Source organism: Lentzea sp. NPDC003310, assembly GCF_040610935.1.
Lineage (GTDB): Bacteria > Actinomycetota > Actinomycetes > Mycobacteriales > Pseudonocardiaceae > Lentzea.
In genome coordinates this window covers 168,817-225,044 of record NZ_JBEXNC010000017.1, presented here as the reverse complement: position 1 = coordinate 225,044, position 56,228 = coordinate 168,817, and the positions used below count along the sequence as shown (strand labels likewise).

Genomic DNA, 56,228 nt, shown 5'->3' with positions numbered 1-56,228 from the left:
CCACGTGGTCACCGGCCCTCAGGTCGAGCGGCAGGTCGTACCGCGTGTGCTGGTAGATCACGTCGTCCGCGTCGCAGGTCGGACCGGCCAGCACGACCGGGCCCACCGGCCCGCCGTCGCGCGAGGTCCGCAGCGCGTACGCGATCGCCTCGCCCTCGGTCTCGGCCAGGCCCTGGTAGCGGCCGATGTCGATGTACACCCAGCGGCGTTCGTCCGAATAGGACTTCCGCGACACCAGCACGACGGACGAGCGGATCATCCCGGCCTCGGCGGAGACCGCCCGGCCCGGTTCGATCATCACCCTGGGGCGTGCGGCACCGAAGTGCCGTGCGATCGAGGCCTCGATGGCGGCGCCGAAGTCGTCCAGCGAGGGCGTCGACTCCTGGTACACGGCCGGCAGCCCGCCGCCCAGGTTCACCGTCGTGGTCTCGATGCCCTCGGCGCGCAGCTTCGCGGCGATCAGCGCCGCGTCGGCGATGCCGGAGTCCCAGCCCTGCGTGGAGAGTTGTTGCGAGCCCGCGTGGAACGCGACGCCGAGAGGAACGAGCCCCAGTTCGTGCGCCAGCCGCAAGAGATCCGTCGCCATCTCCGGATCGCAACCGAACTTGTTGCCGAACGGGTACGTGGAACCCTTGCTGTGGACAAGAATCCGCATGAGCACGGACGAACCGGGCGCGTGCTCGGCGACGAACCGGACGTCCTGTTCGCTGTCGGACACGAACATCCGCACCCCGCGTGAGTACGCGTAGGCGATGTCCGCGGCCTTCTTGATGGGGTTGCTGTAGGAGATCGACGACGGCGCGGCGCCGCGCGCCAGGCACAGGTCGATCTCCGCGGGGGACGCCACGTCGAAGTGCGCACCCTGCTCGACGAGCGTGCCGACCACGTCGGACTCGGGGTTCGACTTGACGGCGTAGTAGATGTCGACGGACGGCAGTGCCGCGCGAATCGCCTGGTAGCGCCCGCGAATCGTCTCGAGGTCGATCACCAGACATGGTGTCGACGGGTTCTCCTGGTCCAGGAAACGCCGAATACGAGCCTCTGCCTCGTTGCGCCGATCAACGGCGAAGCTCTCCGTCATTTCCCCAGGGGTCCCCCTTCATCCGCCTCGCGGTCTGCACGCGGGCACGGCCGTCCACTCTACGGCCTGGACACCGCAAGTGCGCAAGCCAGTCCAGGCGAGTGTGATTTACCCAGCAGAACGCAGCTCGATCATCGTGATGTCCGGGGGCGCGCCCACGCGCACCGGCGGACCCCAGAAACCCGCGCCACGACTGGTGTAGAGCCAGGTGTCGTCCACCTTCGACAACCCGGCGGTGCTGGGTTGCTGCAGCGGCACAAGGAAGTTGAACGGCACCATCTGTCCACCGTGTGTATGACCGGACAACTGGAGGTCGACGCCGTGTGAAGAGGCGTCGGTGACCTGCACCGGCTGGTGTGACAGCAGGACCACCGGGTTGGCGGAGTTCCGCCCCGCGAGGGCCTTGCCGAAGTCCGGGCCGTCGTCGTACGACCGGCCGGTGACGTCGTTCACGCCCACGACCTCGATGCCGCCGGCGACGGTCAACCCCTCGTTGCGCAACGGGTTCACGCCGAGCCGGTCGAGCTCCGCGATCCACTGCTCGTGACCGGAGAAGTACTCGTGGTTGCCGGTGACGAAGAAGCTGCCGTGTTTCGAAACCAGGTCGCGCAACGGCGCCGCGGCCTCGCCCAGCTCGGCGACGGTGCCGTCCACCAGGTCGCCGACGATCGCGACGAGGTCGGCCTGCTGCTCGTTGATGATCCGCACGATCCGCTCGGTGTGCGAACGCCCGAGCAGCGGTCCGAGGTGGATGTCGCTCACGACCGCGATCCGGAACCCCGACAGGGACTTCTGCAGCTTGTCCAGCGTCACCGGCACGTTCAGCAGCTGCGGGTCGCCGAGCGCCTGCGTCATGCCGTACCCGACGACACCGCCGGCGGCGAGGCCGGAACCGATCGCGACCGAGCGCGAGATGAACAGCCGGCGCGACGGGTCGGGCACGACCTCGACCGGTTCGGCGGGTGCCGCGCCCGCGGCGACGGGCATCGGGGCGGCGGAGGCGCGCCGCAGCAGGATCCGGCGCGGGACCTCCGCGACGCCGAGCGCGATCGCCAGGTAGAAGAGCACGGCGAGCCAGATGAAGCCGGGCCAGGCGAAGAACTTCCCGTACTCCGGCGGCACCCGGCGCGTCACGACCAGGGCGCTCATCAGCACCAGGAACGCGGCGACGACCGCCACGCCGCCGATGCGCCGTCCCAGCGTGCGGGGGCGCGTCGTGTCCACGACCAGCCGCCGCCACAGGTACAAATGGCCCAACGCGACGGGGACGCCGAGGAGCAAAAGGAAAATCACGACATCAGTATGCGTTTCGCGAACGGCATGCAACCCGCCAGGCCCCAGGTGGCGTGACTAACCCGGCACCGCAGATAGGGGGAAACCTGATGAGTGATCGGGACGCCGCGTTCCAGGAGTACTTCGCGGCCCGTTCCGACGCCATGCGCGGCACGGCATACCTGCTGTGCGGCGACTGGCATCGCGCGGAAGACCTCGTGCAGCAGGCCTTCACGAAGCTCTACCTGGCGTGGAGGCGGGTCGAGCGGCACGAGGCGCTGGACGCCTACACCCGGCAGATCGTGGTGCGGACGTTCCTGTCCGAGCGACGGCGCGGGTGGTTCCGGTTCGAGTCGGCCACGGACGACCTGTCGGACTCGGCCGCTCCGCCAGGCGCGTACCCCGAGGAACGGATGGTGCTGCTGGAGGCGCTGGCGAAGGTGCCTCCGAAGCAGCGTGCGTGCCTCGTCCTGCGGTACTGGGAGGACATGTCCGTCGAGCAGACGGCCGCTGTCCTCAAGTGTTCGGAGGGAACCGTAAAGAGCCAGGCCGCGCGGGGGCTGCAGACGCTGCGCGGCCTGCTCTCACAGCAGGAGAGGGTTCGATGAACGAAGAGGACCTGAAGAGGGCTTTCCAGGACGTGGTGGTGGCGAGCAGCCCGCCGCCCGCGATGGATCCGGGGGTCGCGCTCGACCGGGCGCACAAGGCCCGGTCCAAGCGCAGGGCGTCCGTCACCGGTGCCGTGGTCGCCGTGCTGGTCGTCGGCGTCGGTCTCGGGTCGGCGTTCGCGCTGAACCCGCGGGGGACGAAGGACGCCCTCATAGGCGCGGGGCCGAGCAGCAGCAGTTCGAAGCCGGGGCTGCCCGACACGCAGTGGGGTGACGAGTGGCCGGTGGGGCAGTCCGACCGGACGGCCACCAACGGCCCGCAGGCCGACCGCGGCACGCAGTTGCTCGAACTGGCCAAGGCGTCCCTCCCGGCCGGGTACGAGGCGCCGGACCTGAAGTACCTGGACACGGCGATGCACGGCGGCATGCTGCGCGCCCAGGCGCAGGTGTCGTCGAACAAGGGTGAGTCGCCCGAGGTCTGGCTGTACACGGCGTACGTGCCCGTGCGCAAGGGCGAGAAGGTGGGTCAGCTGACGGTGAACGTGTCGACGCCGGACCCGAGGTTGCCGACCGACCCGTGCGCGCTGGCCAAGAGGATGCAGGGTCAGGACAAGGCGGAGTGCAAGGTCGTCGAGGTCGCGGGGAAGGGGGTCGGGGTCGCCTCTCCCGCGAGCCCCGACCTGGGCACCGGCATGTCGGCGTCCTACCGCGCCCCCAACGGCTGGACCGTGACGGTGACGCAGGAGGACGAGTACCGCTACAGCGGCTACCCGGCCCTCGACCAGCAGCCGTTCCTGATGCCGCAGCTGGCGGCGCTGGCGGCGGATCCGAAGTTCCTGCTCGGTAGCTAGGAACGCAGAGGGCGGTCACGTTGTGTGGCCGCCCTCTCTCGTTGCTCATTTCGGGTGTTTTTGCAGGTAGAGTGCCGTCCTGCAATGCGGACGCTGCTCATCGACAACTACGACTCGTTCACGTTCAACCTCTTCCAGCACCTCGCCGAGGTGAACGGTGCCGAGCCCGTGGTCGTCCACAACGACGACCCGCGCTTCCGGCTGTCCTCACTGCGGTCGTTCGACCACGTGGTGATCTCGCCCGGCCCCGGCCGGCCCGGCAACCCCGCCGACTTCGGCATCTGCCGCGCGGTGATCGACCACGCCGAGATCCCGTTGCTGGGCGTGTGCCTGGGGCACCAGGGGTTGTGCCTGTCGTACGGCGCCGTCGTGGGCCCCGCACCCGTGCCGCGCCACGGGATCGTCTCCCCGGTCACGCACACGGGCGTCGACGTGTTCGCCGGCCTGCCCTCGCCGTTCGACGTCGTGCGCTACCACTCGCTGGCCGTCACCGAGCTGCCTCCTGAGCTGGAGGCGGTCGCGTGGAGCGACGACGGCGTGCTGATGGGGGTGCGCGCGCTCGACCGGCCCGCGTGGGGCGTGCAGTTCCACCCCGAGTCGATCTGCACGGAGTTCGGCCGCGAGATGCTCGCCAACTTCGCCGCGTTGACCCCGACGAGGACCGCCGCCGTGCCGGAACCCGTGCTGGTTCGCCCAACGCCTCAGAAGCGCACTGTGCACGTCCGCAAGCTCGCCGCGGCCGTCGACGCGGAACGGGCGTTCGCGGCGCTCCACGGGGCTTCTGGGACCGCGTTCTGGCTGGACAGCGGCACCGGCGGCAGGTTCTCGTTCCTGGGTGACGCCTCGGGGCCGCTCGCCCGCGTCGCGCAGTACTCCGTGCAGGACCAGGTGCTCACGCTCGACGGCGTGCCGAGGCCCTGCCCCTCGTTCTTCTCCTGGCTCGACGACGACGTCGCGGCGCACGCCGTCGAGCAGCCCGACGTGCCGTTCGACTTCGCGCTGGGCTGGGTCGGCTACCTCGGCTACGAGCTGAAGGCGGAGTGCGGCGGCGACTTCGCCCACCGCGCGGAACAGCCGGACGCGTCGTTCGTGTTCGCGGACCGCGCCGTGGTCGTCGACCACGCCGAGGAATGCGTCTACTTGCTGTCGCTGACCGACGACGACTGGTTCGGCGAGGTGTCCGCAGTGCTGTCCCGGCTCGCGCCGTTGCCGGAACCGTCCCGGCCGGTCGTGTCCGAGGTGACGTTGCGCCATCCGCGCGCGCACTACCTCAAGTTGATCGGCGCGTGCCAGGAGGCGATCACGGCGGGGGAGACCTACGAGGCGTGCTTGACCAACATGATGTCGTGGCGCGCCTCGCTCGACCCGTGGGATACGTATCGGTTGCTTCGTACCGCAAATCCCGTTCCGTTCGGGGCGTTGCTGCGTTTCGGTGACCTGTCCGTGCTCAGTACGTCACCCGAACGATTTATCAAGGTGGATCGAGATGGCGTCGTCGAGTCATCGCCGATCAAGGGGACGAGGCCCCGAGGTGTTGATGCGGCCGACGACGAGATGTTGCGCACAACGTTGGCGCGATCGGTCAAGGACCGCGCGGAGAACCTGATGATCGTGGACCTCGTCCGCAACGATCTCGGCACGTGCGCGGAAGTGGGTTCGGTCGAGGTGACGCGGTTGTTCGACGTCGAGACCTACGCGACCGTGCACCAATTGGTGAGCACCGTGCGGGCACGACTTCGGCCGGACAGTTCTGCTGTCCGATGTGTTCGAGCCGCGTTTCCCGGAGGATCGATGACCGGTGCGCCGAAGATCCGGACCATGCAGATCCTTGATGGGCTGGAAGCCGGTCCACGTGGGGTGTACTCGGGAGCGCTCGGTTACTTCTCGCTCAACGGAGCAGCCGACTTCAGCATCGTCATCCGAACGCTGGTCGGCAACGGCGACCAGGTGAGTTTCGGGGTGGGCGGAGCGGTGATCTCGCTGTCCGACCCGGACGAGGAATTCGAGGAGACAGCGGTCAAGGCCACTGCGGTGTCACGCCTGTTCGGAGCGCACTTTCCGGGCCGTTGATCCGGCGTTCCGGGGATAGTGTGAACGAACCGGGATGAGGAGGATCGAAGGGTTTAACACGTCGGCCGGAGCACCGGCCGACGTGTGGAAACCTCGCGTGTCGGCCCAGGTCAGGAGGCGTGTGCTTCCTGGAACTGCACGACCAGGTTCTGCGGAATGCGGCCGCGGTCCGAGATCTGGTGCCCCTGCGCGCGAGCCCAGTCGCGAATGCGCTGCGCCTCAGCCTTGTCGGTGGCCTTGACCGTGGACTTGCCGGTGCCCTTGCGCTGCTTGCGGCCACCCGCGCGGCGAGCCTTGCCGACGAAGTCCGCCAGCGACTCGCGAAGCCGCTCCGCATTTCCCTTCGACAGGTCGATGGCGTACTCGACACCGTCAAGTGCGAAGGTCACGGTCTCGTCGGCTTCTCCGCCGTCGAGGTCGTCGATGAGTTGGACGACGGTCTGCTGTGCCACTGTTCCTCCGTTGGGTACTCACATAGCACGCGGATCCTCGACGTAACCACGTGCTTCGACAACACCGTAGTACACACGAGGAAAAACGGCGAACCTTTCGCCGCTAAAATGTGACCCCAACCGCCCGGTCGGGGCATTTACCCGGTAAACCACACGGGTGTTATGGGTCCAAAATGTGGTGCTGGACGTCTCACTTCGGGCCGTTGCTGGGCTTGCCGGACGCTTCCCCATTCCCGCTGACGGAGCAGCGCCGCACATAACGCACCCCCATCCGGTGCGGGTATCCTCGACATACCCGCCAGGGGTAGGGAAGGTCAGGAGCCGATGCACGGGTACACCGCGGACAAGGACGCATACCTCAAGCGACTGCGCCGCATCGAGGGACAGATCCGCGGTCTCCAGCGCATGGTCGAGAACGACGAATACTGCATCGACGTCCTCACCCAGATCTCCGCCGCCACGAAGGCGCTGCAAGCGGTGTCGCTGGGGTTGCTCGACGAGCACCTCAAGCATTGTGTCGCGCAGGCCGCGGCCGAAGGCGGGGCCGTCGCGGAGGAGAAGCTGGCAGAGGCGTCGGCGGCCATCGGCAGGCTGGTCAAGTCCTAGGCCGGAAAACACGACGGGCGAGGTGCTGCCCGCGGTTTCCGCCGGCATACCTCGCCCGATGATCGTGCCCCCGGTGCGACTCGAACGCACACTGGACGGATTTTGAGTCCGCTGCCTCTGCCGATTGGGCTACGGGGGCGTAGCAGGATGAACTGTAGCGGATCTCCCCAACCGGTTTCTCCAGGGGACCCCGGGACGCGGGTCGCGGCGTGGTGCCCCCGCCCCCTGATCCGGGTGGCCGGCCCGCCGCCCGTCCGTCCCATTCCAATGTGGAATCGGTGAATTCTGTTGTGAGGGCGGGGTTTGCGTGTAAGGCTTCCGGCGCTTATTGACGTTCGCGTGTTGTCGGGGGGCGCGCGCGGATTGCTGGGGGCATTGCGGTGAGACGGCTATTCGGTGTGCGCGTCGGGGTCGGCGTGGTCGTGGTGGCGTTGTCGCAGGGTGTGGCGGTACCGGTGGCGGTGGCCGCTCCTGAGGCGCCCACCTACACGTCGTCGGTGTACAGGACCTCCGGGTGCGCGCCCGAGGGGTGCGGTGGGATCGGGGTCGAGGACACGTTCCTGTTCGCGAGCGCTTCGGCCGACGTCGTGAAGTTCCGGTGGGGGTTCACCGACTTCCCCGTCGCCGAGGTCGCGCCGGGGACGCCGGTGCGGTGGGCGCCTGCCGAGGCCGGACCCAAGTCGCTTTACGTCGACGCGGTCGACAGCTCGGGAGCCGCGACGCGCAGCAGGTTCGACTTCTCCGTGGCGGCGCCGAGGGCCCAGGAGGCGCAGTGGTTCGCCTGGGAGGACGACCCCGCGTCGGACTCGTCGGGCAACGGGCACGACCTGACGCTCACCGGGGTCGACGTGGCCAGGGCCGGGCGGACGGTCGGCGGGCCGGCGACGGTCGGGTTCGACGGCGACGTGGCCACCGGGGCGACGACGGCGAAGGTGCTCGACACGACGCAGGGCATCACGGTGTCCGCGTGGGTCCGGCTCACCGACGGCTCCGCGGACCGCACCGCCGTGAGTCAGCAGGGAGCCGTGGAGTCGGCGTTCCGGCTCGGGTACGACGCCGACACCCTGCGGTGGACGTTCGCGGTCGCCGAGAAGGACGCGCTGGGATCCGCGCAGCGGACCGTGCGCTCTGTGGCCAGGGCGGTGCCAGGTGTGTGGACGCACCTGACCGGGACCTACGACGACGTGAGCGGCGAGGTGCGGCTGTACGTCGACGGTGTGGCACAGGAGAACGTCCCGGTCGTGAAGAAGGGCTTCGCGGCCGGCGGTGAGCTGTGGATCGGCAAGGCCCTGCGCTCGGGCGTGGCCGCCGAGGCGTGGCGTGGCGAGCTGACCGAGCTGGTGGTGTGGAACCGCGCCGTCACCCCGCGAGAGGTGCGCGAGCTGACCGGCGCCGCCAGGGTCGGGTACTGGCTGTTCAACGACGGAGGCGGCAGGTTCGCCACCGACTCCTCGCCGTACGCGCACGACATCGCGACCTTCACCGGTGACGTGGCGTACGGGGCCGGGCATGGTGGCACCGGGCTCGCGTTCGGCGGTGGCACCGCGTCGGTCCGCACGAGCGAGGCCGTGCTGTACACCGACCAGTCGTTCACGGTCGACGTGTGGGCGAAGCTCGACGGCACCGGTGTGCCGGGTGTGGTCGTCGCGCAGCGCGGTCCGTCCGGAGTGGACCCGTTCACGTTGCGGTACGACGGTGCTCAGTGGAGCGCCGAGATGCCGGACGCCTCGGCGAACCCGACGAAGGTGTGGCGGGCCAAGGGAGACGCGGTCGCGGGCAGGTGGACGCACCTCGTCGCCACGTACGACGCGAGCGCGCGCACGTTGAGCCTCTCGGTCGGTCACGACGACACCGCCGACGTGCAGAAGAGCAGTGTCGCGCGGGTGACCGGCTGGAACTCCGACGGTGTGCTGGTCGTCGGTGAGTCGTTCCGCGGCGGGGTCGACGAGCTCCAGACGCTGCAGGGAGTGGTCAGGTAGGACCCGCGGAGCCGCTCAGGTCCGTTGATCAAGGCCGATTGGCGGATGTGAGCGGCGCTCGGGGAGCGCTACGGTCGTGCAGGTTGCGTGAACGTGTGCGGGAGTCCCCTGGTGTTGCGGAAGTCCTTGTCCTTTCTGCTTGTTCTTCTCACGTGCGCGTGTGCGGCCGAGGGGCCTTCTCGTCCCGTCGCCGCACCGGTCCAGGTGCGGCAGCCGACGTTGGTCAACGACTCGCGCGGTGACGTGCCGGCCGTCGTGCGCGAGGTGGTCGACGGCCGCACGGTCGAGCTCGACACCGGTGAGCGCGTCCAGCTCTCGCTGCTGGCGGAGCCCGCGGACTGCTGGGCCGCCGCCGCGCGCACGTTCGCCGAGAAGCTGTTGCTGGCCAAGGCCGTCCGCGTCAGCGCGCTCACGCCCGGTGAGGTCAACCTGCGGCTCGAGGACGGCACCGACTACGCGTTGCTCGCCGTGCAGGAGGGCGTGCTGCGCGCACAGCACGCCGCCGGCGTGCTCGCCGAGGCCGAACTCGGTGCCGCACGGGAGGATCGCGGTCTGTGGGGTGCGCCGTGCAACGGCATGGACGCCACGCCGACCACCACCACGACGACCACCCAGCAGCGCGCCGAGTCGTCGGCGGCCGCTCCCACGACCACGCCGCCCCCTCCGGTCGTGACGACCACGACGTCCTCGCCGCCGGCGCCGGCGTGCGCGGTGGCCTACCGGCTCGAGGGCGAGTGGGACGGCGGGTTCCAGGCGAAGATCACGATCCGCAACACCGGTGCGGCGGCGGTCAACGGCTGGTCGTTGAAGTGGTCGTTCGCCGACGGGCAGACGGTGCGGCAGATGTGGAACGCGTCCGCGTCGCAACGGGGCTCGGCCGTCACCGCCACCCCCGCCGAGCACACCAGGTCGATCCCGTCGCGCGGTCAGGTGGAGATCGGGTTCCTCGGGTCGTCGCGCGGCCGCAACGGCGCGCCCGCCTCGTTCACCCTCAACGGAACGGCCTGCACGACCGGCTGACAGTTGGCCTTGGCGGCCACCCGTGGCAAGATAAATTAGTAATTAACTGCTGATTGATCTTGTCGAGGGTGAACCGTGCAGGTGGCGAGGGTGGTGCCGCTGTCCGTCGAGGTCGACCACGGCCTCGGCGGACGCTGGACGTCGCTGCGCACGGCCGACCGCGAGTGGCTCTGGCACCGGGCCGATCCGGCACGGGCCGAGGTGTCCCCGGGCTCGCCGTTCGTCGACGCGGGCGGCCTGGAGGAGTGCGTGCCCACGGTGCGCGGGCTGCCGGACCACGGTGACGCGTGGAGCAGGCCGTGGCACCGCACCGGCGTCGACTGCCCCGACTTCGCGCTCACCCGGTCGCTGACGTGCGAGAACGGCGCGGTCGTCGTCGACTACGAGCTGTCCGCCGAACCCGGTTACCGGTTCGTGTGGGCGGCGCACGCGTTGCTCGACGTCGGCCAGGACGCCCGGCTGGACGCTCCCGCCGGCACTCCCGTGCTCGTCACCGACCCGGTTCCGGTGCCGTGCGAGTGGCCCGCCGGCCTCGACTCGCTCGGGCCCGACGACGGCACGGCCACGGGCGCGGTGCTCGAACGCGGGCAGATCAGGGTGGTCGACGGCGACCAGTTCCTCGACCTCCGCGTCGAGTGCGCGGACCAACCCGTGTCGATCGCCTTGTGGCGCAACCTGAAGGGCTGGCCGGACGGCGAGCCCTACCGCAGCATCGGCGTGGAACCCATGATCGGCCGCACGTTCGACCGGCAGGACCGCACCCGTCCGGTGGCGGTCGTCCCCGCCTCCGGTGCGGTGCGCTGGCGCCTCACGATCACCGCTCTCGCAGGAGGACCGCGATGACCGACGTGCTCACCCTGGGCGAGACCATGGGGGCGTTCCGCGCCGCCGGGCCGTTCCGCCTGGGAGGGACCGCGGAGCTCACCGTCGCGGGCGCGGAGTCGAACGTGGCCATCGGGCTCGCGCGCCTCGGCCACGCCGTGCGCTGGACCGGGGTGACGGGCGCCGACGAGATCGGCTCGCTCGTCCGCCGCACGCTGCTGGCCGAAGGGGTGGACATCGCGGCCGCCCGGATCACGCCGGACGCGAGCACGGGCCTGGTCCTCTTCGAACCGCGGACCGCCGACATCACCCGCGTCCTCTACCACCGCCGCAGTTCCGCCGGCTCGACGCTGTCCACAGAGGACGTGCGGCGGGCGTTCGACCTCGGCGTCCCGCGCGTCGTGCACGTCACCGGCATCACGCCGGCGTTGAGCGGCACGGCACTCGCCGCCGTCACGGAGGCGATCGGGCTCGGCCGCGAGGCGGGCAGCGCCGTCAGCCTCGACGTCAACTTCCGGTCGAAGCTGTGGTCCGCGACCGAGGCGGCGGAGGTGATCCGGCCGTTGCTCGCCGGGGTGGACGTGCTGATCGCCTCCGACGACGAGCTCCCGATCGCGGGCGACCACCGGGTGCCCGAGGTCGTGGTCAAGCACGGCGCGGACGGTGCCACCGTGCGCACACCGGACGGCTCCTGGTCCGCCGCCGCGCACCGCGTCACCGTCGCCGACACCACCGGCGCGGGCGACGCGTTCGTGGCGGGCTACCTGTCCGGTCTCCTCGACGGGCTCGACGCCGAGGAGAGACTGCGGCGCGGCACCGCCGTGGCCGCGTTCGCCGTCGCGACACCGGGCGACTGGCAGGGCCTGCCCGCCCGCACCGACCTGGACCTGCTGGACCTGCACTCGGGGAGCACCGTCCGATGACGTTGACGCAGTGGAACTACGAGCGGCTCGAGCTCGGCGAGGGCGCGCGCTGGATCGGCGGCAGGCTGGTCTGCGTCGACCTCCTGGCCGGTCGCGTGCTGGCCACCCGCGGCGACGTTCCCGCGCCGTTCCAGGAGATCGCGGCCCTGCCCGTGCCCGTCGGCGCGGTCGCCCCGGTGCGCGGCGGCGACCGGCTGATCGCCGCGTCCGGCACCGGCGCGGGACTGCTGGGCGGGCCGCTGCGGGAGTCGTTCTCGGGCGAGGGCACGAGGGTCAACGACGCGGTGGCCGACCCCGCCGGCCGGTTCTGGGTCACGACGATGACCTACGACACCGAACCCGGCACCGGAGCGCTGCACCGCCTCGGCGCGGGCGCACCCGTCCTCAAAGGACTGACGATCCCGAACGGCCCGGCGTTCTCCCCGGACGGCGGGCTGATGTACCTCGCCGACAGCGCACGCGGTGTGGTGCACCGCTTCGAGGTCGACGTCGACGGCGAACTGGGTGCCCGCCGCGTCTTCCTGCACACCCCGCACCACACGCCGGACGGCATGACCACCGACGTCGCGGGCAACGTCTGGATCGCGTTCTGGGGCGCGTCCGTCGTGCGGCGGTACCGCGCGGACGGCCGGCTGGACCGGGAGATCACGCTGCCCGCCCGCCAGCCCACCAGCGTCTGCCTCGGCGGACCGGACCTGAGCAGGCTCTTCGTCACCACCGCCGCCTACGGCCTGCGCCGCCCCTCGCTGCACGACGGCGCGCTGTTCGCGGCCGACGTCGACGTGCCCGGCCTGCCCGCCGCCGAGTTCGTCCCTGCTGTGAGCTGATCCGCCCACAGCAGAGAAAGCGGCGGTCCGGCGGCGCGGAAAGGCATCGTCGGTGCCATGACGAACAGCGAGAAGCTCTTCAGCCCAGGGCTGCGAGAACGGTTCTTCGGTCAGCGGGTGCTGATTCTCGACGGCGCCCTCGACGACGACAACGGCACGGTGCTCGCGACGCAGATGCTGTCGCTCGCGAGCGAGGACCCCCGGCAGGACATCGCGTTGTGGATCAACTCGCCGGGTGGTTCGGTGCCGTCGATGCTCGCCATCCGCGACGTGATGCGGCTCGTGCCGTGCGACGTGGCGACGCTCGCGCTCGGCCTCGCCTGCAGCGCCGGGCAGTTCCTGCTGTCGGCGGGGACGCCGGGCAAGCGGTTCGCGCTGCCGCACGCCAGGATCCTGATGCACCAGGGGAGTGCGGGCATCGGCGGGTCCGCGGTCGAGGTGGAGGTGCAGGCCGACGACCTGCGCTACACCCGCGACACCGTGCTCGGGCTGATCGCGCAGGACACCGGGCAGCCGTTCGACCGGATCTTCACGGACTCGTTGCACGACAGGTGGTTCACGACCGAGCAGGCCCGCGAGTACGGGTTCATCGACCACGTCGTGAGCGACCTCGGGCAGGTCGTGCCCGTCCGCATGCACAAGCTGGGACTGCACTCGGGAGCCGTGGCATGAGCACCTACACCATCCCCAACGTCGTCACGCGGGACGCGCGCGGCGAGCGGATCATGGACGTCTACTCGCACCTGCTGTCCGAGCGGATCGTCTACCTGGGCACGGGAATCGACTCCGGCGTCGCCAACGCGCTGATCGCGCAGCTCTTCCACCTCGAGGCCGACAACCCGGACCTCGAGATCAACCTCTACATCAACTGCGAGGGCGGCGACCCCGCGGCGATGCTCGCGCTCTACGACACCATGCGCTACATCAAGGCACCGGTCGCCACGACGTGCGTGGGCCAGGCCGTCGCGGCGGGAGCGGTGCTGCTGGCGGCGGGCGCGGAGGGACGCCGGTCCGTGCTGCCGCACTCCCGCGTCGTGCTGCACCAGCCGGCGGCGCAGGGGCGGGGCACGATCCCGGACCTCATCCTCGCGGCGGACGAGGTGGTGCGGGTGCGCACGCAGCTGGAGGCGATCCTCGCCCGCCACACCGGCCGGACCGTGGCCGAACTGCGCCACGACACCGACCGGGACCGCGTGTTCGACGCGCAGGGCGCCGTCGAGTACGGGCTGGTGGACCAGGTGCTGGACCAGCGGCCGTGAACCTCTAGGCGGCGAGCAGCGCTCCGGCCATCGCCACCGGACCGGACGGCCGTCCCGTCGGGCGCGACGTGTGGAAGTGGCGGGCCTGCTGGACCCGCAGGTGCCGGACCTGGCCGGCGATCCCGATCAGCAGGTCGGCCAGGTCGACGCCGAGCGCCCCGGCGACCGCCGCGATCATCTCGCTCGACGGCTCCTTGCGGCCGCGTTCGATCTCGGACAGGTACTGCACCGAGATGCCCGCCCGCTCGGCCACGTCGACGAGGCGGTCGCCGCGCTCCTCGCGCCTCTCCCGCAGCTTGCGCCCCAGGGCTTCACGCCAGAGGGGCTCCGGGTTCCGGGTGAAGTCCAGGATCTCCGCCATGCCGTCATCGTGACAGCACCCCGGCCGGTGCGATGGGCGGTTCTGCCACGAGCAGAACCGTCAGCTGAAGACAGGTTGGCAGTGACTGCCAAGCTGGCGTACGGTGTCGGCATGGGAGTCGACTTCGGGAAGCAGACGGTGCTGGTCACCGGCGCGAGTTCGGGCATCGGCGCGGAGTTCGCGCGCCAGTTGGCGGCACGCGGATCGAGCCTCGTGCTGGTCGCGCGCCGCAAGGACAGGCTGGAGGAGCTGGCCGAGCGGCTGCGGTCCGCGCACGGCGCGACGGTGCACGTCGTGGCCGCGGACCTGGCCCAGCCGGGCATCGGCGCGCGGCTGGCCGAGGAGGTCGCCGCGTTCGGCGTCACGAGCCTCGTCAACAACGCCGGGTTCGGGAACTTCGGGGCGTTCCACGAGGAGGACCCCGAACGGCTGCGGCAGGAGGTCGCGGTCGACGTCAACGCCGTGGTCGAGATCAGCAGGGCGTTCATCGAACCGTTGCGCGCCAACGGTCACGGCTTCCTCGTGAACGTGGCGAGCATGGCCGCGTACCAGGGCACGCCGTGGTCGTCGGTCTACGGCGCGACGAAGGCGTTCGTCGTGAGCTTCACCGAAGGGCTGTGGGTCGAGTCGCGCGGCACCGGCCTGCGCGTCATGGCGCTCTCGCCCGGCGCGACGCGCACCGAGTTCTTCGACGTCGCCGGCAGCGAGGACATGGCCGGGGGCACGCGCATGCAGACCGCCCAGGAGGTGGTCGCGACCGCGATGCGCGCGCTGGACCGCCGGGTCACGCCGGTCGGGGTGATCTCGGGCCGGCTGAACCGCGTGCTGGCGTTCGCGGGACGGCACTTCGCCTCCCGCGCGATGGGCGCGCGGATGATCGGCCGGATGGTCCGGCAGAGCTAGAGTGAGGTCATGGAGAAGCCGTCGACGTTGTGGGACCGGTCGCGGCAGGCCGTGGTCGCCGAGATCGTCGAGACGGCGCTGAACCTGTTCGCGGAGCAGGGGTACGAGGCGACGACGATGGCCCAGGTCGCCGCGAAGGCGGGGGTGTCGCAGCGGTCGCTGTTCCGCTACTTCGGGTCCAAGGAGGACCTGGTCTGCGGCGAGCAGGAGGCGCTGGGCGAACTGCTGGTCGCGACCGTCGAGGCGCAGGCTCCCGAAGTGTCCACGTGGGACGCGCTGCGGGCCGGGTTCACCACGATCCTCACCGCCTCGGACCACTCGCCGGAGCGGGTGCTCGAGATCTCCGGGCTGATCTTCACGAACGCGTCGCTGCGGTCCAGGTACTTCGAGAAGCGGCTGAAGTGGCAGCGCTCCCTCGTGCCCGCGATCGAGAAGAGGATGGGCATCGAGTCCGGCGAGATCCCGGACGCCCGCGCGATGGGCGTCATCGCCACGGTGTTCGCGTGCGTCGACACCGCCACGGAACTGTGGGTCCGGCACGGCGGCAAGGCCGATGCGTTCGAGTTGTACGAACAGGCGCTTGCCGCCGTGCGCGGTTAGACAGTCACTTCGGACTTCTTGCGGCGCAACCGGAGCACGACCGCCACCGCGAGCAGCACCACGAGGACGCTGTAGGCGATCGCCGCGAACGGGCTCGTCACCAGCGCGGACAGGTCGCCCTCGCTGATCTGCAACGTGCGCCGGACCTGCTCCTCCGCCATCGGCCCGAGGATCAGGCCGACGACCAGCGGCGCGACCGGATAGCCGTGGCGCCGCATGAAGAAGCCGATCACACCGATGACCAGCAGCACGATCAGGTCGTCCGTCACGAAGTTCACCGCGTAGGTGCCCAGCGCGGCGAACAGCAGGATGCCCGCGTAGAGGTACGGCCGCGGGATCTGCAGCACCTTCACCCAGATCTTCACCAGCGGCAGGTTCAGCACGAGCAGCATGACGTTGCCGATGTAGAGCGACGCGATCAGCGCCCACACCATCGGGCCGTTGTTGGTGAACAGCAACGGACCCGGCTGGATGCCGTAGCTCTGGAACGCCGCCACGATCACCGCGGCCGTGGCGGTGGTGGGCAGGCCGAGCGTCAGCAACGGCACGAGCACGCCCGCCGCCGCCGCGTTGTTGGCCGCCTCCGGACCCGCCACGCCCTCGATCGCGCCCTTGCCGAACTCCTCCGGCCGCTTCGAGAGCTTCTTCTCCGCCGCGTACGACAGGAACGTCGACACGTCCGCGCCACCGGCCGGCACGGTGCCGATCGGGAACCCGATGAACGTGCCGCGCAGCCAGGGCTTCCACGAGCGCTTCCAGAACTCGCCCGTCATCCACTTCCCGCCGATCGGCACGACCTCGATGGGTCCGTGCCGCAGCCGCGACGCCACGTACAGCGCCTCGCCGACCGCGAACACGCCGACCGCCACGACGACGACGTCGATGCCGTCGGCCATGGTCGTGATGCCGAGCGTGAAGCGCTGCTGCCCGGTCAGCGTGTCCGTGCCGATCAGGCCGATGAACAGGCCGAGCCCCAACGACGCGAGGCCGCGCACGGGCGAGGAGCCGAGCAGTGCCGCCACGGTCGTGAACGCCACCACCATCAACGCGACGTAGTCCGCCGGGCCGAGCTGCACCGCGACGTCCGCGATCGTCGGCGCCAGCAGGGTGAGCAGCACCGTGGCGATGGTGCCCGCCACGAACGAGCCGATGGCGGCGGTCGCGAGCGCGGCGGCACCGCGTCCGGCTTTCGCCATCTTGTTGCCCTCCAAGGCGGTCACGATGGACGCGGACTCGCCCGGGGTGTTCAACAGGATCGACGTCGTCGAGCCGCCGTACATGCCGCCGTAGTAGATGCCGGCGAAGATGATCAGCGCCGCGGTCGGGTCGAGCGAGTAGGTGAGCGGCAGCAGCAACGCCACCGTCATCGCCGGTCCGATGCCCGGCAGCACGCCGACGGCCGTGCCGAGCGTGACGCCCAGCAGTGCGTAGAGCAGGTACTCGGGCTGCGCGGCGGTCGCGAAACCCTCCAGGAGGGCGGTGATGCTATCCATCGAGGAACGGCACCCCTTCGAAGATCCCGGCGGGCAGCGACAGGCCCAGGCCGTACGCGAACACCACCTGCACGACGAGCGCGAGCACCACCGCGATCGGCAGCGCCCGCCACCACGTCGCGCCCAGCGTCCAGGCCGCGCCGAAGAACAGCAGCGCCGCCGCGACCGGCCAGCCGACCAGGTCGATCAGCACCAGGTGCGCGATCAGCACGGCAACCAGCTTCGCCACGGTGAGCCAGTCGGTGCGGACGTTCTCGTCGACGTCCTCACCCTCCTCGGCCTGGCCGAGCTTCCCGCGCGCCGTGGCGATGATCGCCACGATGCCCGAGACGACAAGCAGAACTCCCACGGCGTAAGGGAACGCGCGCGGTCCTACGACGTTGTCGTCGCGCGCGGCGATCGTGGTCGCGTCGACCAGGGTGAAGACCCCGACCGCCGCGACCAGACCGCCGAACGCGTACTCCTCGACTTTTGCCGTGATCACTTCACGAGCCCGATGTCCTGCAGTGCGGGCTTCACGCGGCCGATCTCCTTGGCCATGAACGTCGAGAACTCGCTGCCGGTGAGGAACGTGTCCGTCCAGCCCTTCTTGGACAGCTCGGCCTTCCACTGCTCGCTCGCGTGCATCTCGGTGACGAGCTTGGTCAGCCGCTGCTTGGCCTCGGCGGAGATCGACGCCGGCGCCACGACGCCGCGCCAGTTGATCAGCTCGACGCCGAGCTCGGAGAACGTCGGCACGTTGAGGTCGGGCACCGGGTTCGGGCCGGACGTGCCGAGCGCGCGCAGCTTGCCCGCCTTGATCTGCTCCTTGTACTCGCCGACGCCGGAGATGCCCGCGTCGACCTTCTTGCCCAGCAGGGCCGCGAGCGACTCGCCGCCACCGGAGTACGGCACGTAGTTCAGCTTGGACGGCTCGATGTTCTTCGCCTTGAGCAGCATGCCCGCGAGGATGTGGTCGGTGCCGCCGGCCGAGCCGCCGGTGATCGAGACGCCCTTGCCCTTCTCGTTCACGGCGTTGAGCAGGTCGTCGATCGTCTTGTGCGGCGAGTCGGCCGGCACGACGACGACCTCGTCCTCGGCCGTCAGCCGGGCGATCGGCGTGGTCTCCTCCAGCCGGGCGGGCGAGGAGTTGGTCTCGACCGCGCCGACCATGACCAGGCCGGTGATCATCAGGTACGACTCGGAGCGCTCGTTCAGCAGCTTCTGCAGGCCGACTGTGCCGCCCGCGCCGCCGACGTTGGTGACCTGCACCGAGTTCGCGAGCTTGGCGCCCTGCACCGCCGCCTGCATCGACCGCGCCGTCTGGTCCCAGCCGCCACCGGGGTCGGCCGGCGCCATGATCTCCAGCTTCGCGATGGAGTCACCGCCGCTCGCGCTCTTCGCCCCCTGACCGCATCCCGCGAGCACCAGTCCGGCGGCGGCCACCGCCACCGCTCGTCTCCATGCCGTACCCATCGAGCACTCCTCGCTTCGTCGCGAACGTTGAGCGGGGACGCTAGGTAGCGGCTGTGTGCACACGTAAGGGTTAGGTCGTAAGTTCCGTATTGGTCGTTTAGTTCGTGACCTGTTTCACAGCTGATGCGTCAGAATTCCATCCATGTTCCGTCGATCTGTTTCGTTTGGAGCCTTGCTTCTGGCGTTGCAGGTGGTCATCGTGCTGATGACCACCTGTGCGGCCGGGCTGCTCGCGGCCAAACTGCAGAGCGACCGGATCCGCGACTCCTACAAGGACCGGATGCTGTCGGTGGCGGAGAGCGTGGCGCGACTACCGACGGTGATCGACGCCTTCGGCACGGTTGACCCGTCCGCGACGATCCAGCCGCTGGCCGAGGTCATCCGCAAGGCGTCCAACGTGACGTACGTGGTGGTCACCGACCACAACGGCGTCCGCTACGCCCACCCCGACCCGAAGCGCATCGGCGAACGCGTGTCGACCGACCCGAGCACCGCGTTGTCCGGCGAGGTCTTCGTCGGCACGGAGACGGGCACGCTCGGCACGTCGTTGCGCGCCAAGGTGCCGATCCGGTCCGACGGCGGCCGCATCATCGGCATGGCGTCCGTCGGCATCCTGGAGAGCCAGCTCTCCGACGACCTGGCCGAGGACCTGCCGGAGCTGATCGGCTGGCTCGCCGCGGCCGCGCTGGTCGGCGTGCTCGGCGCCGCCCTGGTCACGCAGCACGTGCGCCGGCGGACGTTCCGGCTCGAACCGGCCGAGATCGCGCAGCTGCTCGAGACCCGCGACGCGATGCTGCACGGCATCCGCGAGGGCGTGGTCGCGGTCGACGAGAAGGAACGGCTCGCGCTGGTCAACGACGAGGCGATGCGGCTGCTGGGCCTCGACGAGAACCCGAGCGGACGCCCGGCCGCGGAGGTCCTCGACGACGGCCTGCTCGACCTGGCCCGCGGCGACGACGACGTCGCGGACCGGCTCGTGCTCGCCGGGGAACGGGTCCTCGTCGCGAACCGGATGACGGCCAAGACGCACGAACGCGCGGTCGGCGTGGTGCTGACGTTGCGCGACCGGACGGAGCTGCACGACGCGTTGCGCGAGCTCGACGGCCAGCGCACGGTCACGGAGGTCCTGCGCGCGCAGGCGCACGAGTTCTCCAACCACCTGCACGTCATCGGCGGCCTGCTCGACCTCGACCGGGGCGCGGACGCCGTCGCCTACATCGAACGGGTCGGCGGCGCCGGCTCGGTCACGGCCGACATCATCGACGGAGCGAACGCGGATCCCGCGCTCGCGGCGTTGTTGCTGGCAAAATCCTCCACCGCGCACGAACGGGGAGTGGAGCTCCGGCTGGATCCCGGCAGCTCCGTCGACATCCGTGCGGGCGACGACGCGTTGACCGTGCTGGGGAACCTGGTCGACAACGCGGTCGACGCCGTGGAGACCGGCGGAACCGTGCGGGTGCTCGTGCGGTCGTCGGTGAGCGGGGTGCGGGTGGTCGTGGACGACGACGGACCGGGAGTGGCGGAGTCGCAACGCGGCCGCATCTTCGACCTGGGTGTTTCGTCGAAGGACGTCCAGGGCGCGCACGGCAGGGGTATAGGTCTTGCATTGGTGTCGAGGGTGGTGACCCGGCGCAGCGGCCGGGTGGCGATCACCGACTCGGAACTCGGCGGCGCGTCGTTCGACGTGTGGCTGCCGGAAACGGGGAACCGATGAGCGTGCGGACGCTCGTGGTTGACGACGACTTCGCCGTGGCGGCGATCCACCGCGGGTTCCTGGAGGCGATGCCGGAGTTCGAGGTGGTCGGTGAGGCGCACCGCGGCGGGGAGGCGTTGCGGGCCGTGGAGTCGCTGCGACCCGACCTGGTGCTGCTCGACATCCACCTGCCCGACATGTCCGGGCTGGAGGTGCTGTCGCGGCTGCGCGCCCGCGGCGGACCACCGGTGGACGTGATCGCGGTGACGGCGGCCCGCGAGCGCGAGACCGTGCGGCAGGCCATGTCCCGCGGTGTCGACAACTACCTCGTCAAACCGTTCACGCGCACGGCGTTCCTCGACCGGATGCGCGAGTACCTGGCGCAGCGCATCGAGGTGCAGCGGCTCGGACAGGTGCTGGACCAGGACGAGGTCGACTCGCTGATGCACCACCGGCCGCGCACCCTCGCGATGCCCAAGGGCCTGTCCGCCGTGACGCTGCGGCTCGTGACGGACGCGTTGCGGGACAGCGAGAACGACCTGTCGGCCCAGGAGGTGGGGGACCGGGCGGGGCTGTCCCGCGTGAGCGCCCGCCGGTACCTCGAGCACCTGGTGACGATCGGCAAGGCGGAGGTGCAGCCGCGCTACGGCATGGCGAACCGCCCGGCGCACGGCTACCGGCTGACCTGAGCGTCCCAGTCGATGCGGTAGTCCTGGTCCTTCGTGAACGCCTTGGCGCCGAAGGTCTTCACGACGAGGGGCATGAGCAACCGCGTGATCGGCCCGATGCCGCGTTTGTTGCTGTTGGTGCGGGCCGCCCGTGCCGCGATCCGTTCGACACGGGGACGCCGCAGCCGTTCGCCATGCCGTCGAACTTCACCTTCACCTTCGGTGGCACCAGATACGCCATCGCCGCCGACCTGCCGCCCGGTGCCGGCACTCCGCCGATGTCGACCACGACGTCCACCATCACGACCTCCCCTGGCGGGTCGGCCTGGGCCTCGTACACAACCTGCGCCACCGACGCCCAGGTGACGCACGGCGGCGCGACCTACTGGTGCCGCCAGACAGAATGAGCTTGTGGCGTCCCTTGAAACGACCAAGCAAACCAGAGTCCGCATGAGCCGGCAGAAGTCGCGGAACACGCAGGTGGAGATCGCCTTGCGCCAGGCGCTGCACGCGGCGGGTCTGCGGTACCGAGTGCACCTGCGCCCGATGAAGGGCGTGCGGCGGGAAGCGGATGTGGTGTTCACGGCGGTGAAGGTCGCGGTGTTCGTGGACGGGTGCTTTTGGCACGGCTGTCCTGAGCACGCGACCTGGCCCAAGAACAACGCGGAGTTCTGGCGGAACAAGATCGAAGGCAACCGCAAGCGCGACCTCGACACCGACGCTCGTCTCGCCGAGGCAGGTTGGTTGGCCGTACGGATCTGGGAGCACGAGTCGGTGGAAGTCGCCGCGGGGCGCGTGCGCGAGGCCGTGGAGAGTCGTCGCAGGACGAAGTAGCGAGATCGACGGCCGAGACGATATCCCTCGGACAGGGGACAGGCGCGAAGCTTGTATGCCGAATTTTGATTCTCATGGCCAAGTCAAAATTCAGCTGATAGTGTGACGTGGCTCGCCTATCGCAGGCGGCCCGAGCACTGGAGGCGGCGGCTGAGATGAGTCCACAGCAGGAGGAGAAGTTCGGGTCCTGGTTGGGGCGACAACTCCGCAAAGCGGGCATGACCCAGGCACAGCTCGCGGACGAGCTCAAGATCACCAGGGCGGCTGTGTCAGCGTGGATCAACGACCGCGCCGAGCCTCGACCGGACACCCAACGCAAGATCGCGGCGATCCTCGGCACCGACTCGGCGTCGATCTACAACCGCACCGATGTCGCTCTGCCCCTGCCTCTTCAGTGGCACCACAGGTCCGCGTACAAGGACGGCGGTCGCGAGTACGGCAACGCCGCTGCGTTCGCGTTCGACGCCAACCTCACCGCGCTCGCACGCGAGGCGACGCAGAACTCGTTGGACGAGCGGTTCGGCAAGAGCAAGCCCGTCCGCGTTCGCTACACCCTGCACGAGCTGACCGGTGATCACCTCGACGCGTTCTTGTCCGCGATTCAGTGGGACGAGCTTCGCGAGCACTACGACGAGGCCGCCAACACGAGGCAGAAGGTGTCTCGCAGCCTCAAGGCCGCGCTCGAGGACCTGGACGAGAACAGGAGGCTGCTCCTGCTGAGGGTCGACGACTACAACGCGGCCGGTCTCACCGGTCACGAGTACGACGACGGCAGGTACACCGCCGTGGTTCGCCGACAGCTCGACAGCCACAAGGAGTCCGGCGCGAAAGCGGGCGGATCGTACGGTCTCGGCAAGGTCACCCTGTGGGCAGCCAGCCGCTTCAGTCTCGTGCTCATCAACTCGACCCTGTCCGATCCCTACGAGGGGCACACCGCGCGACGGGTCGTGGGGCGGGTGGACCTTCCCTGGAGGCAGGTCGGCGGCGAGGCCTACGCGGGACCGGCCTGGTTCGGTCAGGCCGACACCGAACCGAACCGCGAGCGGGTCTCTCGTTCGTGGTGGGCTGACGAGCAGACGGTTCGTGAACTCCACCTCGAACGTTCCTCGGGCGAGGCAGGCACCTCCTTCCTGATCGTCGGCGCGCACGACGCTTCGGGGGACGCCACGTCGCTGAAGGAGATGCACGAGAAGCTGGTGAGGTCTCTGGCGGACGGCTTTTGGGCCGCGATGATCGGCGGCCGCACTGGTGGTCCACTGCTGGAGGCCACCGTCGTCACGATGCAGAACGGCAGCATCGTCATCGACGAGGAGCGTGTTGATCCGCGCGTGCGGCACGCCGCTTTGAGCCGTGCGCTTCAGGCCTACCTCGACGGTGACACGGTCGACGAGCTGACGTCGAGCGTTCAGGTGGCGCGTGCCGACGTGACGCTCGTGATTCCGCCGTACAAGGTGGACAAGACGAAGAAGAGCGGTGGCGAGCACCGCGCCGTTCTCCTCGTCACGCCGGCCGAAGACGACGACGAGCGAGTGAACGACGTGGTGTACATGCGAGGGAATCGCATGACTGTGATGCGGAAGCGACCGCGGGAGCTGCCGCTGGGCGCTACTCGCTTCCAGGCGGTGCTGCTCGCCGGCTACGCCACGGTGTCGGAAGGGGCCGGGGATGTGGCACTCGCGGAGCAGTTCCTGCGTGCCTCGGAACCCCCGGAACACACCAACTGGGAGTACACCGAGGAACTGACCGCCCTGTACGCACGTGGTGCCGCGAGTCGGCTCCGAGAGTTCCGGGTCGAGATCGACAAGACGGTCCGGCAGCTGGTCGGGCGTCGCGTGGCGAATCGAGGTGATGGACCTGCGGTGTTGCAGGAGCTGTTGAGGCTGGACGGATTCGGATCCGTAGGAGTCCGCCGGCCGCAGGGCGTGCCCACGGTGCGCAGCGTCAAGGGCCAGTTGGACGACACGGGAGCGTGGAACGTCCGCGTGGACTTGAAGCTGCCCGACGCGACGGACCAATGGCGACTCACGCCGGTCGCGAAGTTCGACGTGCGATCCGGGGGACGTGCGGTGGTCTTCTGGAAGGAGATCGTCGCCACGACGAACTGTCGTGAGGAGAACGGCAACCTGATCGTCGAACCCGGTGTCCAGTCGGCCTCTTTCTCCGGCATCACCGATCCCTCCAGTCACCCTGTGCACGGCAGTCTGGCCGGCCTGATCATCGACATCCAGAAGGCGCGGGGGTAGGACATGAAGCCTCTTCTTCCCTATCCGACCTTCGGAGACACGGCGACCCTCGAGGTCGTTTCGGTCGCCGTCGACGGCAGGAACCTCCCCTACTCGCAGATCTCGAAGACCGACCACGTGGTCGCCTTGCACGAGGCGGAACGCGGCTCGTGGCAGGCGGCCACGTTGCAGCTGAAAGCGTTGTTGCCTGATCAGGCGAGCACCGACCCCGCGTGGACCGACATCGTGTGTCTGGCTGTCCTTTCGGAGAGCGCGACGAACGCCCGGACCAGCGCACGCCTGACCCGACAACGGGACGGGTCCTGGCAAGGCGAGATCGAACTGGTGCGCGGCAGGCACTCGAGCCGAGCGGTCCTGTCCCTGGCGGTGGTCGCCGAAGTCGGGGGCGTCGCGGGGCGTGCGATCGGCGAGTCGACCCGGCCCTGGTACGTCGACCTGAAGGAGTCCGCTCCGCGTCGTCAACGCCAGATCAAGGTCGTGCAGGTCGACTTCCGGGAGGGACCGGAGGAGTGGCTTCGGCCGTTCAAGGACTCCACCTGGGTGGTCGACACCGTCAACGACGACATCCCGACGGTGTACCTGAACACGGCCGCTGTCGAGGGACTCATCGCGATCTACAACGGCAGCGGCGGGTCCGCAGCCGAGAAGGTGCTGCGCGAGATGGCTGCCAGCCAGACGGCACAGGACGTGTGGACCGCCATGTTCCACACCTCGGTGAGCCATCTCGACGAGGACGAGGACGGCACACCGATCATGCCGACTGGGTGGAAGGAGTCCGTGCTGCGCATGATGCTGCCGGACGTGTTGCCGGGCAGACAACTCACCGATGCTCTGCACGAGATCAACGACCGCCGCACCAGTGGTGACGGCTGGCCTGATCTGCAGACGAACATCCAGTACGCGGCGGGCAAGCGCAGCCAGATCGCCCGGAAGTTGACCACGGCCGTACGTACGGCCGCGAGCGAGGAGAGGACGGGCTTCTGATGAGCCGGGCACCTGTCGTCGACTACCCGGCCGTGCTCGGGTTCCTCCCGGACGCGGCCGTGACCAAGCACCTCAGCCACTCGATGCAGGCAGGCCAGGAGTTCCCGTCTGCCGGACTGCGCAGGTCGGTGGTCGATCTGCTGGAGAACGAGCCGAGGTGGCGTGCCGAGCCCGTGCGGGCGCTGGTGGACGAGGCGATGCGAAGGTTCGAGGACCAGCGGAGCAAGGCGGACGGGTGGCTCGCACCGCGGCTGCACGCCACCTTGCGGATGACCCGAGCGGAAGCCTCGAACAATCGTTTCTGGAACTACCTGGCGATGCTCGTCGCACCCGACTACGTGGTGTGGCGGCACAAGAGCGAGAAGCGCGGGGTGGCGGAGGCGGCGAGGTTCAGCGGCATTCACTACGTGCAGACCTTCGCCCGGCTGTGGTGGGCGGCCGAACTGTTCCGCGACGGCAGCGACTACCGGCCTGTCGAGACGTCGTTCGCCTATCAGGACGTCGTGAACAGCGTCATGCGCCTCGACGTCATCGATCACCGTCCGACCGCCGCCGCGATCATTCGGATCGTGCAGCGAATTCGTGACGAGAGGATGGCGAATCCCTCCGACCTGATCAACGCGCTGTCCAAGGCGGTGAACGCGGCGGGAAGCACGCTCGTGTTCGACGTGATCGCGGCGGACGCGCTCGTTTCTCACGACGCTCTCGTCGATTGGATAGCCGAATCCGCGTACGCGCCGGAGGTTCCGTGGGATCGGTTGCCGGATGGTCCGGACGACGGTGCGGTGGACAAGGCGGCTGTCGAGCTTCTCGTCCCGATGTTCGAGAAGCTCCTCTCCGAGGCGCCTCGCCGCGTTCGGGCCAGGAAAGAAGTGGCGAACGAGTCGGACGACGGTGAGTAGTTCGGGACCGAGCAACGACGTCTCCAAGTTTTGAATGTTGCACAAGGGGCGGAACAAGTAGATGACAGTGAAATCGAATGGATCCACGGGACCTTCGAGGTGGGGTGGACGGCGTCTCAGGTCGTTGGAGCTGTGCGCGGGTGCCGGAGGGCAGGCGCTGGGGCTCGAGTGGGCGGGTTTCGACCCGGTGCTCCTGATCGACAACAAGACCGTCGCCGTCGAGACGCTGCGGATGAATCGTCCTGAGTGGGACGTGCGAGAGATGAACGTCGCCGACTTCGATCCAGCGGACGACGAGCGCGTCTACGACGTCGATCTTCTGTCCGCGGGACTTCCCCGTGTCGAGGCCACCGCCGCTCCGCGCCGTCCCGGAGGAAGTGAGGAGGAGTTGAGGCTCCTCCACGACACAGTCATGCTCATGCACGCCGTTCAGCCCCGGGCATTGCTGATCGAGAACGTGCCTGACCTGGCCACGAGCGATAGGTACAAGGGCGATCGAGCGGAGGTCGAAGCCGAACTCGAGCACCTCGGCTATCACCCTCGCTGGCTGGTCGTCAACGCCGCCGATCACGGAGTTCCTCAGGAACGCAGGCAGGGAATTCTCGTCGCATTCAAGGGCAAGTCCGCCGGCTCGTTCGAGATGCCCTCGCCGGTGGTTCCCCACCCGACCGTCGGTTCGGTCCTGCTGGAGTCCATGAGTTCCCTCGGGTGGGAACAGGCTGTCGAGTGGGCGGAGCAGGCGGACAGGCCGGCTCCGACCATTGTCGGCGGGTCGGAGAACAGAGGGGGCCCGGACCTCGGGCCGAGTGGGTCCAAGCGTGCGTGGGAGGCCATGGGCGTGAACGGAGTCTCCATCGCGGACATTCCGCCGGGAGCAGATTTCCGGTGGGATCCGGGTGCCGGACGCCCCGGCATGGTCAAGCTCACGGTTGCCCAGACCGCGCTCCTGCAGGGCTTTCCGAAGGAATGGCAGTTCGCCGGCCGGAAGACCAAGCAGAGTCGTCAGATCGGCAACGCCCTGCCGCCTCCTGTGGCGCACGCGGTCGGGCAGGCGATTCGAAAGGTGCTCGAAGAACTCTGACCGGCCTCCCGGGGTGGGCCGACGACACCGGATAAACTTCCGTCCCATGACCCAAGAACAGTCCTCCGTCGACAAGCCTGGACAGATCCACATGGTGGATCTCTTCGCCGGGCCGGGAGGGCTGGACGTGGCCGCGCATTGGCTGGGCATGGCGGTGGAGGGGGTCGAGTGGGACGCCAACGCGTGCGCGACTCGCGACAAGGCGGGACTGGCGACCAAGCAAGCCGACGTTCGCGACCACAAGCCCGCCGACTTCGAGAAGGCGACGGTTCTCGCGGGCGGGCCGCCGTGCCAGACCTACACGGTGGCAGGCGGCGGAGCGGGCCGCCGCGCGCTGGAGCAGGTCCTTCGGTTCGTGAAGCTAATGGCGGCCGGGGAGGACGTGAAGGAGAGTCTGGCGGGACTCGACGACGACCGGACAGGCCTCGTCCTGGAGCCGTTGCGATGGGCGTTGGAGGCATTTCACAACGGCAAGCCGTATGAAGCCATTGTCCTCGAACAGGTTCCCGCGGTCCTGCCGGTGTGGCACGCCGTGCGTGAGGCGCTGGAGGGTATCGGCTACAAGGCCGACTGCGGGATTCTCCACACGGAGATGTTCGGTGTCCCGCAAACACGTCGCCGGGCGATTCTGATCGCGCGACGCGATCGCAAGCCTGCCCTTCCCGCGCCCACGCACCAGCGCTACCGCAAGGGCGAGCCCGCTGACGTGAGCGATGAACAGTTGTTGCTGCCGTGGGAAACGATGGGAAGAGCGGTCAAGCGGGAGTCCCCGTACGTGGTGATTTCCAACTACGGCACAGGCGGAGACCCGAAACTCCGTGGCAGGCGCACGTCCGACGAACCAGCCGCCACGGTGACCGGGAAAGTGTCTCGCAACCGGCTGGTGAACCGAGAAGATCTCGAACTCCAGCGGTTCACCCTGCCCGAGGCGGGACGGTTGCAGACCTTCCCGCTCGACTACCCGTGGTCCGGGAAAGACGTCTCCCAGCAGATCGGCAACGCCATTCCGCCTCGGCTCGCCGCGCACGTTCTCGCTGCGGCGATGGGCTGGGAACTCGACGAGAAGGCGCTCGACGAAGCCGTCAACGGCGAGTGGAGTGTCACGAAGGACAGCAGCCCTCTCGCAGCGCGAAAGTAGCCTTGTACAGGCGTGTTGTATCGGCGCCCCACTGTCCACAATAGACTCCGTTAAACGGAACTGGTTCCGCTTGTGAAGGTTGCGGCGCAAGATCCACGACCTGTGGCACCATCGATCACATGAGATCTGGGGGCAGAATTCTCGCACTGACCGCTGCGCTCGCGTTGCTCACGGGCACGACCGTTGCGCAGGCCGAAGTTCCTTCGTGCGACTCGGGAGTCAGGTTCAGCGCCACCGGCACAGGTGCGGCGATGGGCCTGCGCCTGATGGCGATCGAGGTGACCAACTGCGGAACGGAACCGTTGCAGCTCAACGGTTATCCGCGGGTCAAGTTGCTGGACGCGGACCGTCAGCAGCTGGATGTCGCGATCCTCGAAGGTTCCGGCGGCATCGCGGCGATCGAGGGCTTCGACGACCCGCCGCAGCCGATCACCGTGGCACCGGGTGACAGCGCGAAGAGCGCGTTCCTCTGGCGGAACACGCACGCGTCGGTCGACCCGCCGCAGCTCGCTCGGCACGCGGACGTCGCGGCCGTGCCCGACGGGGCGTGGGAGCCGCTGGTCGCGTCGCCGCAGGAGGGCAGCATCTACATCGACCTCGGCAGCACCGGGCGGTTGGGCGTCCGGGCCTGGTACCGGTAGTTCCCGCCGGTGGCGCGGCGATCGTGTCCGGCGTGTTAATTCTCGCTGTGGCGCCGTTGTTCCGTGTTCTGATGGCGTCATGTCGACCGCCGCACTCCTGAGCTTCACGCTCGTCGCGTTGCTCACCGTCATCACACCGGGCCTTGAGACCCTGCTCGTGCTGCGGACGGCGTTGCTCGTCGGCCGCCGCACGGCCATGGGGGTCGTGGTGGGCAGCACGCTCGGGTGCCTGGTGTGGGCGGCCGCGGGCCTCGTCGGCCTGACGGCGTTGCTGCAGGCGTCCGAGCTGGCCTACGACATCGTGCGCTGGCTCGGCGCGGCCTACCTGGTCTACCTCGGCGTCACGGCGCTGTGGCGGTCGCGCCGGCCCGCCGAGGTCGACGAACCCGCGCCCGTGCCGTCCACCAAGGCGGCCGTGCGGGTCGGTCTGCTGACGAACCTGCTCAACCCCAAGCCCGGCGTCTTCTACGTCTCGCTGCTGCCGCAGTTCCTCCCGGTCGGGGAGCCCGCGTGGGGCGCGGTGCTCGTCGCCATCCACCTCGGCATTGGGCTGGTGTGGTTCCCGGTCCTGATCACGGCGGCCGGCCGGGCGCGTGCTTTCCTTCTGCGCCAAAGGCTTCTGCTCGACCGGCTCTCGGCGTCGGCGCTGGTCGCGTTCGGGGTGAAAACGGCGGCCGACGCGCGCTGACGTGTGATGTGATGAGCCCATGTCGACCGCCGCGCTCCTGAGCTTCTCCCTCATCGCGTTGCTCACCGTCCTGACGCCCGGCCTGGACACGGTGATGGTGCTGCGCACGGCGTTGCTGAGCGGCCGTCGCGCGGCGCTCGGCGTGGTCCTCGGGATCACGCTCGGGTGCATGGTGTGGGCGGTGGCGAGCCTCGCCGGGTTGACGGCGTTGTTGCAGGCGTCCGAACTGGCGTACGACATCGTGCGGTGGCTCGGTGCGGCCTATCTGGTCTACCTGGGCGTCAAGGCGTTGTGGTTGTCGCGCAAGGCCGTCTCGCTCGACGACTCGCGGCCGGTGCCGGGCGCCGGAGCGTCGTTGCGCGTGGGCCTGCTGACGAACCTGTTGAACCCCAAGGTCGGCGTCTTCTACCTGTCGCTGCTGCCGCAGTTCATGCCCGCCGGTGAGCCCGTGTGGGGCGCGGTGCTCGTCACCGTCCACCTCGGACTCGGCCTGATCTGGCTGCCGTTGCTGGTCGTGGTGGCCGGTCGAGCCCGTGCTTTCCTGCTGCGCCAGCGCGTTCTGCTGGACCGGCTGACGGCGTCCGTGTTCGTCGCGCTGGGCCTGAAACTCGCGTTCGACGCGCGCTAGCGTTCGCCGGAGGCGGTGCGGTGCCAGGCCGCGAGCGCACTCCGGTTCGGCAGGCCCAGCTTCACCCGGATGTTGACCACGTGCCGGTCCGCGGTGCGCGGCGAGATGTACAGCCGCGCGCCGATCTGCTTCGACGTGAGCCCCTCGGCGACCAGCCCGGCGATCGTGAACTCCTGCCGGGTCAGCCCTCCCGGCAGCAGCGGCTTCGCCGGGCGGCGCTCGGCCTCCGGCACCGGTTCGAGCGCGAACGCCATCGCCTGGTCCGGGCGCAGGTCCGCGCCGAGCGTCGTGATCACCTGGTAGTCGTCGCCCAGCGAGCGGCGGACGGTCCGGTCGGCGCGGTCCAGCACCCGGTGGAACGGGCTCATGCCGCCGAACGAGATCCGCGAGATCCGTTCCTGCGCCCGCACCGCGCCGAGCAGCCGTGCCGCGCGGTCGAACGCCCCGAGCTCCGCGCACGCGCAGGCGAGCAGCCACAGGCTGAACGGCGCGCCCCACGTGTCGCCGAGCCTCAGCTGGATCCGCAACGCCTCGACCGCGGGCGGGTGCACCTGTGCCGGGTCGCCGTGCAGCAGTTCGTAGAGGCCTCGGTGCCACAGTCCCCAGGCGTGCGACCAGCTCACGCCGTTGTCCTCCGCCTGGCGCGCGAGAGAGGTCGTGGCCTTGTCCGCGGCCTCCGCGTCGAGCAGGAAGCACGTGGCCATCGTGTGCATCAGTTCGGTGATGTAGGTGTCGCCCGGTGAGGCGTACTGACGGCACAACTCGACGACGTGCGCGTACAACGGCACGCAGTCCGGCGAGCCCTCCACGAAGAAGAGGTGCGTGGCCTCGGCGAGAACGAGGTGCACGTCGGTGACCGGCAACCGCGGCAACGCGCGTGCCTCGTGCATGAGCGGGAACGCCACCGCCGAGTCGCCCCGCACCTGGGCCATGTACGCGCTGTGTGCCAGCAACGACGTCCGCAGCGGGGCCTCGGTGATCACCTCGCGCGCGGCCGCGAGCAGGTCCCACGCCTGGCCGAGCATCCCGGCGAACGACGTGAAGCGCGCCCGCTGGACGTTCATCGTCACCGCGGCACCCTGCGCGGCCAGGTCGGGGGTCCGCAGAGCGTGGTGGACCGCCGCGCGGACGTTCGGCCACTCCTCCCAGAGCCGCGCCATCCACAGCGCCTCGTCGGCCGAGAACCACGAGCGGGCGGCCTCGTCCACGAACTCGCTGTAGTGCAGGGCAAAACGCCGCAACGGCTCGTCGTCGTCCGTCAGCAGTCGGGCACCGAACGCCGCCACGGTGGCCGGCAACCGGTAGCGCGTCTCGCCCGTGGCGGCACTTGGCGCTGTGGTGACGAGCGACCAGGACACCAACGCGGCCAACGGTTTCCGCACTTCCGCGTCCGCCACCGCTTCGGCGGCGGCCAGGTCGAAGTCCGCAGGGAACACCGACAGCCGCGCCCACAGCCGCCGTTCTTCGTCGGTGCACTGCCGCGCCACCCACTCGAGCACCTGGTCCAGAGCGGCGGGTGGGGTCGTCCCGGCCGGCACCACGTCGGCCGGCAGCGCGGCCAGCAGCTCGATCGCGAGCGGGACCCGTTCGACGGCCTGGCACAGCGCGGCCACCACGTCCCGGGCCGGCGCCGCGCCGGCCCGGTCCAGGTACAGCTCCACCGCGTCGTCCTCGTTCAGCGGCGGTACGCGCAGCACCTGCTCGCCGTACACGCCGAGCGGTTCCCGCGACGTCACCAGGAGCGTCAGCCCCTCGCAGTCCCGCACGAGGTGGTGCACCAGGTGCCGGACCGCCTCCAGCACTTGGTCGCAGTCGTCCAGGACGAGCAGCAAGTGCTTGTCGTACAACGACTCCACGAGTCTGCCGAGGCCGGCCTCGGGCGAGTTGTCCACGATTCGGAGCTCGGTCGCGACGGTGCGGGCGAGCGCCGCCGGGTCCTCCAGGTGCCCGAGCCGCACCCGCCACACGCCGTGCTGGAACGCCTCTGCCCGTGCCAGCGCACGCCCGGTCTCCACGGCGATCCGGCTCTTGCCCGCGCCGCCCGCACCCGTGAGCGTGACCAGCCGGGCGCGGCGCAGCAGTGCCCCTGTGTCGGCGAGCACCGCCCGGCGGCCGATGAACGTCGTGGTCTGGGCAGGCAGAGTGCCCCGCACGGTCATCGGCGCATCTTCGCCTAGCGGAGCGGAAGTGTGACGGAGAGGATCGGCTCACCACCCTTTCGGTCTAGCGAGTTCGACCATGCGTGGTCACGCGGTCGCGCGTCCTGATGATCATCTTGGTCGCGAGGCGGAGTCCCTGCCGCGCGTTGAGGTGCGGCAGGTACGCGCGGCTCACCGCGTTCGCGATGCGCGGCAGTGCCGCCGAGTCCGGGTAGACCATGAACATCGGCTGGTAGTTGGGCTGGAACTTCGCCTTGAACGCGAACAGCGAGCGGAAGCCGTACACCGGCTCCAGCACCTGCCCGGTGAAGTCCAGGACGCGCTGCAACGCCCGCGGCCGTTCACCCCGGTCCAGCCGGGCGAGCGGTGCCCCGGACAGGCTGAGGAACCGCGCCCCCTCGGCCTGCAGCAGCTGCGCCGCCGAGGCGATCAGGAACTCCATCGAGCCGCGGAACCCGGTCGAGCGCCGGCGCATGAAGTCGAGCGTCCACCCGACCACCTCGCCGTCGGCGTACACCGGCAGCCAGCTCGTGATGCCGTGCACGGTCCGGTCGCCGTCCACGGCCAGCAGGCAGCGGACGCCGTCGCCGGCCAGCTCCTCCAGGCCGCCCAGCGTGAAGCCCATCTCCGGCAGGCCCTTGTCCGCCACCCACTCCGCCGAGATCGAGCGGATCTGGTCCGTGATCGCGTACGGGGCGTCGGCGTAGGAGCACCACTCGGCGGTGATGCCCGCCTTGGCGGCCTTGTTGAACGCCGTGCGCACGTCCTGCCACTTCTTGCCGGTGAAGCTCAGCTCGTCGAGCTCGATCACCGTGTCCTCGGCGACCTGCACCGCGGACCAGCCGAGCCCCTCCACCGCGGCGCGCGTCTCCGCGCCCACGCTGTACAGGCACGGCGTCCAGCCGTTGTGCGCGCAGAACTCGGCGAACCCGCGCACGGCGTCCACCCGCGCCGGACCGATCGGATCGCCGACCGTCAGCGCGATGGTCGCCACCACGCGGTACGCGATGGCCGTCTCCCCGTCCGGCGTGAACCAGTACTGGTTGCCGCGCCACGTCGTCATGTACGACAACGACGACCCGCCGTGCCGCCGCATCAGCTCACGCGCGTGCGCCGCCGACTCCTCGCACTCCGACGGCCACGTGCGCCACGACGCCATCAGCAGCCCGGCCAGCACGATCAGCCAGAACACCACGCCCGTGTACTCGAACAGCAGCGTGCCGACGAACCCCTCGGCCGAGAACCGCAGCGGCACCAGGTCGAGGTAGCCGGGCGGCAGGAACCGCGTCGGCAGGTCCGCGAGCAGCGCGCCGAACCCCGGCTCCGGCGTGAACTGGTCGCGGACCAGGTACCCGCCGAAGACGTACAGCGCCGACAGCAGCGCGACGCTGATCGCCGTGAAGCGCCAGAACCGCACGACGGCGTGCCGGGGCAGACGCACGTCGAAGTGCCTGCGCGTCAACAACAACACGACGATGATCGCGAGCGGTGCCAGCATCGGCACGCCGAACGAGACCGCCAGCTCCAGCATGCTCGCGTCCGGGAACTGCGCCACGTACACGACGTACGAACCGATGAACGCCGCGAACGCCACGTTGAACACGAGCGCCGTCCGCCACGCGAACCGGCGTCCGCGCCGCAGCCCTTCCGCCAGCACGAGCAGCAGCAACGCCGGCAGCAACGACATCACGAGCGCGGGGAACCGCCCGTACGACAGCTGGACCACCATCGTCCGGCACAGCTCGACCGCGTCCGAGGAGCACATCGCGTCGACGTCCTCCTGCACCGGCTGGGCGACCGCGACGACGTCGGCGAACCACCACAGCGGCCCGTTCGGGTACGGCGACATCATCGACACCACCGGCCCGAGCGCCGACGCCGCGAGCAGCAACGCCACCAGCACCCGCGTCTCCTGCAGCGAGCGCGCCTGGTGCACCGGCCCGTTCCTCAGGAACAACGCCCCGACCAGCAACCCGGCCACGCCACCGGACAGTCGGAGCAGGTCTTCGAGCCAACCCGAGTACAGAGTAAGGACCAGCACCGACAAGATCATCAACAGGCGGACGCGCCGCCTCCACAACGGCGGCATCCGGAACGTCAGGGCGAGCACGAGACCCACCCCGCCGGTCGACGGCCCCGCCGCCACCTCGCCCACCAGCGACTCGAGCCAGCCCCAGTGCAGCTCGCCGCCGACCAGCACCAGCCCGATCCCCAGGAACGAGCCCAGCACGTGCGTGGTCAGGAAGATCGCCGAGGTCTTCAGCGCACCGAACTCGCGCTCCGCGAGCGGTCCCACCACGAGCAGCAGGACGGTGGTCGCGACGTACCCGAGCAGGTCCATCGACCACAGCGCCGAGGTCAGCACCGTCCACCAGGGGCTCTCGGGGCCGAACCCCGTGTTCGCCGGCAGACCGTCGCTCGCCTCGGTGATGGCACCGGTCAGCGCGCCGGCGGTCCAGAAGACGATGAGGAACGCGCACGTCAGAGGTGCGCCGCGGACCAGCCGGGCGATCATCTGACCAGTCCTGTCCGCTGCGCGAGCCACGGCAGCGACCCGAAGAGACCCTCCCGTGCCATGTTCCAGTCGTGGTTGTTCGGCAGTTCTTTCCACTGCACGTCCATTCCGGCCTTGCGGCACGCCTCGAACACCTCGGCGTCCGCCTTGCGGTACGTGACGTCGTCGCGGCCCGCGACGACGATGCCCGCGGTCCGCGGGAACTGCTGGCGCGCGAGGACGTCCATCGGGTTGACCCGGACGAACGCGGCCTCGTCGCCGCCGAAAGCCGCCTTGACCGTCTCCTGCCGCGTGCCCAGGGAGGGCTCGGGCTGAGGGGCGAGGGCGATGAAGTTGCCGTACACGTCGGGCGCGCGCACGGCGAGCTGCACCGAGCACGTGGCGCCCTGGGAGAAGCCCGCGACGGTCCAGGACTCCCGGCGCTCGTCCACGGTCAGCCGTTGCTTGATCCACGCGGGCACGTCCCGCGCGAGGTAGGTCTCGACCTGGCCGAGTCGCGAGTCGAGGCAGAGCGGGTTCGCGGTCGAGGTGCCGAGCTGGTCGACCACCACGACGATCGGCGCGAGCCCGTCGTGCTGCCGCGCGTACGCGTCGAGGTTGTCGAGGATCCGGCCGCCGTCGAACCAGTCGCGCGGGCTGCCCGGCTGACCCGCCATCAGGACGATGACGGGCAGCCGCGGCCGCGGCGTCGTGTTGTACGCGGGCGGCAGGTAGATCCACGCCGGTCGCGCCTGGAACGCGCCGGGGATCGCCGCCTCGGACACCGTGCCCTTGTCCGGCAGGGTCGCCGGCCGCTGCCACACGTCGGCGAGCGTCTTGCCCGGCGGCACCTCGACGAACCCGCTGGGCGGGGGAGCGGCGGCGTTCAGGTCGACGTGGTCGTTGCGGAAGACGTCCAGCACGGCCCGCGTCGTGGGGTACTGCCCGAAGTGGGCGTTCGTCGCGACCAGCGCGCTCGTCGTCACGCCCAGCGCGAGGAGCACGCCGAAGACCCGGCCGTACCAGCGACCGGAGCGCAGCCTGATCGCCGCGAGCGTCAGCGCCACGAGCACCGCGCCGAGCCAGACCATCAGCACGACCGGCATCGGCTCCGGCCACGGCTTCCACACGTGGTCGATGAAGAGCGTCAGCCCGGTCACCACGAGCGCGCACGCGAGCACGACGATCGGCAGCACACGGGCCCACCAGGTCCGGTTCTTCCGGATTGCCAGGTAGGCGACGGCGAGGACGGCGGCGGCCGTGGCGAGCTGGGGGATCGGTCCATTTATCAGGGACAGATCCAACGGGCTGAGCATGCCTTCGATGCTTCAGGAAGTCTTCAGGAAGCACATCGGAGATTCGTCTCGGTTCAGAGCCGTGAACATCAGCCTTAAGAATGACAACCCGTCAGCCGCCGGGTGCGTCGCGCCAGGCGTTCGTGAGCACCCGCAGGGCGTCCGGGTGCTCGGCGATCTCCGCGGCGCGGGACAAATCGGACTCCGCCATTCCCAGTTCGCGCAACGAGGTCGCGGCGCCGTGGCGGGTGGCGGTGTCGTGGATGCGACCGGCCAGATCGGACGGTGCCGTGTGCGGTAGCAGTGCCGTGTGCGTGGCGGCGTGCGGCAAAGCGAACGTACCGCCCAAAACGTGCGCGAGCTTGTGGTGCAGTCCCATCGGGACGGACGCGAGGCACGTGCCCGCGAGCCAGGCCGAGGACAGCAGTTCGGTGCGGGCATCCACAGTGGACGGGTTTCCGCTCAAAGCGTGCAAAACGCCCTCGATCGCCTTGGTCGCGATGGCGTCGATCAACGGGTTCTCGTTGCCTCGTGCCGCCACCGCGTGCGCGAGAGAGTTGAGAGCGCTTGTCACCGTGACGTCGAGCGGCAGGTCCAGCGTGAGGTCCACGTCGTAGATCACCGTGTTCGGCTGGATCGCGGCGTCGCGACGGGTCTTCTTCAGCCCCGACGCCGTCTCGCCGAGCACCTGGGTGACCTCGGAGCCCGCGTAGGTGGTCGGCACGATGATCTGTGGCGCCCCGGTGCGCACCGAGAGCGCCTTCGACAGTCCGGTGCTCGACCCGCCACCGACCGAGACGATGCAATCCGCGTCGTGTTCGCGCATCGACGCGAGCGCGCGCTCCGTGATCTCGACCGGCGTGTGCATCGCCGCACCCGTGAACCGGGTGACGAGCAACGAGCCGAGTTCGGCGGCCACCCTGTCACCGCCGTGCCGGGCGATCAGCAGCACCCGCTCCGCGCCCAACTTCTCGGCCTCGGCGCGCACCGAGGAGACGGTGCCGCGGCCGAAGACGACGCGGGTGCGGCCGGGTTCGAAGGCGAAGCTCACGAAGAACGAATATTCGTGAGCGGCGTGCCCGGCGCAACAGCAGAGGGTCAAGCCTTTCGGCTCTGACGGGGCGACTTCGTCACTCCTTAGCGTGAATCTTCATGAAGCGTGTTCGTGTTGTAGTGGCGCTGGCAGGGGCCCTGACCCTGGCGCCACTCCCTGCCACAGCGGCGACACCAGCGTTCAGCCTGTCCGGAGGCGTCACCGCGCCGATCCACTCGATGGCCGACGCGGTCCGCGAGACGGTCTACGTCGACTCCGGGCTCGACCTCGACGGCGACGGCACCCGCGACCGGGTGACGGCCGACATCATCAGGCCGTCCACGACCGGGCGCGTGCCCGTGATCATGGACGCCAGCCCCTACTACCAGAGCGCGGGACGCGGCAACGAGAGCGAGGTCAAGACCTACGACTCCGCCGGTGTGCCGGTGAAGTTCCCGCTCTTCTACGACAACTACTTCGTCCCGCGCGGCTACGCCGTCGTGCTCGTCGACTTCCTCGGCACCAACCGGTCGCGCGGCTGCGTCGACGTCGGCGGGCAGGCGGAGATCGCCTCCGGCACCGCCGTGATCGACTGGCTGAACGGCCGGCGCACCGGCTACTCGACCCTGACCGGCTCCTCCACGAAGTCCGCCTCGTGGTCGACCGGCGCCGTCGGCATGATCGGCAAGTCGTGGGACGGCTCGATCGCGAACGGTGTCGCGGCGACCGGCGTCGACGGGTTGAAGACCATCGTGCCGATCGCGGCCATCAGCTCCTGGTACGACTGGTTCCGCTCGGACGGCGTCGCGTACCCCGGCTACAGCTCGCCGACCGGGCTGGGCTCGCAGTTCGAGAACTCCAACGCGCGCTCTCGCTGCGGTGCGGTGCGTTCGCAGATGACGAACGGCTCTCCTGCCAATGGCGACTACACTGCCATGTGGCAGACACGGGACTTCGTGCGCAACGCGTCGAAGGTGAAGGCCTCGATCTTCGCGATCCACGGGCTGAACGACCTCAACGTGAAGACGCTGCAGTTCGGGCAGTTCTGGGACGCGGTGCCCGCCACCGTGCCGAAGAAGCTCTGGTTCTCGCAGACCGCGCACGTCGACCCGTTCGACTTCCGGCGCAGCGAGTGGGTCCCGACGCTGCACCGCTGGTTCGACCGCTGGCTGCTGAACGTGCAGAACGGCATCGAGAACGAACCGCAGGTGTCCTCGGAGCGCGCACCCGACCAGTGGTCGACCGACCAGACCTGGCCGCCCGCGGGCACCGTCAGCACCGTGCTGCGTCCTTCTTCTTCGGGACTGGGCACGACGCCGGGCACCGGTACGTCGGCGTTCACGGACAACGGCAGCGGCACCCCGTCGAACTGGCTCTCCGGCTCGAACACCGGCAGGACGATCTACTCCACGGCGCCGCTGACGTCGGACCTGCGCATCGCCGGCACGTCGTCGATCACGGTGGGGGTGTCGTCGTCGACCTCGACCGCGCACCTCACGGCGTACCTGGTCGACTACGGCCCGGCGCGCGTGCGGACCGGCGAGGGCATCCGGACGCTCACCACGGAGTCGTGCTGGGGCGAGAGCCGCACGGGTGATGACGCCTGTTACCGCAACACGGAGACCACGGCGGGCAACGTCGACGCGCAGATCATCGCGCGCGGCTGGGCGGACCTCGCGAACTACCAGTCGCTCACGACCCCGCGCACGATCACGCCGGGGACCAAGTACCGCATGACGTTCCGACTGTCCACAACGGACTGGTTGGTCCCGGCCGGCCACCGGCTCGGCCTGGTGATCGGCGGCACGGACACCACCGCGATCGTGCGGCCGAGCCAGCTGCCGAGGCTGACCGTCGACCTGGCGGACACGTCGGTGCGGATCCCGCTGAAGGGCTCGGTGCCGGCCGCCTCGCCGGCTCCGCTGGTCGCGAGCAGCGTTTCCGCTGGTACGAAGAGCGCACTGGGCTAGCGATCCGCACTGTCGGTGCTGCTCGCTAGCATCGGCGGCATGGTGTCAACCGACGGTGTCGATCTCGGGGACGCGCTGCAGGTCCTGCAGCGCGTCTTCGGGTACCCCGAGTTCCGCGGCGACCAGGCCGCCATCGTCGAGCACGTGATCGCGGGCGGCGACGCGCTCGTGCTCATGCCCACCGGCGGCGGCAAGTCGCTGTGCTACCAGGTGCCCGCCCTCGTGCGGCCCGGCACGGGCGTGGTGATCTCGCCGCTCATCGCCCTGATGCAGGACCAGGTCGACGCGCTGCGCGCCCTGGGCGTGCGCGCGGGCTTCCTGAACTCCTCGTTGTCCTGGGACGAGCGCAGGATGGTCGAGGCCGAGTTCGTCAACGGCGAGCTCGACCTGCTCTACCTGGCGCCGGAGCGGCTGACGTCCGAGGCCACCCTGAAGCTCCTCGAGCAGGGCGAGATCGCGCTGTTCGCGATCGACGAGGCGCACTGCGTCTCCCAGTGGGGCCACGACTTCCGGCCCGACTACCTCTCGCTCACGCACCTGCACGAGCGCTGGCCGAAGGTCCCGCGCATCGCCCTCACCGCCACCGCGACCGAGGCGACGCGCAAGGAGATCCTCACGCGCCTGGAGCTGAGCGAGGGCCGCCAGTTCGTCTCGAGCTTCGACCGGCCGAACATCCAGTACCGGATCGTCGCCAAGAAGGAACCGAAGAAGCAGCTGCTCGACCTGCTGCGCGGCGAGCACCAGGGCGACGCCGGCATCGTCTACTGCCTGTCCCGCGCCTCCGTCGAGAAGACGGCGGAGTTCCTGGTGGCCAACGGCATCCCCGCCCTGCCGTACCACGCGGGCCTCGACGCGTCGGTCCGCCAGCGCAACCAGGCGAGGTTCCTCCGGGAGGACGGCCTGGTCATGGTCGCCACCATCGCGTTCGGCATGGGCATCGACAAACCGGACGTCCGCTTCGTGGCCCACCTCGACCTCCCGAAGTCCGTCGAGGGCTACTACCAGGAGACGGGCCGAGCGGGCCGCGACGGCCTCCCGTCCACCGCCTGGCTCGCCTACGGCCTGCAGGACGTGGTCCAGCAGCGCAAGATGATCGAGTCGTCGGAAGGCGACCTGGCCTTCCGCCGCCGCTCGCAGGCCCACCTCGACGCCATGCTCGCCCTCTGCGAGACCGTGACGTGCCGCCGCACCAGGCTCCTCGAGTACTTCAACGAGTCCGGCGTGCCCTGCGGCAACTGCGACACCTGCCTCACCCCACCCGAGGCCTGGGACGGCACCGTGGCCGCGCAGAAGGTCCTCTCGACCGTCTACCGCCTGCGCAAGGAGCGCAACCAGAAGTTCGGCGCAGGCCAGAGCATCGACATCCTGCTGGGCCGCAAGACCGCCAAGGTCATCCAGTTCGACCACGACCAGCTCAGCACGTTCGGCATCGGCGAAGACCTGAACGAGAGCGAGTGGCGAGGCGTGGTCCGCCAACTGCTCGCCCAAGGCCTCCTGGCGGTGGAAGGCGAGTACTCCACCCTCGTCCTCACCGAGGCGAGCGCCGACGTCCTGGCCCGCAAACGCGAAGTGAAGCTGCGCAAGGACCCCACCCCCACCCGCTCGACCACGAGGACCGCCTCCACCTCGTCCACCAGCACCAAGGCGAAGGTCGACCTCACCCCAGAGGCCACCCCGCTCTTCGAGGCACTGCGCGAATGGCGAGCCACCCAGGCCCGCGAACAGGGCGTCCCGGCCTACGTGATCTTCCACGACGCCACCCTGAAGTCCATCGCGGCCTCCCGCCCCACCTCCCTCTCCGCCTTGGGCGGCGTCAGCGGCGTGGGCCAGGCCAAGCTCACGAAGTACGGCGACCAGATCCTGGAAGTGGTGGCAGCAGGCGGCCCAGCCCCCACCACCGCCCCTGTGGCGGCACCACCCCAGGCCAAGCCCAAACCCAAAACCACCAGCACCGGCGGCGCCGCCTGGGGCTCAGGCGACGCGGCAGACGAATGGCCAGAACCAGAAGAGCCAGACGAGCCAGACGAGCCCACAGACTGGTAACACCAGACAGCGCTGCCAGGCCCCTGGCAGCGCTCGCCTCGCACAAGCGCACGCCCAACCCCGAGGCGATCAGTGCCCGCCTGGTCGCTTCGCCAGCGCTTCCGCCACGCCTCCGCTCGGCTACGCCGCATCCTTGCCGCGCCGCACCCCCGACCGACGCTTCCGCCTCGCAGAAGCCGACCCTGTCGTCACGCTGGTGCGTTCCCCCGCCTCACCCAGTCGGCATCCCATCCCGACGGTGTCTGCCCACCGCACGTCCGGCCCGTGCCACATCGACCCGGTGCCGCCTCGCCTCGGCACCACTCGCCTGCCCCGCCCCGCGCCACCGCGCCCGCCTGACTCGCGCCGGGCCACCGCCTCGCCCGGCCCGCGCCACCGCACTCGCCTCGCCCAACCTGCGCCACCGCACTCGCCTGCCCCGGCCCGCGCCAACGCACCCGCCTGCCCCGCGCTGGGCCACCGCCTCGTCCTACGCTCGCCACTTCCACCGCCCGCCCAACCCGCGTTCCCGCCGTCTCCGCCCACGCGTTCCCTCCCGACCCACCCTCGCCCCGCCCCGTACCCCAGCCACCGGCCGCCCGGCCCCACACCCTCCCGGCGCGTGCGTGGACGCGAACCCGTCAGGTCACCATCTCGATCTGCACCCGCTTGATCAGGTTCCTGCCCGACTCCCCGACCAACCCAAAAGCCGCGCTGTTCAACACCACGCACGACGGTCCGACCCCGACGATCGGCACGGTCGTCTGCTTCCCGTTGTCCAGGTTGGTCACCCGCACCGAGGTCCCCACCGGCAGCTGCGACGAGAACGCCCCCGGTGCCCCGCCGACCGCCGACAACCCCACGGTCGCGCCATCGCACACGACTTGCCCGACCGTTCCGGAAGGCCGCACCCGTGACGCGGGTGTACGCGTGGTGGTGGAGGGCGCCGGCGCGTTTCCCACGATCTCCACCCGAATGCGCTTGAGAACGCTTTCCACGCCTCCCTCACCGGTTTCGGCGGACCACAGGGAATCGAGCGCCGCGGTGTTCAGCACCGCGCAGCCGTTCGCCGGACCCGTGACCGACACCGTGATCGCGCGATCGTTGGCGGGATTCGTCACGCGCAGCAAAGTGCCCTGCGGAAATTTGTCCGACAGCACCGTCGCCGGGCCTTTGGCGTTGACGGTTCTCACCTGCTGCCCGCTGCACACCTCCTTGCCCGCCACTCCCGGCTGGGACGACGAGGCACCGGAACCGGCTAGAGCAAAGGCTGTGCCCCCGATGGCCGCGGCGACCGAGAAGGCCCCGACTCCCGCGATCCAGCCCTTCGACCAGCGCATGCGCAACACCCGACCTTTCTGTCAGGCCGTACGGCCCGCAGATCGGGAAGGTTCAACGGCGCGTGGCGCGGACCAGGGCCGTCGGATCGCACGACGCCAGGTGGTCGCGCAGGGCGACGTGGGCGAAGCGGTACTCGCCGTCGACGCGGGTGAGCAGCAGGCGGTCCTGGGCGAGGTGCAGCAAAGCCTTGCGGCGGAACGACAACTCGCCCAGCGACAGGGGGCGCGTGATGCCCTCGGCGGCGACTTCGGCGAGTGCGTCGAACGGCCAGACGTAGTCGCGGGCGGCGGTCGGGGTGACCAGCAGACCCAGCGCTACTCCCAGTGCGGTGCCCCACGAGCCCAGCGCGCCCATCCCGCCCGCCAGACCGACCAGGCCCGCCAGGGGGACCGCGGGCTGGACCCACCACGGGCGACCTTGGCGCATGCGTTGCTGTTGTCCCGGACGCACCGTGCGCCACACGCGTCCCACAGCTGCCGCGAAGATTCCGCCCGCCACGCCTGCGGAGAAGCCGAGTCCCATTCCTGCCAGCACCTCGTAGGGACCGGTCCAGATCATCGCCACACCCGGCGCGATGGCGATCAGAAGTGCCCACGGCACGGGTGCGTCACCTGGAATGAAACCCAACGCCAAGAAGAACGACGCCACCACCACGAACACGTACGCCACGAAGTACGGCCACGGCGTGCCGATTCCGCCGAGCCACAAACCGGCGAGGCCCACGAGCAATCCCGCGAGCACACCGGCCAGGAATCCCAGTATCGCGGTCAGAATGCCGTGCGCGCGTCCGGGCGGGTGGAAGACGTGGGGGAGTTTGTTGACGAGCACCAGCAAGGCGGACGCAGCGGCCACAAACGCCACGGCGGACCACAAGCCCAGGCGCAGACCCGTCATGAACGCGACGGCGCACATGCCTCCCGCGTACGCCGCGGGCACGGCGCGCACGAACAGCAACCACAGCGGACGCGTCGGAAGCAGCGGAAGCCACGCACGGCGGTGTGGCATGTGCACGGGGGCGCCGAGGTCCGGGCGGTCCAGCCGGGCGAGGAACTTCAACGCGCGAATGGTCGGGCCTGCACCGCGTTGGCCGGAAAGCCTTTCCACGACGAAAGAACCCACGAAGTCCGAGCCGATCGTGTCGACCTGCTTGTCCAGGTGCGTCAACGCGAGCAGGTTCAGCGCCAGCGGCGAGTCGAGGCCTTCCCAGATCTCCGGGGTCAGCGCCGACTCCAGGCTGTCGAGCCGGGGACTGACCGACGCGATGTACTTGAGGACCTGCCCGCGCGACAGCGGTTCGACCGACACCGACGGCAGGTTCTCGATCGCACGCGTCGACGTCACCACGGAGGCGAACGGGGCGAGCTCGGACTCGCAGTGCGCGCGGTCGACGCGCGGCACCTCGTCCAGGCCGTCGATGAGCACGGCCACCCGCTCGCGGCGCAACCAGATCGTGCCGGCGGAACGGCTGATGCCGTAGCGGCGGTTCATCTCGCGCAGCAGCCACGCCGTGAACTCCGTCGGCTTGCGCGTGCCGTACGCGCGCCACGTCGCCAAGTCCACGACGACCGGAATCGGTGCCTCGGGGTCGTCGCGTGCGCGTTGGACCAAGGTCAGGCAGAGCTCTCGCAGCAGCGTCGAGCGGCCGCTGCCCACCGGGCCGATCAGCACCACCGTGTGGCCGAGGCGGTCGTAGACGGCCTCCAAGTCGGAGGAGGAGACTTCCTCACCCTCGACACGCACGGAGATCGTCGGCTGCTTCAAAACGCCGAGCTTGATCTGCGTCTGCGCCGCCAACGACGCCGCGATCAGCGCTTTCACCCGCGACTCGACCCGCGCGAGCGCGGCGGTGCGGCTGCTCGTCTCGTGGCCGCGGACGCGTTCCCAGATCGCGAGACCAACCGCGATGAGCACCATGACGCCCACGGCGGGCCACAGCCAGCGACCGAACTCGCCGATGAACTCCGGCACTGCCCCGCCGGTGCTCACGCTGATCGCCGCCGGGAGCAGCAGCACGACGGTGACCAGGCACAACGCGGCCAACGCGGTCAGCCGTGCCGCCCTCGTCACCCCGCTCGGATCCACCTTCACCTCCGCGATCCCGGCGAACGACGGTAACCGTGTCGCCGGGATCGCGGAAGTGAATCCGATCAGGCTTAACTCACACGCGAACCAACCGCCTGTGCCGCCTCAGGAGCCCACTCTGAGTAGGTCCTGTCACTGTTGCTGCTGGCCGCCGAAGTTCCGCAGACCTTCCTTCAGCTTCTCCTCGCCCTTGTCGATGTGCTCGGAGTGCTTGCCGCCGGTCTTGTCGTCGGCGAACTGACCTGCGCGCTCGACGCCGTCGTCCACCTTGTCGCCGTGCTGGCCGACGAGGTCCTTGGCCTTGTTCTTCAGTTCATCGAATCCCATGGCTGTATTACCTCCCTATGCAGTTCGGTTACCCCGTCTCGGATCCGGTACACGTCACTGGATCGAGTGAAGTAGTGCGGCCAGACGCAACTGGATCGAGTGAAGTAGTGCGGCCAGACGCACTCGTGCCACGGCCACGGGCACATGCAGGGGCCACTCGACTCCGAGCGAGATGATCGCGAGCCACGCGTAGGCCTGCCTCCAAGTGATCAGGCGGCTGAGTCCCTTGCGGGTCGGACCGATCGCACGCGACACCACCTCCACACCCGCCGACACGCGTTCTCCGGCACCATTCGAGAGCACACCCTCCACATCGGACGGTGTGGCAACTGCCCGAGATCGCCGCCTCGGCCTGGGAGACCAGGATGGTCGGCTGAAGTAGGACCGCAACCGGTCTGGGGACAGAAGTCCTTTCCCTGCATGGAAACCAGAACTCGAGCTATGAACAAACTCCTGCTGCTGATTCCCGTGCCGGCGCTCACCGCATGCGGCCCGAAGGGCTACACCTGCGGCGAGTTGACGCTCAGCGTCCCCGGTGGTGCGTCCCGGTCCGAGACCATGAAGCCGCAGTCGGGCCGAACTCCACGTGGAGAACGAAAGAGATCACCGACAACTGACCGGTCGTGTGATCCGTTAACCCTTGCCCGTCCGCCTCCGGCTCCACTAGGAAACGCGCATGAGGCGAATCGCAGCTGGACTGGCAGTGGCGGCGCTGGCCGTGGGTGTCATCACGACGGGCACCGCGTCCGCGGACGTGCAGACGGCGCGGCCCGACTGCGGCTACACCGCGACCCCGGAGGAACCCGCGGCGCGTCCGGTGTCCATCCCGCACGACCCGTGGTTCACCAAGGGCAAGGTCCTGGTCAAGGTGAAGACCAACCAGGGCGACATCCCGCTGGTGCTCGACCGCTCCAAGGCCGCCTGCACCGCGCACAGCTTCATCCACCTGGCGCACCGCGGGTTCTACAACCAGACCGAGTGCCACCGGCTCACCGCGTACCCGACGCTGAAGGTGCTGCAGTGCGGCGACCCGTCCAACACGGGTGAGGGCGGCCCCGGCTACAGGTACAAGGACGAACTGCCGACCGACCTGCAGCCCGCGCCGAACGACCCGACCGGACAGCGCCGCATCTACCCGCGCGGCACGCTCGCCATGGCGAACGCGGGACCGGACACCAACGGTTCGCAGTTCTTCCTGGTGCAGTCGGACTCGATCCTGCGGCCCAACTACACCGTGTTCGGCCAGATCCTGCCCGAGGGCCTCCAGACCCTGGACAAGATCGCAGCCGGCGGCATCGCGGGGGAGAACCCGCTCGACGGCCGCCCGAACGTCAAGTCCGAGCTGAAGTGGGTGCTCCCGCTCGGGATCTAGTGCGAGGCCCAGCCCTGCAACGCGCCGTAGAAGGCGTCCGACAGCCGCCGGACCACTTGGTCGTCAGGTAGTCCGGCGGTCTTCGTCAGGTCGAGGATCTCGCGCGGGTCGAACAACGCGTTGTGCAGAAACCGTGCCACGTTCAACAAAGCGTCGGGGAGCGCCAGTTCGATCAGCACGCCGCGCAACGCCGGGTCCCACGCACTGCACGTCAGCGCCGCGATCTCCTCCGCTTTGTGGAGCCGTTCCAGAATCCCGCGCTGGAGCGAGAACCGCACTATCACCGGCCCGTGCACGTTCTGCAGCTTCACCCAGCGCGTGGCCTGGTGCTCGAACAGTTCCTTGCCGGTCTTGCGAGACCGTTCACCGTGCTCGGCCAACGACGCTATGACGTCCTCGTGGTAAGCCACCACGAGCGCTTCCACGGACGGAAAGTGCCGATACGCCGTCGCCTGGGAAAGCGCCGCCTTGCGCGCGATGGAGTGCATCGTCGCCGTTGCTGGTTCAGCCCGCAGGACGTGCGTTGCGGCATCCAGCAATCGCTTGCGGTTGCGACGCGCGTCACTGCGGCTGTTTGTCTCCTCCGGCAGAACGTCCTCCCACCCGCGAACCCCGTTGCGGAGTGCAGGATAGGGCGAACGATCAACGGAATGCGGCGATTCCGGTCAACGCGTGGCCGATGGATAGCAGGTGGATGTCCGAAGTGCCCTCATAAGTAAGTACGGATTCCAGGTTGTTGGCGTGACGCAAGGGCGAGTACTCGAGCGAGATGCCGTTCGCGCCGAGGATGGTCCGGCTTTCCCGGGCGATCGCGATGGCCGACTCGACGTTGTTGTACTTGCCGACGCTGATCTGTTCGGGCTTGAGCGTGCCTGCCTCCTTGCGCCGTGCGAGGTGCAGTGCGAGCAGCATCGCGTTGCTGACCTGCACCGTCATGCTCGCGAGCTTGCGCTGGGTGAGCTGGAAACCGGCGATCGGCTGGTCGAACTGGATGCGCGTTCCGGAGTAGTCGAGCGCCGCCTGCAACGAATCCCGCGCGGCACCGACGGCTCCGAACACGATCCCGAACCGCGCCTCGTTCAGACAGGTGAGCGGAGCGCGCAGGGAAGTCGCGAGTGGCAGCCGGGCGCTTTCCGGCAACCGCACGCCCTCCAGCACCAACTCGGACGTGACGGATGCTCGCATTGACAGCTTCTGCGTGATGTCCCGCGTCGAGAATCCGGGCGTGCCCCGAGGAACGAGGAATCCTCGAATTCCCTCCTCGGTCCGCGCCCACACCGTCGCGACATCCGCGAGACCACCGTTCGTGATCCACATCTTGGTGCCGTCGAGCACCCAGTCCCCGCCGTCGCGCACGGCCCGCGTGCGCATGCCGGACGGGTTCGAGCCGAAGTCCGGTTCGGTCAGTCCGAAGCAGCCGATCGCGTCACCGGCGGCCAGGCGCGGCAGCCACTCCTGCTTCTGCTCCTCCGACCCGTACTTCCAGATCGAGAACATCGACAGCGACCCCTGCACGGACACGAAGCTGCGGATGCCGCTGTCCACGGCCTCCAGCTCCAGGCACGCCAGCCCGTACGCGAGGGCCGACGTCCCCGCGCACCCGTACCCCTCCAGGTGCATGCCCAGCACGCCGAGTTTGCCGAGCTCCTGCGCCAGTTCGCGCGGCAACGTGCCCGCCTCGAACCACGAGGCCACGTGCGGCCGGACGTGATCGGACAGGTACGCCGCCACGGTGGCCTGGATGTCACGTTCCTCGTCGCTCAGCAACGACGGGATGTTCAGCAGCTCCAACGGGTCCGGCACGTCACTGCTCCAGCTTCGGCGGGCGCAGCCGGTAGGTGACCGGCGTGCGCGACAGGCGGATGGGGTTCGCGACGAGCGTCATGTCGTCGATCGTCGCGGTCGGGGCGAGGTCGAGCGACTCGGCCAGTGCGAACGCGTGCGCGACATCGTTGACGGGCCCGCACGGCACGCCCAGCGGCGTGAGCGTCTCGAACCAGTGCCGCGCCGGTCGAGTCCGCAGCCGCCCCGCGAGCACCTCGAACAACTCGTCGACGTTCTCGACCCGGTCGGAGTTCGAGACGAACCGCTCGTCGGTGGCGAGCTCCGGTACATCCAGCACCGAGCACAACCGGCGGAACTGGCGGTCGTTGCCCACCGCGAGCACGATCGGCTGATCGGCCGTCGGGAACACCTCGTACGGCGCGATCGACGGGTGCCGGTTGCCCATCGGCTTCGGCACCGAGCCCGCCAGCGTGAAGCCCGCGCTCTGGTTCACCATGCTGGACAACAACACCGTCAACAGGTCCAGCTCGACGAGCTGCCCCAGCCCGGTCGCCTCCCGGTGCCGCAGCGCCGCCAGGATCCCGACGCACGCGTGCAACCCGGTCAGCACGTCGACCAGCGCCACACCCGTCTTCACCGGCTCGTACGGACCGGGCCCGGTCACGCTCATCAACCCGCCGACCGCCTGCACGACCAGGTCGTAGCCGGGCAGGTCCGCGCCCTTGCCCGAACCGAACCCGGAGATCGAGCAGTAGACCAGGTCGTCCCGCCCCAGCGACTCGTAGTCCAGACCGAACTTCTTCATCGTGCCGGGCTTGAAGTTCTCGACCACGACGTCGGCCCGCGCGATCAGCTCGCGCGCCTCCTCCCGACCGGCCTCGGTGGACAGGTCGATCTGCACCGACGTCTTGTTCCTGTTGACGGACAGGAAGTACGTCGCCTCGTCCTCGTAGTGCGGCGGACCCCACGTGCGGGTCTCGTCGCCCCGGCCGGGCAGCTCGACCTTGACCACCTCGGCGCCGAGGTCGCCCAGCACCATCGTCGCGTACGGCGCCGCGAGCACCCGGCTGAAGTCCGCGATCACCACGCCTTCGAGGGAGCTCATGCCTTCCACCTCCGCGTCGTCGTTGTCACCTGTGGTCTGCTTTCTCTTGTGCGGTGTGAGCGCATGCCTCTGCCGCGGGGCTCGTGACGTCCGCTCCGTCGCGCCGGCACGCCTCGCACTCCGCTGGTCTTGTGCACACGACTTGGGCTGAGGCTGGTGGCCGACGCGCATGTTCGTGTTGCCGGGCAAGCGATGTCGGCGTGGCGCGCTCGCGTCTCACCGGCACGCGTGACACCTGCTCTAGCGCACGCTTCTGTTGCGGGGCAGGCAGAACCCGCGTGACGTGCACCCGCGCTCTCGCACCCACTTCCGCACGCTTCTGCTGCGGCGCAGGCGAAGCCCACGCCACCACGCGCGCTCACGCGACCCGTCCGCGCAGCTTCATCGCGGCCAGTACGCGTTCCTGCGCCAGCTCCCGTGCCGCAACGTGCGTCGTGGTGCCACGGCTTCGCGCCTCGGCGATGATGGTCGCCGCGTTCGTCCTCAGCTTCGAGGACACGGCCTCCAGCACCGTCGCGGGATCCACCGGGAACGGCGAGTACCGCGCGTCCATGCCGTACGCCGCCGCGACCACGCCGCCGGCGTTCGCGATGAAGTCCGGCACGACCGTGATCCCGCGCGCCGCGAGCACCTCCTGCGCCGCAACGGAAGTCGGCAGGTTCGCGCCCTCGACCACCAGGGTGGTGTCGAGCTCGCCCGCCAGCTCCGCGTCGATCACGTCCTGCAGAGCTGCCGGCACCAGCACGTCGCACGGCACCCGGAGCTCGGTGCCGAGTGGGTGGACGGCGCCGTACTCCCGCACCGCGAGGTCGCCGAACTCGCCTCGCAGCTTCAGCAGTCGTACGACATCCAAGCCGCCGGGATCCACCACGGCGCCGTGCACCGACGACACGGCCACGACGACCGCGCCCAGTTCCGCGAAGCGCTTGGCCGCCGCGGCACCCACCGCGCCGAAACCCTGGATCGCCACGCGTGCGCCGCGCAGCTCCCGCACCTCGTCCGCCACCTCGGCCACGCCGTACCCGGTGACGCCCAGCTCGTCGTACGGAAGACCGCCGAGTTGAGCCGGTGCGCCCATCATAGCGCCGCGGTCCGACAGTTCGTCCTGGACGATCGCGGCGTCCCGTTCGGTGAGGCCCATGTCGAGGCCGAGCACGTACTCGCGCGGCACCTCGTTGGAGAGCTTGCGCGCGAACGCCCGCAGCGCCGCCTCCTTGCCGGGAGAAGAGGGATCGAACGCGATCCCCGCCTTGGCGCCCCCGAAGAACAGGTCGACGCCGGCCCACTTCCACGTCATAACGCGCGCGAGACGGGCGATCTCCGCGACCGTTATGTGCAGGCTCATCCGCGTGCCGCCCTTGCCCATGCCGCGCGCGGTGTTGTCGATGACGAGCACGCCCTTCATGCCGGTGCGCCGGTCGGACACGCAGACGACCTTCTCCGGCCCCCACTCGTCCATGAGCTCGAGAACGTCCATCACATTCCTCACACGCAGTTGAGTTCCGGCCGGGCCTGGTCGGCGGCGAACCTGGCAGCGTCCAAACTGGACACGTCGACGAAGGGCTCGCGGCCGAGCACGAGGTCGCGCACGACCTCGCCCACCGCGGGCCCCTGCAGGAAGCCGTGTCCCGAGAAGCCGGTGGCGTAGAAGAACCTGCCCACCGAACCGATCAGCGCGTTGTGGTCCGGGGTCACCTCGTACAACCCTGCCCACCCGTCGCGCACGCCCACGTCCAGCAACCTCGGCGCACGCCTGGCGATCGCCTCGGTGAGGCGCGGCAGCCACGCGTCGGACATGTCCAGCTTGAAGCCCGGTGTCTCGTCGGGGTCGGACATGCCGAACAGCAGTCCCCGCCCCTCGCGGTGGAAGTAGAAGGTGCTGTCGAAGTCGATGGTGAACGGAGTCACTCGATCGTGTAGCTCCGGCATGGGTTCGGTGAACATGATCTGCCGCCGCAGCGGGGAAACCGGCAGGTCAACGCCCACCATCGCGCCGATCTCCCGGGACCAAGCACCCGCCGCGCAGACCAGATTCCGCGCGTGAACGGTCCCTTCGCTCGTCTCGACGCGAAAAGTGTCGGACTCCGTCCCTACTATCGATTCCACGGTAGTTCTGGTGTGGAAGCGGACCCCGAACCGGCGGGCCGCGGTGGCATAGCCCAGCACGACGGACTCAGGCGTGCAGTGTCCGTCGTCGGGCGAGTAGGTCGCCGCGAGCAGACCGTCCGCTTCGATCAGCGGCGAGATCCGCCGAGCCTCCTCGACAGTCAGCATGCGGCTGCGCACGCCGAGGGAGTTCTGGAGATCGACGTTGCGCTCGAACGCCGTGACGTGTTCCCGAGAAGAGAGGAGGAACAGGTAGCCGACCTGGTGCAGATCGATCTCCTGCCCGGGCCGCTGCGGAAAGCGCTGGAACAGTTCGATGGATCGAGCTCCGAGCCTGATGTTCAGTTCGTCGGAGAACTGGGCGCGCACTCCACCCGCTGCCTTGCAGGTGGAGCCGGACCCCAGTACGTCCTTCTCCACGACCACTACGTCCCGGACGCCTGCCTCGGCGAGGTGGAAGGCGATGGATGTGCCCATCACCCCGCCGCCGATGACGACGACCTCTGCCTGAGCGGGCAGCTCAGGTGAGGCGGTAGTCAAGGTTCGCCTCGATCGCGAGAGTGTCCATCTGCGCTTTCTGCAGCTTCCCGGAGTAGTCCCAGTTCATGGACTGCCAGCGGGTGAACTGGTCGAGCACCCACACGCCCGACTGCCGGGAGCCGTTGCCGCTCTTGCCGTTGCCGCCGAACGGCAGGTGCGCCTCGGCCCCGGACGTCGAGTTGTTCACGCTGACCATTCCGGCGGAGATGCCGGCGCGGAACCGGAAGGCCTTGTTCGGGTCCGTGGTGTAGATCGAGCAGGAGAGGCCGTAGCCCGGCTTGTTGCCGAGCTCGATCGCCTCGTCCAGGTCCGAGTACCTCATGACGCCGACGATCGGGCCGAACGTCTCCTGCAGGAACAGTTTGTCGTCGGCACGCACACCGGACACGATTGCGGGGTGGTAGAAGAAGCCGTTCTCACCAGTGAAGCCGTCGCGCGGGCTGGTGACCGAGATGCGGCCGGTCGGGCCGTGCACCTGGTGGTGCTCGCCGATCCAGCCGAGGTACTTCTCGTACGCCAGCGCGAACTTCTCGTCCAGCAGCGGTCCGTAGAGGACATCACCGGTCGGGTCGCCCACGGTGGCGCCGCCGACGGCCTCGACGAACCGGGTCAGGAACTCGTCGTACACCGACTCGTGCACGATCGCCGTGCCGAGCGAGGTACAGCGCTGGCCCGCAGAGCCGAAGCCGGCGAACAGCGCGCCCTGCACGGCCAGGTCCAGGTCGGCGTCCTCGGTGACGACCATCGGGTTCTTGCCGCCCAGTTCCAGGCACGGCGTCTGGAGGTGGCGTCCGCACAGTTCGCCGATGCGCACACCGACCTCGCTGGAGCCGGTGAAGCCGACCTTGTCGACGAGTCCCTGCCGCAGCGACTGCTCCAGGCCGGTGTACGTCTCCGCCCCCTCGGCGAAGACGATCTCGAACACGCCTGCCGGGATGCCGGCGGCCTGGAACACGTCGTAGAAGGCCTGGGCCGATGCGGCCGAGTACTCGGCGGGCTTCCAGACTACGGAGTTGCCGCAGAGTAGCGCCGGGATGATGTACCAGGACGGCACCGCGACCGGGAAGTTGCCGGCGGTGATGATCGCCGCGACGCCGACCGGGTTGCGGAACGTGAAGAGCTGCTTGTCCGGCATCTCCGAGGGGACCGTCTGCCCGTAGAGGCGCCTGCCCTCGCCGACGAAGAAGTTCGCGGTGTCGACGATCTCCTGGACCTCGCCGCGAGCCTCGGCGATCGGCTTGCCGATCTCGCGGGTCACGAGCTGGGAGAGGGGTTCGAAGTTGGCCTCGACCAGGCGGCCGATGTTGCCGATGACCTGGCCTCGCACGGGTGCGGGCACACGAGCCCACGCGCGTTGCGCTGCCTTGGTCCGCTGGGCGGCGTCGACGAAGTCGCGGCTGGTCCCGAGCTCGATCTCGGCGACCACGTCGGAGGTGTTCGACGGGTTCGTGGAGATGTAGGGCATGCATCCACCCTGGTAGGTGGGCTGCGGATGCGCCAGAGGTCGCAGAATGAAACCTCGCGGCGTCGAGCATAAGCTGCACTGGTGCTCAACCCGGTTCATCTCCGCACGCTCGTCGAGGTCGTGAAGACGGGGTCCTTCGCCGAGGCGGCTCGCCGGCTCGGGTACACGTCGTCGGCCGTGTCGCAGCAGATCTCGGCGTTCGAGCGGGCGGTCGGTGTGACGCTCTTCGAACGTGAGGCGCACTCGATCAGGCCGGCCGCCGCGGCGCTGCTGATCGCCGACCGCGGTGGCGAGCTGCTCGCCGCGATCGACGGGTTCGAGCACGAGGTGAAGGCGATGGTGCAGGGCCTGCGCGGGCGGCTGCGGATCGGCACGTTCCCGACGGCCAGTTCGCGGGTGGTGCCGAAGGCGCTGGCGAAGTTGCAGGCCGGGTTGCCGGGGGCCGAGATCCGCCTCGACGAGGCGGAGCCGGACGACGTGCTGCCGCTCGTGCTGTCCGGCGAGCTCGACCTCGCGCTGGTCTACGCGTACGACCTCGTGCCGCGCACGTGGCCGGACGAGCTGACCGTGCTGCCGTTGCTCGACGAGTCGCTCCTGGTGATGGTGCCGAGTGATCACGCGGCCGCGAGGAACAACGTCAGGCTCGAAGATCTGAAAGACGAACGCTGGATCGCCTCTCGCGACGGAACGTCGGGCGCGACCTGCCTGACGCGGTTGTGCGCGGCGGCGGGGTTCGCGCCGCGGATTGCTTTCCGAAGCAACGACTACGAGGTCGTGCAGTCGTTGGTGGCGGCTGGTGTCGGGGTCGCGCTCGTGCCCGCGCTCGGGCACAAGGAGCTGCCGGGGACACACGCGATGCCGTTGCGCCACAAGCCTTTGCGCAGGCACGTGCACGTCGTCCACCGGACCGCGAACACGAACCCGCTGTTGCGCGACGCGGTGAAAGCGCTGCAGGAGGTGTGCCAAAACACCGTAGGCGGCTACATAAGTCAGCCATGATGGAGAAATGGGGGAACTCGGCGGCGACAGGGCGCTGGCTGGGATCCGGAGCTGGGGCTCGCCGGATCTGAGAGCGCACGTCAGACAATTGATCGACAGCACCGAACCGGGCGTCGAGGAGGTCATCCTCAACGCTCTCGACGACGCGGGGCCGGCGCGTCCGCTGCTGTGCCGGGTGCTCGCCGAACGGGACCCGCACCGCGATCCCGACTACGCGCTCCGGTACTTCCGCACGCGGACGGACAGCCTGGTCGGCCGCTGGCTGGGGCGGCAGGTCTACCGCAGTCCCTGGGTGTGGCTCTACGGCATCACGAGGCTGCACGAGGTGAGTCCGGTCGAGCGCATCGTGCCGGACGCGACGAACTGGTTCGCCGGTCGGCGCCAGGTGGCGGTCGTGGCGCTGGGCGACACCGCCGATCCGGCCGCGCTCCCGCCGGTCATCGATCGGCTGCGGGACGAGACGTGGTCGGTTCGGTTCCAGGTCGCCGCGGCGCTCGCGCACCCGATGCTGCGCGAGCGTCTGTTGTGGTCCCGCGAGACGCTCATGCCGCTGGCGGGCGCCATCGTCGACAAAACGCCCTCGACGGTGTCGTGGCGCCTCTGGTACCGCTGTGGCAGGGTGACGACAGATGAGCGTTGGTCAGCGGAGGAAGCGGTTCTTCGTGGAGCGGGTGCTCACGTTGGCCCTCTACTCGGGGATCACGTTGTTCACCGCGCTGGTGCTCTGGCTGCGCACGACGTTCTGGGTGGCGTTCGCGTGGTGGGTCGGCGGCCATCTCCTGTTGTTCGCCGGCATCGCGTACGTCGAACTGCGGGACAGGTGGCGGGCTCGCCGGGGCCGGGCGGGCTGATGGTTACTCGCCGGTCTGTCCGTCCGCGAGTTCGCGGAGCAGGTCCAGGTGACCCACGTGGCGTGCGGTCTCCTGTGTCACGTGGGCGAGGATCCAGCGGACGGTGCGGTCGCCGTCCGCTGCCGTCGCGTCCGGGCTGAGCGCTTTCATCGCCTCGGCGTTCGTCCACTCCTCGCGGTAGGCCTGGATGAGCGATGCCGGGGTGTCGTCGGGGTCGAGGTTCCAGGACGGGTCGGGGTCGCCCTGCCACAGCGACGGCAGGTCGAGTCCCGCGCCCGCGATGCAGAGCCAGTACCGCTCGACGGCGGTGAGGTGCTTGAGCAGGCCGAGTGCCGTGAGCTTCGGGGACGTGGCGATCGGGGCGGCCGCGGCCTGTTCGCGGGTGAGGCCGTCGACCTTCAGCACGGCGGTCTTGCGGAGGAAGTCGAGGAACTGCCACGCGAGCGCGGTCTCGTCGGTCGCGAGCTTTTCGGGCCAGGATCGGGTCACCGGGCGAGTGTGCCAGCTTTCGTCGCCAGGGGCGGTTGGTGCTGTGTCAGTGGTTGTGACGCAGTTTTGGCCAGAAGGTGTTCCACGGTTCCGTGGGGGCTGTGCACAGTTTGATCTCTGTGCCGTCTTCTTCGTTCTCCACGGGGTTGTGGTGCTGGGCGACCACCTCGCAGTCGTTGAACGGCGGTTGGGTGAACCCGACGAGGAGGACCTTGTCGGTGGTCGTGCTGGGAGGTCCCCAGTCGTAGAAGGACATGTGGCCCGAGTGGACGGGGACGCGGCTGTAGGCCTCGATGGCGCCAGCCTGGCCGTAGTTGCGGGTGATGACGACGGGCTGGTTGTTGTCGCGCCACGCTTTCTCGACGGTGGCGGCCAGTTCGGGCCAGCCGACCTGTTCGCCCTGTTCCGGGTTGACGGCGATGACCGGGCCCAGTGCGCCGGGTGGCAGAACGGGCAGGGAGCCGACGGCGGCCACGACGACGCTCAGAGCGACCAGGACACCGCCCGTCTTCTTGTTGTGCGACAGCCATTCCTGGGCTTGGCGCGCGCCCGCTGCCGTCAGCACGAGCAGCAGGGGGATCGTGTAGTAGGGCTTGCCGCCGGTGATCAGGCAGAGGGTGCACAGGACCGGGTAGGCGAGGGCGATCGAGCGGAACGCCCTGTCGCGCCACAGGTTCCGGAAGCCGATGAGCCACACCGGGACCAGCAGCG

The 56,228-nt window shown here is 69.3% G+C and carries 53 protein-coding genes and 1 tRNA gene (2 of these 54 only partly in view); 30 read left to right on the top strand and 24 right to left on the bottom strand.

Annotation, left to right across the window (positions count from 1 at the left end):
* Together ABZX02_RS32535 and ABZX02_RS32530 are read right to left on the bottom strand one after the other, a co-directional pair.
* On the bottom strand, positions 1–1,081 hold the 5' portion of the coding sequence (locus ABZX02_RS32535; RefSeq protein WP_355303932.1) for a type III PLP-dependent enzyme. The gene continues 86 nt to the left of window position 1, outside the view; the window shows 1,081 of its 1,167 coding nt (coding positions 1–1,081); its start codon is at positions 1,079–1,081; its stop codon lies off the left edge, out of view.
* Between the two features lie 108 nt (positions 1,082–1,189).
* Complete coding sequence (locus tag ABZX02_RS32530; protein WP_355303930.1) at positions 1,190–2,374, bottom strand: metallophosphoesterase; 1,185 nt, start codon at positions 2,372–2,374, stop codon at positions 1,190–1,192.
* A gap of 89 nt (positions 2,375–2,463) precedes the next feature.
* Here ABZX02_RS32530 and ABZX02_RS32525 point away from each other — a divergent pair, with 89 nt between their 5' ends.
* The 3 genes from ABZX02_RS32525 (at position 2,464) to pabB (ending at position 5,882) form a co-directional block, all read left to right on the top strand.
* Positions 2,464–2,961 carry a SigE family RNA polymerase sigma factor gene (locus ABZX02_RS32525; protein WP_355303928.1) on the top strand — a complete coding sequence of 166 codons (498 nt, stop codon included), beginning with the start codon at positions 2,464–2,466 and terminating at the stop codon, positions 2,959–2,961.
* Positions 2,958–3,812 carry a hypothetical protein gene (locus tag ABZX02_RS32520; RefSeq protein ID WP_355303926.1) on the top strand — a complete coding sequence of 285 codons (855 nt, stop codon included), beginning with the start codon at positions 2,958–2,960 and terminating at the stop codon, positions 3,810–3,812. Before ABZX02_RS32525 ends, ABZX02_RS32520 begins: the two co-directional genes overlap by 4 nt.
* Before the next feature lie 84 nt (positions 3,813–3,896).
* Positions 3,897–5,882 carry an aminodeoxychorismate synthase component I gene (gene pabB, locus ABZX02_RS32515; RefSeq protein WP_355303924.1) on the top strand — a complete coding sequence of 662 codons (1,986 nt, stop codon included), beginning with the start codon at positions 3,897–3,899 and terminating at the stop codon, positions 5,880–5,882.
* Positions 5,883–5,992: 110 nt separating this feature from the next.
* Here pabB and ABZX02_RS32510 read toward each other — a convergent pair whose 3' ends face one another.
* Positions 5,993–6,334 (bottom strand): Lsr2 family protein, encoded by a 342-nt coding sequence (locus ABZX02_RS32510; RefSeq protein WP_030476951.1) that lies wholly within the window; start codon positions 6,332–6,334, stop codon positions 5,993–5,995.
* 324 nt (positions 6,335–6,658) lie between these two features.
* On the opposite strand from ABZX02_RS32510, the gene ABZX02_RS32505 reads away from it, so the two are divergent.
* On the top strand, positions 6,659–6,940 hold the full coding sequence (locus ABZX02_RS32505; RefSeq protein ID WP_090067635.1) for a metal-sensitive transcriptional regulator: 282 nt from the start codon (positions 6,659–6,661) through the stop codon (positions 6,938–6,940).
* A 65-nt stretch (positions 6,941–7,005) separates the two neighbouring features.
* On the opposite strand, the gene ABZX02_RS32500 is transcribed toward ABZX02_RS32505, so the two are convergent.
* Positions 7,006–7,079: transfer RNA gene (locus ABZX02_RS32500), tRNA-Leu, on the bottom strand.
* A 241-nt stretch (positions 7,080–7,320) separates the two neighbouring features.
* Between ABZX02_RS32500 and ABZX02_RS32495 the strand changes: the two genes are divergently transcribed.
* The 7 genes from ABZX02_RS32495 to ABZX02_RS32465 all read left to right on the top strand — a co-directional run bounded on the left by ABZX02_RS32495 (position 7,321) and on the right by ABZX02_RS32465 (position 13,770).
* The gene (locus ABZX02_RS32495) at positions 7,321–8,919 is read left to right on the top strand and encodes a LamG domain-containing protein (RefSeq protein ID WP_355303920.1); all 1,599 of its coding nucleotides are present in this window, start codon (positions 7,321–7,323) and stop codon (positions 8,917–8,919) included.
* A 111-nt stretch (positions 8,920–9,030) separates the two neighbouring features.
* The gene (locus ABZX02_RS32490; protein ID WP_355303918.1) at positions 9,031–9,939 is read left to right on the top strand and encodes a cellulose binding domain-containing protein; all 909 of its coding nucleotides are present in this window, start codon (positions 9,031–9,033) and stop codon (positions 9,937–9,939) included.
* Between the two features lie 75 nt (positions 9,940–10,014).
* Complete coding sequence (locus ABZX02_RS32485) at positions 10,015–10,782, top strand: hypothetical protein (RefSeq protein ID WP_355303916.1); 768 nt, start codon at positions 10,015–10,017, stop codon at positions 10,780–10,782.
* Positions 10,779–11,684: a sugar kinase gene (locus ABZX02_RS32480; protein WP_355303914.1), complete on the top strand. Its 906-nt coding sequence runs from the start codon at positions 10,779–10,781 to the stop codon at positions 11,682–11,684. Before ABZX02_RS32485 ends, ABZX02_RS32480 begins: the two co-directional genes overlap by 4 nt.
* Positions 11,681–12,511, top strand: a complete 831-nt coding sequence (locus tag ABZX02_RS32475; RefSeq protein WP_355303913.1) for an SMP-30/gluconolactonase/LRE family protein — start codon at positions 11,681–11,683, stop codon at positions 12,509–12,511. Before ABZX02_RS32480 ends, ABZX02_RS32475 begins: the two co-directional genes overlap by 4 nt.
* 57 nt (positions 12,512–12,568) lie before the next feature.
* Positions 12,569–13,183, top strand: a complete 615-nt coding sequence (locus ABZX02_RS32470; protein WP_355303911.1) for an ATP-dependent Clp protease proteolytic subunit — start codon at positions 12,569–12,571, stop codon at positions 13,181–13,183.
* A complete protein-coding gene (locus ABZX02_RS32465) occupies positions 13,180–13,770 on the top strand; it encodes an ATP-dependent Clp protease proteolytic subunit (RefSeq protein WP_355303910.1) in 591 nt (196 codons plus the stop codon). Before ABZX02_RS32470 ends, ABZX02_RS32465 begins: the two co-directional genes overlap by 4 nt.
* A gap of 4 nt (positions 13,771–13,774) precedes the next feature.
* On the opposite strand, the gene ABZX02_RS32460 is transcribed toward ABZX02_RS32465, so the two are convergent.
* Complete coding sequence (locus ABZX02_RS32460) at positions 13,775–14,131, bottom strand: helix-turn-helix transcriptional regulator (protein ID WP_355303908.1); 357 nt, start codon at positions 14,129–14,131, stop codon at positions 13,775–13,777.
* A 111-nt stretch (positions 14,132–14,242) separates the two neighbouring features.
* Here ABZX02_RS32460 and ABZX02_RS32455 point away from each other — a divergent pair, with 111 nt between their 5' ends.
* On the top strand, positions 14,243–15,034 hold the full coding sequence (locus tag ABZX02_RS32455; protein ID WP_355303906.1) for an SDR family oxidoreductase: 792 nt from the start codon (positions 14,243–14,245) through the stop codon (positions 15,032–15,034).
* 9 nt (positions 15,035–15,043) lie between these two features.
* Positions 15,044–15,634, top strand: a complete 591-nt coding sequence (locus ABZX02_RS32450; protein WP_355303904.1) for a TetR family transcriptional regulator — start codon at positions 15,044–15,046, stop codon at positions 15,632–15,634.
* Here ABZX02_RS32450 and ABZX02_RS32445 read toward each other — a convergent pair.
* Genes ABZX02_RS32445 through ABZX02_RS32435 form a run of 3 tightly spaced genes read right to left on the bottom strand, consistent with a single transcriptional unit; the run spans position 15,631 to position 18,582 of the window.
* The gene (locus ABZX02_RS32445) at positions 15,631–17,127 is read right to left on the bottom strand and encodes a tripartite tricarboxylate transporter permease (protein ID WP_355303902.1); all 1,497 of its coding nucleotides are present in this window, start codon (positions 17,125–17,127) and stop codon (positions 15,631–15,633) included. The genes ABZX02_RS32450 and ABZX02_RS32445 overlap by 4 nt on opposite strands.
* The gene (locus ABZX02_RS32440) at positions 17,120–17,611 is read right to left on the bottom strand and encodes a tripartite tricarboxylate transporter TctB family protein (protein ID WP_355303900.1); all 492 of its coding nucleotides are present in this window, start codon (positions 17,609–17,611) and stop codon (positions 17,120–17,122) included. The genes ABZX02_RS32445 and ABZX02_RS32440 overlap by 8 nt, the downstream gene beginning before the upstream one ends.
* Positions 17,608–18,582: a tripartite tricarboxylate transporter substrate binding protein gene (locus ABZX02_RS32435; RefSeq protein WP_355303898.1), complete on the bottom strand. Its 975-nt coding sequence runs from the start codon at positions 18,580–18,582 to the stop codon at positions 17,608–17,610. The genes ABZX02_RS32440 and ABZX02_RS32435 overlap by 4 nt, the downstream gene beginning before the upstream one ends.
* A 172-nt stretch (positions 18,583–18,754) precedes the next feature.
* Between ABZX02_RS32435 and ABZX02_RS32430 the strand changes: the two genes are divergently transcribed.
* From ABZX02_RS32430 to ABZX02_RS32375, 12 genes are all read left to right on the top strand, one after another.
* Entirely contained in the window at positions 18,755–20,296 is a 1,542-nt protein-coding gene (locus tag ABZX02_RS32430) for a sensor histidine kinase (protein ID WP_355303896.1), read from the top strand.
* The gene (locus ABZX02_RS32425; RefSeq protein WP_355303894.1) at positions 20,293–20,964 is read left to right on the top strand and encodes a response regulator; all 672 of its coding nucleotides are present in this window, start codon (positions 20,293–20,295) and stop codon (positions 20,962–20,964) included. Before ABZX02_RS32430 ends, ABZX02_RS32425 begins: the two co-directional genes overlap by 4 nt.
* 173 nt (positions 20,965–21,137) lie before the next feature.
* The gene (locus ABZX02_RS32420; RefSeq protein ID WP_355303892.1) at positions 21,138–21,350 is read left to right on the top strand and encodes a hypothetical protein; all 213 of its coding nucleotides are present in this window, start codon (positions 21,138–21,140) and stop codon (positions 21,348–21,350) included.
* Between the two features lie 4 nt (positions 21,351–21,354).
* Complete coding sequence (locus ABZX02_RS32415; RefSeq protein WP_355303890.1) at positions 21,355–21,777, top strand: very short patch repair endonuclease; 423 nt, start codon at positions 21,355–21,357, stop codon at positions 21,775–21,777.
* Between the two features lie 155 nt (positions 21,778–21,932).
* On the top strand, positions 21,933–24,020 hold the full coding sequence (locus tag ABZX02_RS32410) for a helix-turn-helix transcriptional regulator (RefSeq protein WP_355303888.1): 2,088 nt from the start codon (positions 21,933–21,935) through the stop codon (positions 24,018–24,020).
* Positions 24,021–24,023: 3 nt separating this feature from the next.
* Positions 24,024–25,004, top strand: a complete 981-nt coding sequence (locus ABZX02_RS32405) for a hypothetical protein (RefSeq protein ID WP_355303886.1) — start codon at positions 24,024–24,026, stop codon at positions 25,002–25,004.
* The gene (locus tag ABZX02_RS32400) at positions 25,004–25,906 is read left to right on the top strand and encodes a DUF6339 family protein (protein WP_355303884.1); all 903 of its coding nucleotides are present in this window, start codon (positions 25,004–25,006) and stop codon (positions 25,904–25,906) included. The genes ABZX02_RS32405 and ABZX02_RS32400 overlap by 1 nt, the downstream gene beginning before the upstream one ends.
* Positions 25,907–25,967: 61 nt before the next feature.
* Positions 25,968–26,987, top strand: coding sequence for a DNA cytosine methyltransferase (locus ABZX02_RS32395; RefSeq protein WP_355303882.1), 1,020 nt, complete (start codon positions 25,968–25,970; stop codon positions 26,985–26,987).
* Positions 26,988–27,033: 46 nt separating this feature from the next.
* Entirely contained in the window at positions 27,034–28,125 is a 1,092-nt protein-coding gene (locus tag ABZX02_RS32390) for a DNA cytosine methyltransferase (protein ID WP_355303880.1), read from the top strand.
* 119 nt (positions 28,126–28,244) lie between these two features.
* A complete protein-coding gene (locus ABZX02_RS32385) occupies positions 28,245–28,766 on the top strand; it encodes a DUF4232 domain-containing protein (protein ID WP_355303878.1) in 522 nt (173 codons plus the stop codon).
* A gap of 79 nt (positions 28,767–28,845) precedes the next feature.
* A complete protein-coding gene (locus ABZX02_RS32380) occupies positions 28,846–29,454 on the top strand; it encodes a LysE family translocator (RefSeq protein WP_355303876.1) in 609 nt (202 codons plus the stop codon).
* A 19-nt stretch (positions 29,455–29,473) separates the two neighbouring features.
* Positions 29,474–30,082, top strand: a complete 609-nt coding sequence (locus tag ABZX02_RS32375) for a LysE family translocator (RefSeq protein ID WP_355303874.1) — start codon at positions 29,474–29,476, stop codon at positions 30,080–30,082.
* Here ABZX02_RS32375 and ABZX02_RS32370 read toward each other — a convergent pair.
* The 4 genes from ABZX02_RS32370 to ABZX02_RS32355 form a co-directional block, all read right to left on the bottom strand.
* The gene (locus ABZX02_RS32370; protein ID WP_355303872.1) at positions 30,079–32,241 is read right to left on the bottom strand and encodes a LuxR C-terminal-related transcriptional regulator; all 2,163 of its coding nucleotides are present in this window, start codon (positions 32,239–32,241) and stop codon (positions 30,079–30,081) included. The two genes, ABZX02_RS32375 and ABZX02_RS32370, sit on opposite strands and share 4 nt — an antisense overlap.
* A gap of 64 nt (positions 32,242–32,305) precedes the next feature.
* Complete coding sequence (locus ABZX02_RS32365) at positions 32,306–34,756, bottom strand: DUF2156 domain-containing protein (RefSeq protein ID WP_355303870.1); 2,451 nt, start codon at positions 34,754–34,756, stop codon at positions 32,306–32,308.
* Positions 34,753–36,051 carry an alpha/beta hydrolase-fold protein gene (locus ABZX02_RS32360; protein ID WP_355303868.1) on the bottom strand — a complete coding sequence of 433 codons (1,299 nt, stop codon included), beginning with the start codon at positions 36,049–36,051 and terminating at the stop codon, positions 34,753–34,755. Before ABZX02_RS32360 ends, ABZX02_RS32365 begins: the two co-directional genes overlap by 4 nt.
* Before the next feature lie 91 nt (positions 36,052–36,142).
* Positions 36,143–37,081, bottom strand: coding sequence for a maleylacetate reductase (locus tag ABZX02_RS32355; RefSeq protein ID WP_355303866.1), 939 nt, complete (start codon positions 37,079–37,081; stop codon positions 36,143–36,145).
* Positions 37,082–37,182: 101 nt separating this feature from the next.
* Here ABZX02_RS32355 and ABZX02_RS32350 point away from each other — a divergent pair, with 101 nt between their 5' ends.
* Together ABZX02_RS32350 and recQ are read left to right on the top strand one after the other, a co-directional pair.
* Positions 37,183–39,033, top strand: coding sequence for a Xaa-Pro dipeptidyl-peptidase (locus tag ABZX02_RS32350; protein ID WP_355303864.1), 1,851 nt, complete (start codon positions 37,183–37,185; stop codon positions 39,031–39,033).
* Positions 39,034–39,072: 39 nt separating this feature from the next.
* Positions 39,073–41,076: a DNA helicase RecQ gene (gene recQ / locus ABZX02_RS32345; RefSeq protein WP_355303862.1), complete on the top strand. Its 2,004-nt coding sequence runs from the start codon at positions 39,073–39,075 to the stop codon at positions 41,074–41,076.
* A gap of 620 nt (positions 41,077–41,696) precedes the next feature.
* On the opposite strand, the gene ABZX02_RS32340 is transcribed toward recQ, so the two are convergent.
* The 3 genes from ABZX02_RS32340 to ABZX02_RS32330 form a co-directional block, all read right to left on the bottom strand.
* Positions 41,697–42,395 (bottom strand): hypothetical protein, encoded by a 699-nt coding sequence (locus ABZX02_RS32340; RefSeq protein ID WP_355303860.1) that lies wholly within the window; start codon positions 42,393–42,395, stop codon positions 41,697–41,699.
* A gap of 52 nt (positions 42,396–42,447) precedes the next feature.
* On the bottom strand, positions 42,448–44,478 hold the full coding sequence (locus ABZX02_RS32335) for an NACHT domain-containing protein (protein ID WP_355303858.1): 2,031 nt from the start codon (positions 44,476–44,478) through the stop codon (positions 42,448–42,450).
* Positions 44,479–44,610: 132 nt separating this feature from the next.
* On the bottom strand, positions 44,611–44,805 hold the full coding sequence (locus tag ABZX02_RS32330) for an antitoxin (RefSeq protein WP_355303856.1): 195 nt from the start codon (positions 44,803–44,805) through the stop codon (positions 44,611–44,613).
* Positions 44,806–45,481: 676 nt separating this feature from the next.
* Here ABZX02_RS32330 and ABZX02_RS32325 point away from each other — a divergent pair.
* Positions 45,482–46,177: a peptidylprolyl isomerase gene (locus ABZX02_RS32325; protein ID WP_355303854.1), complete on the top strand. Its 696-nt coding sequence runs from the start codon at positions 45,482–45,484 to the stop codon at positions 46,175–46,177.
* Here the strand turns inward: ABZX02_RS32325 and ABZX02_RS32320 are convergent.
* The 6 genes from ABZX02_RS32320 to ABZX02_RS32295 all read right to left on the bottom strand — a co-directional run bounded on the left by ABZX02_RS32320 (position 46,174) and on the right by ABZX02_RS32295 (position 53,178).
* Entirely contained in the window at positions 46,174–46,716 is a 543-nt protein-coding gene (locus ABZX02_RS32320; RefSeq protein WP_355303852.1) for a TetR/AcrR family transcriptional regulator, read from the bottom strand. The genes ABZX02_RS32325 and ABZX02_RS32320 overlap by 4 nt on opposite strands.
* Positions 46,717–46,819: 103 nt before the next feature.
* Positions 46,820–47,980, bottom strand: coding sequence for an acyl-CoA dehydrogenase family protein (locus tag ABZX02_RS32315; RefSeq protein WP_355303850.1), 1,161 nt, complete (start codon positions 47,978–47,980; stop codon positions 46,820–46,822).
* Between the two features lies 1 nt (position 47,981).
* Complete coding sequence (locus ABZX02_RS32310; RefSeq protein WP_355303849.1) at positions 47,982–49,067, bottom strand: CoA transferase; 1,086 nt, start codon at positions 49,065–49,067, stop codon at positions 47,982–47,984.
* 358 nt (positions 49,068–49,425) lie between these two features.
* Positions 49,426–50,544 carry a Glu/Leu/Phe/Val dehydrogenase dimerization domain-containing protein gene (locus ABZX02_RS32305; RefSeq protein ID WP_355303847.1) on the bottom strand — a complete coding sequence of 373 codons (1,119 nt, stop codon included), beginning with the start codon at positions 50,542–50,544 and terminating at the stop codon, positions 49,426–49,428.
* Positions 50,545–50,552: 8 nt separating this feature from the next.
* A complete protein-coding gene (locus ABZX02_RS32300; RefSeq protein ID WP_355303974.1) occupies positions 50,553–51,692 on the bottom strand; it encodes an FAD-binding oxidoreductase in 1,140 nt (379 codons plus the stop codon).
* Position 51,693: 1 nt separating this feature from the next.
* The gene (locus ABZX02_RS32295; protein WP_355303845.1) at positions 51,694–53,178 is read right to left on the bottom strand and encodes an aldehyde dehydrogenase family protein; all 1,485 of its coding nucleotides are present in this window, start codon (positions 53,176–53,178) and stop codon (positions 51,694–51,696) included.
* Between the two features lie 81 nt (positions 53,179–53,259).
* Here ABZX02_RS32295 and ABZX02_RS32290 point away from each other — a divergent pair, with 81 nt between their 5' ends.
* Positions 53,260–54,177, top strand: coding sequence for a LysR family transcriptional regulator (locus ABZX02_RS32290; protein WP_355303843.1), 918 nt, complete (start codon positions 53,260–53,262; stop codon positions 54,175–54,177).
* A 300-nt stretch (positions 54,178–54,477) separates the two neighbouring features.
* Here the strand turns inward: ABZX02_RS32290 and ABZX02_RS32285 are convergent, their stop codons facing one another.
* Complete coding sequence (locus ABZX02_RS32285) at positions 54,478–54,618, bottom strand: hypothetical protein (RefSeq protein WP_355303841.1); 141 nt, start codon at positions 54,616–54,618, stop codon at positions 54,478–54,480.
* A 188-nt stretch (positions 54,619–54,806) separates the two neighbouring features.
* On the opposite strand from ABZX02_RS32285, the gene ABZX02_RS32280 reads away from it, so the two are divergent.
* Positions 54,807–55,028, top strand: a complete 222-nt coding sequence (locus ABZX02_RS32280) for a hypothetical protein (RefSeq protein ID WP_355303839.1) — start codon at positions 54,807–54,809, stop codon at positions 55,026–55,028.
* Between the two features lie 3 nt (positions 55,029–55,031).
* Here ABZX02_RS32280 and ABZX02_RS32275 read toward each other — a convergent pair whose 3' ends face one another.
* On the bottom strand, positions 55,032–55,517 hold the full coding sequence (locus ABZX02_RS32275) for a DinB family protein (RefSeq protein WP_355303835.1): 486 nt from the start codon (positions 55,515–55,517) through the stop codon (positions 55,032–55,034).
* A gap of 46 nt (positions 55,518–55,563) precedes the next feature.
* Positions 55,564–56,228: the end of a glycosyltransferase family 39 protein gene (locus ABZX02_RS32270; protein ID WP_355303833.1), read on the bottom strand. It continues 715 nt past the right edge of the window; only the last 665 of its 1,380 coding nucleotides appear in the window; its start codon lies off the right edge, out of view; it ends in the stop codon at positions 55,564–55,566.

Bases quoted from the DNA above. Each gene is read 5' to 3' on its own strand.
- ABZX02_RS32525 (WP_355303928.1), top strand. From the start codon at position 2,464: ATGAGTGATCGGGACGCCGCGTTCCAGGAGTACTTCGCGGCCCGTTCC.
- ABZX02_RS32520 (WP_355303926.1), top strand. From the start codon at position 2,958: ATGAACGAAGAGGACCTGAAGAGGGCTTTCCAGGACGTGGTGGTGGCG.
- pabB (WP_355303924.1), top strand. From the start codon at position 3,897: ATGCGGACGCTGCTCATCGACAACTACGACTCGTTCACGTTCAACCTC.
- ABZX02_RS32505 (WP_090067635.1), top strand. From the start codon at position 6,659: ATGCACGGGTACACCGCGGACAAGGACGCATACCTCAAGCGACTGCGC.
- ABZX02_RS32480 (WP_355303914.1), top strand. From the start codon at position 10,779: ATGACCGACGTGCTCACCCTGGGCGAGACCATGGGGGCGTTCCGCGCC.
- ABZX02_RS32475 (WP_355303913.1), top strand. From the start codon at position 11,681: ATGACGTTGACGCAGTGGAACTACGAGCGGCTCGAGCTCGGCGAGGGC.
- ABZX02_RS32470 (WP_355303911.1), top strand. From the start codon at position 12,569: ATGACGAACAGCGAGAAGCTCTTCAGCCCAGGGCTGCGAGAACGGTTC.
- ABZX02_RS32465 (WP_355303910.1), top strand. From the start codon at position 13,180: ATGAGCACCTACACCATCCCCAACGTCGTCACGCGGGACGCGCGCGGC.
- ABZX02_RS32460 (WP_355303908.1), bottom strand. From the start codon at position 14,131: ATGGCGGAGATCCTGGACTTCACCCGGAACCCGGAGCCCCTCTGGCGT.
- ABZX02_RS32455 (WP_355303906.1), top strand. From the start codon at position 14,243: ATGGGAGTCGACTTCGGGAAGCAGACGGTGCTGGTCACCGGCGCGAGT.
- ABZX02_RS32450 (WP_355303904.1), top strand. From the start codon at position 15,044: ATGGAGAAGCCGTCGACGTTGTGGGACCGGTCGCGGCAGGCCGTGGTC.
- ABZX02_RS32445 (WP_355303902.1), bottom strand. From the start codon at position 17,127: ATGGATAGCATCACCGCCCTCCTGGAGGGTTTCGCGACCGCCGCGCAG.
- ABZX02_RS32435 (WP_355303898.1), bottom strand. From the start codon at position 18,582: ATGGGTACGGCATGGAGACGAGCGGTGGCGGTGGCCGCCGCCGGACTG.
- ABZX02_RS32425 (WP_355303894.1), top strand. From the start codon at position 20,293: ATGAGCGTGCGGACGCTCGTGGTTGACGACGACTTCGCCGTGGCGGCG.
- ABZX02_RS32420 (WP_355303892.1), top strand. From the start codon at position 21,138: ATGCCGTCGAACTTCACCTTCACCTTCGGTGGCACCAGATACGCCATC.
- ABZX02_RS32410 (WP_355303888.1), top strand. From the start codon at position 21,933: ATGAGTCCACAGCAGGAGGAGAAGTTCGGGTCCTGGTTGGGGCGACAA.
- ABZX02_RS32405 (WP_355303886.1), top strand. From the start codon at position 24,024: ATGAAGCCTCTTCTTCCCTATCCGACCTTCGGAGACACGGCGACCCTC.
- ABZX02_RS32400 (WP_355303884.1), top strand. From the start codon at position 25,004: ATGAGCCGGGCACCTGTCGTCGACTACCCGGCCGTGCTCGGGTTCCTC.
- ABZX02_RS32395 (WP_355303882.1), top strand. From the start codon at position 25,968: ATGACAGTGAAATCGAATGGATCCACGGGACCTTCGAGGTGGGGTGGA.
- ABZX02_RS32390 (WP_355303880.1), top strand. From the start codon at position 27,034: ATGACCCAAGAACAGTCCTCCGTCGACAAGCCTGGACAGATCCACATG.
- ABZX02_RS32385 (WP_355303878.1), top strand. From the start codon at position 28,245: ATGAGATCTGGGGGCAGAATTCTCGCACTGACCGCTGCGCTCGCGTTG.
- ABZX02_RS32380 (WP_355303876.1), top strand. From the start codon at position 28,846: ATGTCGACCGCCGCACTCCTGAGCTTCACGCTCGTCGCGTTGCTCACC.
- ABZX02_RS32375 (WP_355303874.1), top strand. From the start codon at position 29,474: ATGTCGACCGCCGCGCTCCTGAGCTTCTCCCTCATCGCGTTGCTCACC.
- ABZX02_RS32370 (WP_355303872.1), bottom strand. From the start codon at position 32,241: ATGACCGTGCGGGGCACTCTGCCTGCCCAGACCACGACGTTCATCGGC.
- ABZX02_RS32365 (WP_355303870.1), bottom strand. From the start codon at position 34,756: ATGATCGCCCGGCTGGTCCGCGGCGCACCTCTGACGTGCGCGTTCCTC.
- ABZX02_RS32360 (WP_355303868.1), bottom strand. From the start codon at position 36,051: ATGCTCAGCCCGTTGGATCTGTCCCTGATAAATGGACCGATCCCCCAG.
- ABZX02_RS32350 (WP_355303864.1), top strand. From the start codon at position 37,183: ATGAAGCGTGTTCGTGTTGTAGTGGCGCTGGCAGGGGCCCTGACCCTG.
- recQ (WP_355303862.1), top strand. From the start codon at position 39,073: ATGGTGTCAACCGACGGTGTCGATCTCGGGGACGCGCTGCAGGTCCTG.
- ABZX02_RS32340 (WP_355303860.1), bottom strand. From the start codon at position 42,395: ATGCGCTGGTCGAAGGGCTGGATCGCGGGAGTCGGGGCCTTCTCGGTC.
- ABZX02_RS32330 (WP_355303856.1), bottom strand. From the start codon at position 44,805: ATGGGATTCGATGAACTGAAGAACAAGGCCAAGGACCTCGTCGGCCAG.
- ABZX02_RS32325 (WP_355303854.1), top strand. From the start codon at position 45,482: ATGAGGCGAATCGCAGCTGGACTGGCAGTGGCGGCGCTGGCCGTGGGT.
- ABZX02_RS32310 (WP_355303849.1), bottom strand. From the start codon at position 49,067: ATGAGCTCCCTCGAAGGCGTGGTGATCGCGGACTTCAGCCGGGTGCTC.
- ABZX02_RS32305 (WP_355303847.1), bottom strand. From the start codon at position 50,544: ATGGACGTTCTCGAGCTCATGGACGAGTGGGGGCCGGAGAAGGTCGTC.
- ABZX02_RS32295 (WP_355303845.1), bottom strand. From the start codon at position 53,178: ATGCCCTACATCTCCACGAACCCGTCGAACACCTCCGACGTGGTCGCC.
- ABZX02_RS32285 (WP_355303841.1), bottom strand. From the start codon at position 54,618: ATGACCGGCGGGAGCGCGGCCGGATCGGCGGTGTCGCCCAGCGCCACG.
- ABZX02_RS32280 (WP_355303839.1), top strand. From the start codon at position 54,807: ATGAGCGTTGGTCAGCGGAGGAAGCGGTTCTTCGTGGAGCGGGTGCTC.